Consider the following 57,671-nt stretch of genomic DNA (forward strand, 5'->3'; position numbering starts at 1 on the left):
GGTGCCGACATAATGCGGATAACTGAGAAGGCGTTGGCCCGCAGCAGTGTTTCCAAGCTGTGTCTCGATCTCGCGACGGGCCACGTTTGTGTGCGATAGAACGCAGATTCCTCGCCGTGGATCAGTCCATTTTTTCGCAAGAATTGCCAATTTGGCGACAAGCAAGGTGGTCTTCCCGCTGCCGGGACACGCTTCTATGTCGATGCTCTCGGTTGATTTCATTATGGAGAGCCGTGGGTCTGTCCCATCGGCGCCTGCAAATGCGTTCGCCGGCAAACCAAGAAGATCGCACACCCATGCTATGTCGCTATCGTCAATGGTGGGAAGCACGAAGGCAGGACCACTAAGCACCGGCGCCTGCCCCGGCCGGAGGGGCCGCGCCGGGGATAGTTGTTACGTGCGTAATGGCACTGACTATGTACGGGGGTAAAACCGATACCAGGCCGCCCGGGGTTCGGCTCGATCGACGCTTCTCCAGCAGAGCCGCAAGATACTGGGCAACCGTTGGCTTTGAAACATCGAGAACCAAGCCATATACGCGTGTGGCAAGTTCTTCGGGCGTCGCTGCGGAAGCCTTAAGCGCCACAAACGATTTCAATGCCTCGCGGATCACATCGCGAGATTTGATCTTCCCGGCGTTGATTTTATCATCATTTTCGGCAAGCGATGACGCAACCCAAACCTCTTTTGCCAGGCCGCAAAAAGCCAGGTCGTACTCCAACGTCCAGTGATCGGCCACAAACGTCTCAACCTTTTGCTCAGACGCTTTCCCCTTGATCCCTGCCTTCTTCTCTGCGAGCTGAGGAGTCGTGAAATCTTTCAGCGCGCGCCATTTTCGATCTTTGGTCAGCGGCCATGCGGCCCCCGGCTTCACCTTTCCGATGATTTCAGGAGCGCAATCTGGCATGACATCGAGATCGGTCACACAGGCAACAGGAATGCCGATGACACCGTCCGACAGCGGCTCCTTGCGGAGATAAATGCGTGCAAACCTTCGCAAACCCACACCGCCGACATTGACCAGCGATACACCGTTTTCGGTTAGATCGCGACCGATCAGCTTGGCTATAGTCGGAAGCAAGATGTTTTCTGCATCGCCCTCTACAATGAATAGACCGCGTGCAAAAAACAAATTGGCTTTCGTGACATCAAGAAACCTAGAGAGAAACGCATAATCCATTTTCTCCAGTTTTGTCCGTGCCGACGAGAGAGGAAACGCCTTGCGGCCATGCAACAGAACCAGATTCTCCAGTGCGATGGCTGAAGCTAGATGGGCGCTATGGGTTGTAATGATGATCTGTATTTTTTGTGCATCGTCGCGTAGCTCGTTCGCTTTTTGTTGCAAGAACTGCACCAGACGAAGTTGACGCTGCGGGTGAAGATGCGCTTCCGGTTCTTCGATCAATAGAACGGGGAAACCGTCGGCCTCTGCGCCCAATAAAAGAAGCTCGCATGCCATGAACAGCAGGTTGTTCGATCCGAGCCCCCTATTGGCGGGCGTATCGGGCAAAGATTCATCCCGTAGTTCGAGGTCTAGCTTCTCCAAAAGTAGTCGAAGCCGCGCCGCTTCCTCGCCTCTGGCCCCGCTTACCGAAATACGCCCTTGCAATTTGCTTCCGGCAAAGGACAGAGGCGCGAGATACCTATCGTTGAGATTCTCCCGCGCGCTGTTCACCCCGACATGTGTTTTGAGAAGCTCGTTCGCAAAATCCCCGATGCCTAGAACCGTCAGTGCCCGTGGGTCGACGGGCGGATTCTGCACGGGATCATAAGACGTGCCGTTGTCTTTAATTTCACGGGTGTGCTGAAGAATCTGCGACAGCCGGGATCCTCGCCCAGCTGACATCGCGCGTTCGGCATCGCGCAGCGGCCGCAGATAAGTCGAGCATAAGAGGGTTCGGGCGCCCTGATCGAACGGCGGACCATCTCCTACCGCTCCAGATCTGGTTTCAATGGTTGTGAATCGGCGGTTACGGCTGCCGGCGACGGACGCTATCGCTTTCCAATTAAGATAAAGGACGACCGATTTTGCCGTGCCTTTATCCTCATAACTGAGGTGCTCGGCAAAGGCTGCTTTATCGTCGGCCGTGAGCCCTTCAAATTTGCAACGAATGCGGATCTCGGTCCGGCGCTCCCCGCCACCTGCGGGGTGGTGGAAATCGCCGTCATCCACCCGAAAACTCTCTTGGTCACGAGTTCCCAATGCAAGGCGCAATGCATCGATGATTGTCGTTTTGCCGCTATCATTCTCGCCAACAAGCGCTGTAAGGCCGGCACTTAGTGGCAGGGTGAGGGCATCGCTTCCCTCACCGTACCCTCTAAAATTCTCGATGCGCAGGTCTGAGATGAACATCGATAATCCTTGCTATGCACGTGCGGCTTCTGCCGCGCTGTTGGCAGCAAATGAAGACCTCAAATTCTTGCTCGGCTGCTGCGTCATCTTATGGCGCGCAAGACGGCAACTTTGGACGAGAAAGCCTGGATATGATGCACCATTTAGAATCATGCGAACAAAACTAGAACGTGTTGTTGGAGCGGGTCAAGCTACAAGCAGCGCTTGTCCCCAATCGATATTTCTTCTTCATGCTGAACGCGGACTTGCGTTGGTGGCGAGCTTCCGAGCCCCTTAAATCTGGCGCTAAGGCTACTTAGTTTCCGAGCTAATCAAGTTTCGGCACTCATCTACAATCAGGCCTGTCCCGTCGATTGCCTCCCGAAGAAAGGCGGAGAGTTCCACACCGATGTCCTTGAGTTGCAAAAACACGACCTGACACGCGCCGCCTGCCTCCAAAATCGAACTATCCGCCTTGAGCATCATCCACGGTGATTTTCCCCGCTTAGGGCCATGACCGGGCGCGAATGACATCACAAGTGTGCCGTCGTCGTGACGTACAATATTCATGATCGTTTCCGGCATCGAAGCGACTTCCAGATGATCATGCTTTGTTTGGTTCACGAGGGTGGCGAGTTCCGGCAGCCACGCATTCTTGTCGTCAGCAAACGACTGAAATCCACGAAAAACCTGGTATGCCTTGGACGATGCGGCGGCAACGCCCGGCATCTGCCGGTTGATAAGGGAAGGAAAATCGCTTTCTTTGAAGCCTTCCTTGGCGATGGGGAAATAGATCTTCGCACCGGAAGGCTGTCCGCTGAAATGCCGCCATGCTTGTTGCGCGCAATAGTCGAGGGCGGCCCGGAGGTGATCAAGAAGTTCCTTGACCACGATTTGCATCTCATCCGAGACGACGCCGGTCTGCATCGCCGTCTCGTAACGATCCCCATGATCGTCACCGATCCAATCTTTGTGAACCCTGGCCCTCGCCACCAGCGCGGATGCCATCAAAAGTCGATCCATCTAAACCTCGGTCGTCGGCGTTGGGGTTGGCGGCGGGTCATCCTTCCGCGGTAGCAGAATGATGGCCCAGTCGATCTCCGACAAAGCAGCATTGATCGTAGTGCGCTCGAACTCTTTTAGCGCTGCGTGACTGGGATAGTTCTCGACAGCAAGCGCTATTAGCCCCCTTGCCTTGCGCTCGTCACCGGCAAGGCGAAACTGCTCGGCACACCAGAGATTTACTGCGGCTTCGTAGAAGGAACCTGCTTGGAGGCCGCCTTTCCTGTGCTTCTTTTGATAATAAACATCGAGGAGCGATTCTGATTGTTCCAAACTCCAAGGTGGCTCGTTGTTGGTCATCACATGGAGGAAAAGACTATCGACCGTAGGCTGCTCGAGATCCGGTTCATACTTTGAAATGAGCGCCTCGGCTCCCGGCATCTGGTTAGCGGCGCCCATATGCAGAAACCAAACGGCGTAGATCGCCAGCATGGGAACACGGTTCTCAACGGTCGCCAGTGTCGGCAGCTCTTGCTCTATCTTCTCAAGGAGGGGGCGAAGATCCGTGATCTGTGCCCCCGATTCTCTCATGTTGGCCGCAGCAAGCTGCTGAAGGAGCGCTCCCAGATGTTTTCGGGCCGTCCTATGGGTAAAGCCCGCGACATTCCCTATCCAGTAATGCGATGCCAACGGCATCGTAACGATGTTGGGCAGCGCCTCGCGGTAATTGAAGTCAGATGCAGGAGCGGACTGTTGACGCTCGATAAAACTGAGAATGATATGCCGCGACAATCGGGCGAGGCCGTTGAACGTCAGTACCGGTTCGCCATGCTCGGTCTCGCAGCTTTCGAACCGCTCATCCATGCTATCGAGAATGCGAGGTATCGGTTTGATCGCATGAATATACCCTGACCGTATGTCGTACGCTCGATCAATCGCATGAACGAGATCGCTCCGCACGACCGAAGATGCAATGCCCTCTGCTTCCTGACGGAAGAACTCCGGCTTCAAATGTTCAAGCACGAAAGCCCGAAAACGGCGGCGCAGCGCGGTATGCTCGTTTTCGAGAATTGCCTTCCGGACGGCGTCCGCGACAGGGTCGGGAGCACCGTCTAGCGCGTTTTCGATACGTTTGCGTTTGGTCGCGTCGTAATCATCCCATTTCGCGGAGCCGGGTTCCTGCTTTTGGGCGAGTGATTCAAGGGCCGCTACGAACAACGTGTATGAGAGGTCAGGATTGTCCGATAGGCGATGGGCGGCAATGACATACTGGCGGATCGACCTCATTGCAGCCTCGAACGCGGGCCGATCGAGCCCTACCAGTCGATCAACAAATCGTTGAAGCGTCTCGATGTCACCTGGCACCGACTGAATCCGGCCATCGAACATACGTCGTAGATAGCGGCTAGGAACACGGGCCGTTCCAAGGCTTGGATGTTTGTCAGCGATGAGACGCCGCGTCAGATCTGGGTCTGTCGTGCAGGTGATGTTGAGAGCAAACGAAATCACGGCAGCAAAATCATTGGCTAGCGTGTCGCCGCCGGTGGCAATCATGATGGAAGGCGAACCGTCCATATTCACCGCTTCGAGCTTTTCCGTGATCTCGTAGGTAAACGTCGCCAATCCACCCATAGCCGACGATGGAAGAAGCCTGCCTACGACAGTGGACACCTCGTCATCGCGGAACATACTATAATTGCTGTAGAATATCCCGCGATGTAGCGTTTCATACAGCGCCACATCCCTAAAGAATTTTCCCGTAATAACTTGCAGCATAAGACGGCTTACCTATTCTCAATTTCCAAGCTCCAGCCAACACGGCGCACATCGCCTCGTGGAGCTTCACGAGATTCATCTGCTTGAAATTCAGACTATTTCTAAACCGGGGGCAAGTTTATATTTTTCTGCATTCATGAGCTGCAAAGCGACAAGTCTCGCCTTGTTCAAACCGGAAGTTACGGCAATTCCTGCTTAGTCTGGAGCCGTCCGTCACCCTCACCAACGCAAGGGTGACGGCGGAAACTGCTAAGCACGAACCGGCCTGCTTCGGTAGTGGGTGCCCGAACCCTCTTTCTCTTGCGCGAAGGATCGTCACCCGCAGGGCGGAAAGGAGCTGATCACGACGGCCTTCTCTCTCGATATCGCATTTATTTGCGGGATCATAGCGCGCGGGCAGTTGCTTTCAGGGCGCAAATGGCTGTTTGAACTGGAATCGTATCGAACGCTTGCGCATCGGTAGACGGTATAGCAACACGATGAGGCCGGGAGCCGTCATTCAGATCAATCCCTCTTCAACGTCCGTTACTCAAATCTTGGTGGCCAATAGCAGACTGTCCAAAGACGGCCCCAAACCAGACGTTTGCAAAGTGACTATTGAACGTCTGGCTTACGACCTTAGTGCTCTGCCGTTTTAATGACGGGTATCGTGTGCAGCGATCCGCAAGAGATTGTTGCGAGGCATGGTGAGATCTCTCCCTGAAACGCTGCTAGACGGGTACCTTTAATGAATGTCGGGATCGGTAGGTGCGAGCCCCCGCAACCAAAATCTTCAAGACTTATCAAACGAATAAGCCCTCCTCATCGGAGGGCTTTTGCGTTCCAAGCCCTCAAATGCCTATGCATCATCTGAGTCGTAATCTGTCTCTCTTTCTGTGGCCGATTCAGCCTTTCGAGATTGCGATAAATCCGGATTTGGCCATGATGCGCAAATCATCCAACGCAGAAGAAAGCCGCCGTGACCGCCGACCCGTTGCAGATACTCAAGACCGTTTACGGCTATGACACGTTCCGCGGACGCCAGGGCGATATCATCCAGCATGTCATGGCGGGAAACAATGCCTTCGTCCTCATGCCGACGGGCGGAGGAAAGTCGCTTTGTTACCAGATCCCGGCGCTTGCCCGCACAGCTACGATCGTCGGTGCTAAATCCCCGCCGCAAAACACAAACTCCTAAACCAACAGGCGCAAAACGGGAGTTGATCGGCGCTCGCGTCATGGAACCAAGTTGCTCGTCATCGCTCAGTGTCTCTTAGGCGCGAATGAAGTTGGGATGACGGAGCGCATTGGTCCATTGGATTCTTCCGAGCGGGACGGCCGGATATCATCGAAGGGCCCGGCCGGTGAAAGGGCAGAAGTACGCCGTCATACGACCTGTGCGGCAAGCTTTACGGCATCTGCGCCGGCCGGCATGCGAAACGGTGAAGAGGCATCGATCACGGCCTGCCAGACCGCTTTTGCCACGTCACTCGCAGTGGTGATTTCGGCCGGCTGCGGTGGCGTTGCCGAGAACACCTGTTTCGCCCAGCCGGCATAGGCTTCCGGTATGCCGTTCTGCGAGCGATCGCGGGCGGTTGCGCTAAACGAAGTTTCTGGCGCCCGACCGGGAATGACGAGCCGCACGCGTACCCCGAACGGCTCAACCTCCAAGGCAAGGTTTTCGCTGAATGCCTCCACGGCCGCCTTGCTTGCCGTATAGGCGGACAACATTGGCAACGGCTTGAGCGTCACGGCGGACGATACATTGACGATCACGCCCGCTCCTTGCGCCCGGAAGCCGGGCATTACTGCCTGCGACATCGCCATGGTGCCGAACGTGTTCTGCTCGAAAAGCTGGCGTGTTGCGTCTATCGACACGCCTTCCAGCGCACCCATCAGGCCGGCGCCGGCATTGTTGACGAGGGCGTCGATCGGCCCTGCTTCATCCAGAGCACGAGCGATGTTGGCAGCGTCGGTCACATCGAGTGCAACGACACGCAGCCGTTCGGATGCGGGCAATAGATCCCCACGAGGCGTGCGCATCGTGGCAATGACAGTCCAGTCGCGATCAAGGAAATAGCGGGCAGTCTCAAGCCCGAAGCCGCACGAGCTGCCGGTGATGAGGATGGTGTTCATCTGAAACTCCTGTTTGTGGCGATGCTATAGGGCGACCGTGTAAGGGGTGGATGCGCGTTATGAGGGGGCCGGAGAAGGCGTGTCCGGCGTCTTACTTCGTCTCGACGCTGCCTTCCGGCGCAGAATCCGCTGCCAACGCCGCTACCGTCTCCGAAAATGCGGGGTCGCCAGGATAGAGCGTGCTGCGGAGGAAGGAGGTTGAAAGGCGCTGGATCGCGGCGATCCGCTGGGGCCGTTCGTCTGTTGTCTCGCGCGCCTCGTAACCGGGGATGCCGCCAAGAGCATGCTCGCCGCCAAAGGCCGTAAATAATACCTTGGGTGAGGGGCTCAAATCGTAGGCATCACGCCACCACTCGGCGCCACGTGTCGAAAGCCCGCCGACATCACGGTCGCCGATGATGACCAGGGTCGGCGCCGTCATGGTTGAGAAATCTGGATACATGAATGGGTAGGTACGGGCTGCATATTCGGTCAGGCCATCGCCTCTGCCTGGCGGCGCCAGCAGCACGCCCGCTTTCACGCGGTGGTCCTTCCTGTCGACTACCGATCCGTCGTCGGGATCGGGATGGGTGGTGCCAAGCAAGGTACTGGTGGTCTGGGCGCCCCATGAATGGCCGGCAACCGCGATACGCGAGTGGTCGAGCCGCCCCCGGATCAGCGATGCTTCGTTCTCTATGCGATCAAGCCCGCCGAGAACGGTGGCTAGGTCTTGCTCACGGAAGCGCCAGAGTTGGGGGCGGCGAGGATCGTTCGCGGCAAGGCCGAGCATCCGCGAATCCAGATGTGTCGGCTGGATTACGGCGAAGCCATGTGCTGCCCAATAATCAGCAAGGGGGCCATAGGCGTGAAACGACTGGCCGTTGCCGTGCGAGAAGATGATGACGGGCAGCGTGTGGCCTGAGATCGGTAAGGAAACCCGAAGGTGCAGGTCAACGCCTCGTCCCGGCGACGGTAAGGTAATGGGAGAGATGGAAACAATGGCGGGTAATCCGGCAGTGGGCGCGCGGGTTTCTGCGAGCGGGCTGGACATTAGACTGCGAACCTCCGAACTGGAAACCGGATCAATGATCCGCTATAGTATAAATACGGATCATTGATCCGTTTATCAAGAGGGGATCGCAAAAATGTTGTCGACCAAACTCCGCAATGCAGGCGAGGCCGCATCATCGGCTCCTGGCGATGCCGAAGTACCCGCACCGCGAATGCGTGCTGATGCTCGCAGAAACGAGGAAGCAGTTCTGGAAGCCGCCAAGATCGTGTTCGCCCGTTCGGGAGTGGATGCACCCATCCGGGAGATTGCGACGCAGGCGGGCGTTGGGCTGGGTACGCTCTACCGCCGTTTCCCGACGCGTGCCGACCTGGTGGCCGCGGTGTTTCGCCGGGAGGTTGATGCCTGCGCCGATGCGGCAGCGCTGCTTGCCGCTGAGCAGGGGCCAGCCGATGCGCTGGCAGCCTGGCTGAAGCGTTATACGCACTTCCTCGCCACCAAACAGGGATTGGCCGCGGCGCTTCATTCCGGCGATCCGGCATTCGCCACCTTGCCGGACTATTTCCGGAGCCGATTTGAACCGGCTCTGTCAATGCTGCTGAATGCTGCTGCCGCTGCGGGAGAAGTCCGAGCTGACATTGCGCCCTACGATCTGCTGCGCGCGATCGGAAACCTTGCCGTGGCCTCGGGGGAGGATGGGCCGGCGCACACCGAACGAATGCTCATGCTGCTGCTGGATGGCCTGCGTTATGGCGCGGCGAAGGCGAAATAGCCGCGACTGCCAAGAAGACGCTCGATAGGGCCGATACCGGTACTCCATCGCCTCTCGGGGGAAACGACTCTCGCCGATGGATGCTTTCGGTGCTCACCTTCCAAGAGAAGCCTTGCTGGTTTCCACCCCATTGCTGTCTTTTTAAGGATCGCCGAACCGCCCAAGCATTTCACACGTAATCGACGAACAAACGCGGCGAGAAAGTAACTCCGCCAATCGAGGTGTACCTCGAACGCTCCCAAGGTCGACTTGCGGAACTTGCCGTTCCCCTTAGCGCGACACAGCTTCGCGTGAACGGGCGCTACCGCAACATAAATATAAATGGCACTGTCCTTTGAAGCACTGTCGTAAGCGGTTTGTGCCTGCCAAAAGATGTGGTCACCGAGTTCGCCGCCGGGATCTGGCGCTTCCAATCGGCGTGGCGCGGCAATCCGTTGGGGCGTCTGGAAAAACGTGGCCGATCCTGGCCGGGTCGTGGGAGGCTTTGTCATCGATAGCTGGATCGAGCGCCAGTGCGGGCACGTACCTGTCACAAACGCAGGCGCGCTGGATCGGGGACTGCTGAATGACTTCAATATCGGTGAGCAACCCCCAAATCGTCCGCCACCTGTGGCGGCCTCTATTGCCAGTTTGAGCGAAGGAACATGACATGAGCTGGAATCCCACACAGAACCCCGAATGCCCTGAGACTGGCAGTCTCGATGCAATCGAGACCCTCATCATCCCGCGCACCCGCGATCTGGGTGGGTTCGAAGTGCGCCGTGCATTGCCCGCTCCGAAACGGCAGATGGTTGGTCCCTTCATCTTTTTCGATCAGGTGGGACCGGCGGAGTTCCTCACTGGCGGTGGCATCGACGTACGCCCGCATCCGCATATCGGGCTGGCGACCGTGACCTATCTTTATGAGGGCGCATTTCACCATCGCGACAGCACCGGGGCCGACCAGATGGTCTACCCCGGGGAGGTGAACTGGATGATCGCCGGTAATGGCGTCACCCATTCCGAACGCACCACCGAAGAGATGCGCAGCCGTCCTGGCACCGCCTTCGGAATCCAGACCTGGGTTGCGCTGCCGGATCACGCGGAAGACACTGCGGCCAGTTTCGAGCATCACGGCCGCGAGGCGCTGCCGTTCATCGAGGATGAAGGCAAGCAGGTCCGGCTGATCCTCGGCTCGGCTTGGGGCGCGCAGGCCCCGGTCAAAACCTTCACTGAGACCTTCTATGCCGATGTCATTCTATCCGCCGGCGCAAAGCTGCCGCTGCCCGACGATCACGAAGATCGCGGTGTTTATGTCGTCGAGGGCAGCATCCTGATTGCCGGAACTCCGTTTGCTGCTGGCCAGATGATGGTGTTCCGTCCGGGTGATCGGATCAGCCTGACCGCGGGCGAGGCAGGCGCACGCCTTATGGTGCTCGGCGGCGAGACGATGAATGGACCGCGCTATATTTCGTGGAACTTCGTCGCCTCGTCGCAGGAAAAAATCGACGCCGCGAAAGAGGCCTGGCGCAAGGGCGACTGGGAGCATGGTCGCTTCCGTCTACCACCCGGCGATGAGGCCGAGTTCATCCCACTGCCCGAACAGCTGAAGTGATCGAATGTGATATCAGATTGACTAACATACCCATCGACAAGAATTAAGAGAGAACGAGAAATGGACAAAACCCCAGGCCATCTTTCCCGTCAATAGACATGCTCTTTACGAAGAACATCGCTACTCGGCAGCGATCCGATCAGGCGATCTTCTTTTCGTTTCGGGGCAAGTCGGCAGCCGCGGCGATGGAACATCCGAACCTGATTTCGAACGCCAGGTTCAACTGGCCTTCGACAACCTGAAGGCTGCACTCGATGCTGCAGGCTGCACGTTCGACGATCTCGTGGACGTCACAACGTTCTACACGGACCCGGACAGCCAGTTCGCAACGGTCGTGGACGTCAGGCAGAGGAATTTCACCAAGCCGCTTTATCCCAACTGGACTGCCGTCGGAGTAAACTGGCTGGCCGGGTTCGATTTCGAGATCAAGGTGATCGCACGCATACCGGAGAGCAATTAAGTCCCGAGGCTTTTCCTCATCCGCCCACTGTAAGGACGGCCTTTCCCGCGAACTTTCTTTTCAGAAGTTCGCGGGCCGTCGCGTCGATGTCGGCCCAAGGTGCAGTCTTTCCGATGACCGGACGGAGACTTCCATCGGACAGCTGCCGCGCAAGATCGGCAAGAATGGCCGACGCATCGGCGGCGTGCTCCGGCCGGGTCAGCTCCTCGAGGAGGAAGAAGCCGTAGAGAACCGTTCCGCCATATGCTCCACCGGATTGAAGGCGGAAGCGACGGGCGTCAAAGGTCGTGAGTGTTTCCTCCGAAGCATCGCCGAAAAGAACGCAGACACCGCGCGATGCCAGCCACATCAGCGCCTCGCCCAGAAGCGAGCCTCCGACACCCTCCAGAATGAGGTCGTATGGCCCACCCTTCTCGCCGGCCTCGACGCCGATCGCGATATCGTTCGCGCCAAGGCTGCGCAGGAATTCCGCTGTCGAGCCATCCCGCGTAAAGGCCGTCACGTGGGCGCCTGCAGCCGCTGCGAGCTGGATCGCATAAATTCCGACACCACCCGTCGCCGCCGTGACGAGAACACGGCTTCCCGGACCAATCGCCTTCTTCTGCAGCGCTACGGCTGCGGTCAGACCTGCGACAGGGAGGGTCGAGGCCGCTTCAAAGCTGACGTCGTCGGGAATTCTGGCAAGCCGGCTTGTCGGCACGGTGACACGTTCTGCCCAGCCACCGCTCCATACCAAGCCCACCACGCGATCACCCGGTTGGAAACCCGATCCTTCCGGGGCCGTCTGGACCACGCCGGATAAATCCCATCCGGGTCGATCGCCATCGTTACCGTCATAGAGTGCACCGCGAACCTCGCCGTTGTTCAGCGAGAACGCTCGTACCGCGACGATTGCCTCGTCCGGCGTGGCCCCAGGTTCTGTGTGTTCGGCAAGAACGAGGTGAGTTTCTGCACCTGTCTTCGAAACTGTAACAGCTTTCAATGTGATACTCCCCAATTCAGCATTCGATCAGATTTTGAAGCTGGTTGCGTATCGTGCCACGGGTGGAAATACGCGCAACGGTGGTCGGATATCGACCGAAAGCAGGCTTATTTCGTAGCCTCTTCGATCAGATCTGTCACAACCTTCGAATGCGAGACCATCACGACATGCGATGCCCCCTCGACTACGACCGTCCGCCTGGAGCCTGCACGCTCTGCCATAAAGGCAAGCGCCTTGGCCGGAATGTTCTTGTCGCTGTCGCCATAGACGAAGTAGGACGGCAGCGTTTTCCAGGCCGGTTCGCCGGACTTGTCCGTCAGGGCGGCTTCAGTGATTGGCCGCTGGCCAACGGCCATTAGTGCCGAGGCCTCTGGCGCAACGTCGTGTGCGAACTGGTTGCGGAACTTGGTCTGGTCGATGTAGAGATCGACGCCGCCGTCAGCGAGCTTGACGGGGGCCGCGAGCGCCTCCCCAAGCGTGCCGCCGGGGAACTTGCCCGCGAGATCGGATGCAGATTCGCCAGAATCCGGTGCGAAGGCAGCCACATAGACGAGTGATCTGACGTTGTTGTGCCCATTCGCAGCGTTGGAGATAATCTGGCCTCCGTAAGAATGACCAACGAGCACCACCGGGCCCTCGATGCTTCCGACAACGTCGGAGACGAGGCGTGCATCATTCGAGACACTCCGCAACGGATTGGCGACAGCGACCGTCTTATAGCCGTCCTTTTGGAGGTTGATGATGACGCCATTCCAGCTTGACGAGTCAGCAAACGCGCCATGAACAAGGACGATAGTGGGCTTGACCGGTTGGGCGATAGCCGTATCGGACAGAAGGGCGGTCGCAATAACAACCGTTGCAGCAAGCTTGAGCATAATCACTTCCTACTCATATCTGGTTTTATGAATTCTCGGACGGAGAATCCGAGGTGCGGACGAAGCTGGGCGTCGGAGGCAGTCCGGCTCTCGTTTAGTGGACATCTGCGGACAGATAAGACTGACCGATGTCGACGAGCGCGGCAGACCAGAGCTGGTACAAGCAGTCATCGTCAGATCCTTTGCTGCCGTGGTGGCATGATTTTTATTGTTTCCGCGCGAGTTTCTGTAGTCCTTTTTTATGAGGAGCTGTGTCGCTGAAACCGGAACGCTGCACTATGCATTCGTCAGCACGTATTGGCAGCGAGCACAGTTATTGAGCCTCGGTATGCGACGCTGGCGCATCACTGCAACTGCTGAGGTTTGGTCCTAGCGACGGCACTCGCGCCGGTCGGAATCGCGTCTGCAGCGGTCCCAGCGGGCGCGATCGGCCATATCCTGAGCGTTTCTTGCGATTTCTTGGGTCAAGCGGGTCCGCTCGAGTGATTCCCGTTGCACGTTGTCGCGCCGCGCCTGTTGTTCCAGCATGCAGTTCGCATAAGCGCGGGACCCGTAGGGTGCCCCAAAGCTCTGGCAGGTATTCGCGTCCCTGTACTGCCGTTCTTCGGCGGAGACACACCCTGTTGCAGCGAGGCCGATCAGGGCTATGGAGAATATGATTATCGTAGACCGACGATGTTCGACGGAAGGACGTTGCAGCATTCTGTTGATCTCCTTGAAAAATGAGCGTTGGATGCGTCTTCGGCGACACGAGCAAGGCGGAGCGGTACCCCGCAAGCCCGTCATCACGGCCCCGTGGCCTCAAAAAACAGGCCAACGTTGCGGCAACATTGTCCGAGTTCGAAAAGGGTTCACTGAGCGGCCCGGCTGCGGTTCTCGGCCATAGCGGCGTGTTATTACTGCATCGGTGCGAAGCCGAATGCCGACGCGATGCTGTTCATCCCGTTATAAACGCAGTGCAGGATGACGCAGGGCCAGATCGATCCGGTTGCCCGGAAAAGGATAGCTGCCAGAAGGCCGACCATGACCGCAATGGGCATGATCACGCTGACGCCATGCGCCAGTCCGAATATGATCGCGCTTAGAACGACGCCCGCAAACGCGCCGTAGCGGTTGAGTGCATTCGCAACGACACCTCTGAACAGGATTTCCTCGCCGAAGGGTGTGAAGATGGCGCCGCCCAGCAAGGACAAGAAAAACGGAAGCGGGCCACCACGCGCGGCCGCATGCAGGATGCCCTGAGGATCGCCGGTTCCGAACTGGGCCAGATACGCGAACTGTATGATCAGGTTGAGGCCATAGCCGACGATGCCCGTTCCTGCCGCGATCATCAGCCAGCGAGGCGAGACTGATTTGAAGCCGAATGGGCGTAGATTCCGTATTCGGAGGCTATATGCTGCGGCGAAGGCGCCGAGGCCGACGACTCCCCCTGCCGTCGAGCCGATAATTCCCATGAGAACTGGGTCGTTTCCCGGGAGAAATCCCATCAGCACGCCGAAAGAAAGAAGAAGAAGCACGTATGTTACGAGTCCAATGAGTATTTCCGGCCAGCCGGGTCTTGCCCATCGATCATCTACAGTCATCATTAACCTCACCTATCGCAGAGGGCGCCTGTCGGGGTGCCGCGCACAGCAGATGCGAATCGTGGGTGTGGACCATGTAACAACCATCAGCCGGATTTATCGCTTCGTCCGGTTAGCTGTGCATGGAAACATTGCCTTAGCATTGGCTGGGGGTCAGTCCCGAACCGCGGGAAATTTCAACCGCATAATTGTTCCCCCGCTGGACGCCGTTGCTATGGTGACGCTGCCGCGGTGATGGATTACGACCTGCTTCACCAGATCGAGACCCAGGCCAGTGCCGGATGAGCGCGGTCGAAGCCGATGAAATGGCTCGAATACACGCTCATGTTCCTCCCCCGGAATGCCAGGACCGTTATCCTCGACCTCCAACACGGCTCCGCCGATCCGCACAATGACCTTGTCGCCGCCGTGCTCGACCGCGTTTTGTATGAGATTGGTGAGCACACGTTCGATCGATCCGGCGTTGCCCATGATCGAACCGGGTTGCACGACAACAACTTCGATTGTTTTCCCCGACGCGATCAGCATCGGCGCCAGGTCTCCAGCGACGCTGCGCGCGAGGACGACGAGGTCGGTCCGGTCGCTCGGCGTGCCATTGTCCAATCTATGAAGATCGAGTAGTTGCTCCGAGAGGTTCGCAAGTCGAGACACATCCGGCAAAAGCGAACGCATGCCTTTGTCTTTCGCTGCGTCGATCTTCATCCGCAATATTGCGATCGGCGTCCTCAACTCATGGGCTGCCGATGCGATGAAGCGGTGCTGACGATCATAGCCTTCATCAAGGCGACCTAGAGCTTCATTGAAGGCGCGAACCAACGGGCCGACTTCACGCGGCACCTTGTCTTCGGAAAGGCGAAGACCGCGACGTTCGGCATCGATCCCCTGCGCTTCCTCCGCGGTCTTGATGACGCCGGCCAGGGCGCACTTGACGATCATTGGCGTCGCGACGATGGAGACGAGCGCCAGGGTCAGGAAAATGGTGATGGCGACGATATTCGACGCCAACGTGATCAGCGCTGTGAAAGGTCTGACCCGACCGTGCGCGATGATCTTCATGTCACCTATGGGACCGGATGCCTGTCGCACGATGGCGGAAAGGGTGAATGGTGCGAACTGCCCGCGCATGTCCGCGGAAGCCAGTTTGTCGAGGTGGTCAACAAGGGAGGCGAACTCCGCTGGCACGCGGCCAAAGGTAACCGTATTGCCGTCGCCAAGCCGGGCCGCGAACCAGATGGCCGGCGCTTCGTTTCGAAGTTTAGCCAGCTCCGGCGTCACTTCCACAACCGCGGTTCCGGTTGCATCACGAACGATCGAATCTGCGGCCACTTTTACGATGATCTCCTCGACATACATCCCGTCGAGCGAGGAATTGATGAAAAAGACGATGAAACCGACGGCGGTGGCGGCGATCGCCAGAAATTGAAGGACGAGGTATCCGGTAACAAGGCGTGTCTTCAATGATGACGGGCGGCGCTTCAATCCTTTTCCCTGAGCAGATAGCCCACTCCTCTGACAGTATGGATTTCGACGCCTGCGCCCGCACCGCTGAGTTTCCGACGCAGCCGTGAGATATGGGAATCGAGTGTATTCGACTGGATCATGTCGTCGAAGCCGTAGACCGCTTCCTCAAGGGACTCGCGCACGACGATGCGCCCACGCCGGCGCAACAGTGTGGTGAGCACCCTCACTTCCCGTCGCTGTAAACCCAGGCGCATGCCGTGCACCCTGGCTTCGCCATAGGCCATGTCGAACGCGAGGTCGCCGATGACGATCTCGTCTGGCGCAAGGTCGTTCGGACGGCGCTGAACCGCGCGAATACGGGCAAGCATTTCCTCCAGATCGAAAGGTTTGACCAGATAGTCGTCGGCGCCGTCATCGAGGCCGGCCACCCGGTCGGTCAGTTCGCCGCGGGCGCTTAACACGATGATCGGGACGCCCGGAGTGTTGACCCGCAGTTGCGGAATGAGGCTCAGGCCGTCGCCATCGGGCAGCGTGCGATCGAGCAGAACGAGTTCGTGCACGCGCGACCGCGACGCTTCACTGGCGAGCGACAGGCTCGTTACCCAATCAACCACGAAACGGTCGCGTTCGAGCGTGCTACGTAAGGCTTTGGCGAACTCGACCTCGTCTTCAATGAGAAGTATTCTCATGATGGCGCTCCCGCAACGCGGGAAGGCGCGCCTGAATCAGTGACGTGGAACCTCTTGCCGGCGAGCTGTAATGCCCCAATACCGGAACGCCTCATTTTCCCTTGCGGGTTCATGTCTGAAGTCTCACAGGAGCATTCGCAGCAATCCGGATCATCAGAGCGGCTTTTGCACGGGTTGAAGGAGCAGCCGGTTGCTGCCCGACATGATGTCCCCATGAACCTGCTCAGACAGGCGTTCGGCATCGCGCCGACGAATGTCGATTGTGGCATCTTCAATATCGGCTTCCCCGTAGCCCAACGCCCGCAAACCTTCGGCTCCCAATAGGTAAGCGGATTCGACCGTTTCGCGAATCTGGTAATCGACGCCGGCGCGGACCAGATCTATCGCGTGGTCACGATCGTAGCTGCGGACAAGAAGCTTTGCTTGGGTGAACTCGTGTTGCGCCAGTTCCACGATCTTCAGCGCGGCCTTCGGATCGTCTACGCAGATCATGATTGCGTCGGCTTCCCCCGCACCGGAGTGTCGCAGTGTGTCGAGCCGGGTTCCCTCGCCGAAGAAGACTTTGAACCCATACCGTCCGGCATCGCGGATGCGGTCAGGGTCCCTGTCGATGACAGAAAGCTCGACGCCCTGCGATAGAGGTATTTGTGACGCGATCTGACCGAAGCGTCCGAACCCGATGACAAGGACCCGCCCCTTGAGATCACGAGCGTGATCGACGCCATCCATCGACTCTTCCTTACGAAGCAGAAGGTCGGTCGCTATTGTGAGCAGCGGGGTCAGCACCATGGACAGGATCACGACAGTGGCAAACAACGCGTTTTCCCGAGTGTCGATCACACCGCCTGAGCTTGCTGCCGCATAAAGGACGAAGGCAAATTCGCCACCCTGGAGGAACATGGATGTGCGATGCAGGGCCTGGTGGTTGGCGCCACCGAACAGACGCGCGACCGCATAGACTACGGCACCTTTCGCGACCGTGAACACGCCCAGCAGCGCCAGCAGCAGCGGCCATTCGTCCGCGACGATCGAAAGGTTCAGCGACATGCCGACCGCAAGAAAGAAAAGTCCCATCAGCAAGCCGCGAAACGGCTCGATATCGCTTTCGATCTGGTGCCGGTAGCTTGAACTCGAGAGCATCACTCCGGCAATGAACGCACCCATCGCCATCGACAATCCGGCCGCATCCATCAGCAATGCTGCACCGAGTACGACGAGCAGCGCGCCTGCCGTCAGTACTTCGCGGGTGTGTGTGCGGGCCAGCAATGCGAAGAACGGATTAAGACCCCAGCGGGATACGCCGAGAAGCGCGAGCAGCGCCGCAACGGCCACGAAGGCGTCAGTCCATTCTGCCTCTCTATGTGAGAGCGGTGAGAGAAACGCGACCACCGCCAGCAGCGGTACGATCATCAGATCCTCAAACAACAGGATAGCGACCGACTTCTGTCCCTCTGCGCTCGAAATTTCCCCCCGATCCTGCAGTACCGATATGATGACGGCAGTTCAGGATAAGACAAAGCCCGCTCCTGCGATGAAAGCGACGATCGCGGAAAGGCCAAGGAGCAACGCACCTGTCAGCGTAAGGACGGCTGTGGCTGCGAAAACCTGAGCGAGGCCCAGCCCGAAAATCTGGATCCGCATCGCCCATAACTTCTTCGGGCGCAGTTCCAGTCCTATCACGAACAGGAACATGACCACTCCAAGCTCTGAAAAGTGGAGGATGGACTGGGCGTCTGTGAAGAGGCCCAAAACCGATGGCCCGACAAGAACGCCAGCGGCGAAGTAGCCGAGTACCGATCCCAGCCCCAGCCGGCGGAACAACGGCACAGCGATGACAGCTGCTCCCATCAGGACAACTGCCGGTCCAATCGTTTGCCCCAGGCTTACCTCAGCCATCTATGTGCCTTTCCTGCTTTGCGTTGTTCATGATCGAAGGGCGACGGGGCGGCCGACGATAAGCCGTCGCCCGTGATTTATATTGGGAAGCGGCACCCGGCAGGGTGCCTGCCCCCCCATTGCTCATGCCTTTTCACGGCCTTCGATAAACGCCAGCAGATCGGCATTGATCAGCTCGGGATGCGTGGCGAACAGCCCGTGGGACAGGCCGGGATAGATCTTCAGCGTACCGTTCGGCAGCAGGTCGATCGCCTTGCGAGCCGAAGCGTCGATCGGGACCACCTGATCGTCTTCGCCGTGCATCAGCAAAACCGGCTGCGAAACGGCCTTCAGGTCTTCGGTGAAGTCCGTCTCCGAGAAGGCGGCGATGCAGTCGTAGTGGGCCTTTGCGCCGCCCATCATGCCCTGCCGCCACCAGTTGCGGATCAGTCCTTCGCTAACTTCGGCGCCTTCGCGGTTGAAGCCGTAGAAGGGGCCGGTTGGGACATCGAGGAAGAACTGCGCGCGATTGCGCAGTAGCGCTTCGCGAAATCCATCGAACACCTGCATCGGCAGGCCACCGGGATAACGCGGCGTCGCCAGCATGATCGGCGGCACCGCGCCGATCAGAACGGCCTTCGACACACGACCCGGCTCGCTGCGAGCGACATAACGGATCACCTCGCCGCCGCCGGTCGAGTGGCCGACGTGAACCGCTTCTTTCAGATCGAGCTCCCGGACGAGCTCCGCGACGTCGGACGCGTATGTGGCCATCTCGTTTCCTGTATCGGTCTGGTCGGAGCGACCATGACCGCGCCGGTCATGCGCGATGACGCGGTAGCCCTTGCCGAGGAAGAACAGCATCTGGTTGTCCCAGTCGTCCGCGCTGAGCGGCCAGCCGTGATGGAACATGATGGGCTGCGCGTCTTTCGAACCCCAGTCCTTGTAGAAGATCCGGGTGCCGTCCTGCATTGTAATCGTCGTCATGGTTTCTTTGCTTTCCTTAGGTTTTCGGACGGGAAGACCGGGTTGTCACATCCCGATGGTGAGTAATCGTCGTTGAAGCCTTCTCTGGTTGATCATCGGCACGCGGATGTTCTTGTCGCTTCATTGGATCAACCCAGGCCGACGAGCTGCAGGCGCAGCGTCCGGACCGGTAGAGCATCTCCTCGGTGTCGTGGCATAAGCCCGTCGTTCAGTTGCAGGCTGTAAGCCATCGTTTGTCGCGACAGGCCAATTCGAAACATGAGCAGCGTGCGAGTGAAGGCCGTCATGTCCCTGCACTCCAAACAGGCGCATTTCGCTCGAAGGCTTCGATCAGCAACTCTGAAAGGACGCGCACCTTTTGTACCGGATGCGGACTGGGCGGGCGCACGACGTGGACATTGCCGACGGGCAGTGGATATGCGGTCATGACCGGTACGAGCGCGCCGGAAGCAAGATAATGTCGCGTGACACAGTCTGGGAGCCATGCGAGGCCAAGCCCGGCCGCGGCTGCATTGGCAAGTGCCATTCCGTTTTCGGTTTTGAACCGTCCCTGTGGCTGCACGGTGACGATTTTGTCTCCATCCATGAACCGCCACGCTTCAGCTCCCACCAAAGCCTGATGAGAGCTGATCTCATCCGGTTTTTCCGGTGAGCCGTACATCTTGATATAGTCAGGGCTTGCGACCAACTGCCCATAGATCTGACCAACTCGCCTCGCGATCAGGTTTGAATCACGCAGTGCGCCGACCCGGATCGCACAGTCAAATCCCTCTGCGATCAAATCCACGAAGCGATCACTGTAGTCGGCCTGTATTTGCAGCTTTGGATAAAGCCATGCCATCCGGGAAAGCACGGGCGCAAAATGCACCGGCCCCGATGTCAGTGGCACGGCGACCCGCAAGCGCCCGCGAAGATCACCGACTGGCAATATCTCGTCTTTCGCCGCATCGATTTCGGCGCAAACCTTCGCCGCATGTTCCCGAAATACAACCCCGGCCTCCGTCAGTGCGGCACCGCGGGTCGTTCGCGCAAGAAGCTGGATACCCAGGGCGTCCTCAAGCCGGAAAAGGCGGCGACTGACCATTGATTTCGATATCCCGAGCCGCCGGGCCGCGGGAGAAACGCCGCAGGCATCAGCAACTTCGACGAATGTCCGCAGATCCTCGATATCCATATGGCCACCCCGCTTCGATTCCGTTTCCCGATCAGATCTTTCCCGCAGCCCTTACAATTGGCGCGACCTCGGTGCCGAGAAGCTCGATCGAGCGTTTCATTGCCGCCGTTTCCAGAGAGGCGGTGCTCATCTGAAAGGTGATGCGCGATAGACCGCCCAGCGCCTTGCTGGCCTTGATCATCTTCTCGGCAACCGTCGCCGGGGCGCCGATCAGGAAGGCGCCTTGGGGGGCCGCCATGTCTTCGAACTGCTGACGCGTCGGGGGCGACCAGCCGCGTTCGCGTCCGACCTTGGTCGTCAGATGCGCCCAGCCCGGGAAGAAGGCGTCCCTTGCCGCCGCGTCGGTATCGCCGACGAAGCCCATGGCATGAACACCCACCTTGAGCTTCTCGGGATCGTGTCCGGCGCGTATGCCGGCCTCGCGATAGAGATCGACGAGCGGGCGAAACCGTTCAAACGTTCCTCCAATGATCGCCACCATCAGCGGGAGGCCGAGCGCACCGGCGCGCGCGAAGGACTGCGGTGTGCCGCCAACGCCGACCCATAATGGCAGTCGCGGCTGGTGTGGTCTCGGAAAGACCCCATGGCCGTTCAACGCCGGGCGGAATTGGCCTTCCCAGACGGGATTGCTTGTCTCACCAAGCTTCAGGAACAGGTCGAGCTTCTCGGCGAAGAGTTCGTCATATGCCCGTGTGTCCAGTCCGAAGAGCGGAAAGGCCTCGCCGAACGAACCACGGCCGACGACAAGCTCGGTGCGCCCTCTCGAAATCAGGTCGAGGGTCGCGAACTCCTGGAAGAGTCTTACAGGGTCGGCGGCGCTCAATACCGTTACCGCGCTCGTCAATCGAATCTGGCTGGTGCGCGCCGCTGCTGCCGCAAGTATGATCGCCGGTGCGGAATCGAGGAATTCGGCGCGATGATGTTCGCCGATGCCGAATACGTCGAGCCCGACCCTGTCGGCGACCTCTACTTCCTCAAGAAGATCGGCCATGCGGTCGGTCGCCGAAGGGAGCTTTCCCGTCGTCGGATCAGGAAGGATCGCGGCAAAACTGTCGATACCAATTTCCATGAAGGCTCCTTCGAAACTCTTTGGTTGATGGGGTGGCCGCGAGGGAAGGGCGCTGCTCAACCGCTCCGGCACCCAATATCTCTCACCGGAATAGCCGTCGCCTTTGCGACCGTCAGTGCCGTTTCACAATGGCCTGCGGCATCGATGCAAACTCCGCCTCGCTGTCAACCGGCGTTGATGAATGCAACGGGGAGGGCGCTTGCGGTTACGCGCCCTTCCCCTTCCCGATAGCCGGTTGGGATCAGGCGGTTTTGCCCGGCACAGGCGTATTGAGAAGCTGCTGCTCCCAGAGGTAGGCGATGCCGCTGCCGGCGAAGTGCTGGATGAGTATCTCGGTCAGCTGCTCGACATGCCCGGTGCGCGCCCAATCGCGTTGCCATTCGCCAGCGAGCGCCATCACGGTCATCGGGTTCGCGCCGGCGGCGATCATGCGCTGGATGGCAACTTCGTGAGACTCCTTCGAAATCCCACCCGATGCATCGGTGATCACGGTCACGTCCCAGCCTTCGCCGGCTGCCTGGATGACGGGCATCGCCACGCAGACCTCGGTCCACAGGCCGGCGATGATCAGCTGCTTGCGGCCCGTCGCCTTGACGACGTTCACCACATTCTCGTCCTGCCAGGTGTTCACCCAGGTGCGATCGATGACTTCCTGGCCGGGAAACACGTCGGTGATCTGCTTGAAGAGAAGTCCGCCGCGCCCCGCGATCACGCTGGTCAGAATGGTTGGAACATCGAAGGCTTTTGCCAGCTTCGCCAGCGCGGTCGTGCTGTTGACCACAGCTTGCGGGTCGTGGCTGTTGAGATTTGCGAGCTGATAGGGCTGGTGATCGATCAGAACGAGAACGGAATCTTCGGGTCGTAGAAGCGAATCAAGGCCGTTACGAAAGGTCATGGAAGCATCCTTTGCTGATGTTGAGGCGTGGGGAAGTCGGCAGGCGCGCACTGCCTCTGAGGGCGCCTTGATGGACAGTGTCATTTTCATTTATGATGCGGTAGCGCCCGATCCCGTGAAGCTGTGTCGCGAAACGAGGAACGCCAGGGCCGGCCCCGTTCCTTCTATTTGTGATACGGTCGGAGCGATTCGAGCACTCATCTTTCGTGAATACAGGAACGTTGATTTGGACATCGAAGACCTGCGGACCTTCGTGGAAGTTGCCGATACTGGCGGGGTTTCTCCAGCCGCGCGGCGGCTCGGCATTTCCAAGTCGATGGTCAGCCGGCGACTTATTCGGCTTGAAAAGGATTTGGGTGTGCAGTTGCTCGCCCGCACGACGCGCGGCGCCGCCCTTACGGAGGCTGGGATCACCTTCCGGGAACACGCTGCAAAAGCCTGCGCCGAGATCGACATTGCCAAGGAGACGATATTGCCCGCCGGCGACCTTCGCGGTCGACTAAGAATAGCAGCTCCGCTCACATTCGGTCCAACGCACTTCGCCCCTGTGCTCGCATCTCTGGCACAGCGCCATCCGGAGTTGCAGGTTCAAACCAGCTATGCGGATCGGTTCGTTGACCTGATTGCAGAAGGGTTCGACTGCGCGATAAGGGTTGGCCATCTTGCCGACTCGAATATGCTTGCAAGACGCGTCGGCTGGACGACGGCCAAATATGTTGCAACACCGGATTACATCAAAAAGCACGGTTCACCCGAAACGCCAGAGGAATTCCTCACGCATGAGGTCGTCATGCAGGGAACTGAAACCTGGCTGGCGATGGATGGGGATAAGATCATTACGCTGAAGCCGCAGGGCCGATTCAAAGCCGACAATGCCGTGGCTCTTGTGGCTGCAGCACTTGCGGGAATTGGTCTTGCCGGTGTCCCAGACGAATTAATTAAGGAGCATCTGGCTTCCGGCGCGTTGGTCCCGGTCATGACGCACTATCCGCCGCCCAAATTGGGCATCTATGTGATCCGGCCGCCGGGACAGCACCCCGCACGCAAGATACGGGTGCTCACCGAGATGCTGGTCGAGTGTTTTGAAGACTTTTCGACACACCTTGAAAACTAAGGCCCGAATGACGCGAAGCCGCGTGCGGATTCATGGCAATCGTGGAGCGCGTGTTGGAAACGTCTCATAATTGAACGGCTGAATGTCGTCCACCATGTTCAATCTCTATGTCCCGGGCCTGACGTGAGCCGGCGTCTATACACAATTTCTCACGTGTCCGGCAATTATGTCAACTAGCGTCAAGAGGGACAATGCTGCCGCCTTCCGCGTGCAACCGGGAGAGATAGGTGGCGTGATCGAGAACCTGAAAAGGAAAATACAGCCCTGCCGGGGTCGGCCTATTACCGTCCAGCCCGATCAGTCGTTCAAGGATCATGCTGACGCCTAGTGCAGTCAAGGGCGCAGCGCCGCCCGGGTGAAACACTGCATAGCGGTTGTAAAGCGGCTGTCCGTCGTGACCCTCGCCAGCCAGTTCGATGATGATCTCCGTCGACTTGGGTTCGCCGCGGCGACGGGACGTACTCACGCCGGTCGCGATGTTGAACTGTACATTCGGCGCCCCGGTTGCTGCCGCCAGGCCGGCAACATCGATAGACGAAAAGCCTGTCGCAGTTGTTCTGGTACCATCGATTGCATGGAACTCGGCCTTGGCGTCTTCTTCACTACGCCAGATATAGCTGCCGTCACGACGGGTGAGGGCGGCGGGCATCATCCGGTTCAGCCGCTCAAAATCCTCGGCGACGGCTGGACCGCCACCATTCTGCTCATCGACAAGGGCACCGATCCTGATTTCGTGAAGTCGGGCAAATGGTTTGGCGCATGTGAGGGTAGCAACGGTTGTGGCGCCGACCAGCCATTCATAGCCAAGGACGACTGCCGCGGCGTCTGGCGCGTGCATATAGGTCGCAACTTCGGGAGCAATTTCATAGACGCCTGAAGAAATCCCCAGATGTGGTACCCTGCGGCTTTGAGCGAAGCGCAGGCTAGCCAATCGTTCGTCAGTGTAAAAAATCGCAACGGCACTTATCTGGCGATCACCGAGACCGAGATCGTCAGCATGCGTGTCGATCAAGACGCCCTCTGCTCGCCCGATCTCACCAGCGGCGCTGCGGCTTTTGAGCAGATCGCGCCCACCGATCAATAAAGGAACATCCGGGTAAACGGAGCGAAGCGCGCGGGCAGTCAGACGCCCGATCGCGCCCGTGCCACCCATCAGGAGAATAGGATGGGAAATCATTGTCGTATGTCCTCACCTGGGATAACCTACAAATGGTAGGCTGTTGTACCTACTAAAAGTAGGTTACGCAAGGACCCCACAGTGACAGGCACTTCCAATCATGTCGGCATACGGACCTCATCACGTAGGCTTTCGAAAGGAGAAAGACGACGGCAACTGCTCGATACTGCATTGTTGATCGTCCGCGATGAAGGTGCAGACCGTCTGACGCTGGGTAATCTCGCCTCCCGTGCCGGAATTTCGAAACCAGTGGCATACGAACATTTCGGTACCCGTTCAGGTCTGCTCATCGAGCTTTACCGGTGGATTGATGAGGAGCGGGTGAAGGCCTTTCGAACCGCGATGGCAGCCGGTGCGCGGAGTCTGGAGGAAACCATTCGTCTACTGGCGGAAGCCTATATCGGTTGCGCAGCTGACGTAACGGATGAATTCCATACCGTCGGCGCAGCTTTAACCGGGAGCGAGGAAAAAGCCGTCGTATTTAAGGAATTGCTCGACAACTCGGTCCAGATGTTCACTGCAGTCCTTATGCCCTTCGACACTCTCCCGGCAGAAGAATTAGAGAAGCGTTGCATCGGCTTCGTCGGCGCGGGAGAAGCGCTTTCGTCGGCAGTAGTGCGTCAGACTTTGCATCAGAGGGAAGCCGTCGAGGTCTTTGCATCGCTGATTGGTGGTGGAATGGTTGCACCATAAATTATCAGGCTCGGGGAGATATGGACGGAAGTCCCATCCGAGGCAACGGCTGGGAGAAATCGGCGCTTCTGTCCTTCCTTCAACGTGGATCGTCCGTATGTTGTCAAAATGACGAATAACCGCGCTCGAGACCAGGTGACCTTCCTGTTCGCACCGCCCACCGTTCAGACCGCAGGCTGATCTTGGCGTGCGTCAAAACTACGCTGACAGTCCTGTATCACATCGATGTTCTCAATGGTCCATTCGAACAGGATTGAGAACGGCTCTTGCAGCGACCTGCCAAGCGGCGTCAGCGCATATTCGACGCCGAGCACGCGTCCATCCAGAACCCTGCGCGTCACCATGCCGTTGCGTTCCAGTTTGCGCAGCGTCTGGGTCAGCACACGCTGGGTGACGCCATCGAGACGGCGTTTGATCGCATTGAAGCGACGCGGCTCGCTGAGCACCGCCAGCACCATCATCGACCACTTGTCGGCCATCTGGTCGAGGATCACCCGGCTCGGGCAGTCGGCACGGTAAACCGGGTCATTTTCACTTCTTGGTTCATCCATCGGTATCCTCCGGCATCCCTGGGATGCTTCAGGTGCGTAATTGACGCTAGGTATCTGATGAATACTTTAGGATCAATGGCGCGAAACACCAGCACCAGAATTTCCCGAAGAACAGAGACCTTACATATGACAGACACAGATTTCCGCCGCCTCCGGATTTCCCGGGCAGACGGTGTTGCGACGATCACCATCGACAATCCGCCGGTAAACGTTCTCGATGTCTCCTTGATGAGCGAGATGCGGTGCTTTCTTCTCGCCATTCGCGATGACCCTGACACGCGCGTGCTGGTTTTCCAGAGCGCAGACCCGGATTTTTTCATCGCCCATGTCGACATGACATTGATCGATGAACCGCACGCCTTCGACGATTTGGTTCGCGAGGCTCCTGAAGGCCTTAACCCGTTCCAGGCGTTCGGCGAACTTCTGCGCGAACAGCCGCAGGTAACGATCGTAAAACTCGCCGGACTGGCACGTGGGGGCGGTGCCGAGTTTGTCGCTGCGGCAGACATGACATTTGCCGCCGAGGGTCGAGCCGGGCTTGGCCAATGCGAAGCGTTGATGGGCATCACACCGGGCGGCGGGGCCACGCAATATCTGTCCAGCCGGATGACGCGCGGCCGTGCACTAGAAGTGATCCTTGGCGCCGATCTCATCGACGCGGCGACGGCGGAACGCTATGGCTGGATCAACCGGGCACTGCCTGCCTCGGAGCTTGATGGCTTCGTCGACCGGTTGGCGCGCAATATCGCCGCTTTACCCGAAGGCGTCATCGCCGCCGCAAAAAAAGCGGTGCCGCCCGTAAACCTGCGGGAAGGCTTCAGTCGCGAGCACGACGCCTGGGCGGGGCTGTTCGCACGTCCTGCGGCCGAGAAGCTCATCCGGGGCGGGCTTAAGGCAGGGGCACAGACCAAGGACGGCGAGCGAAACCTGGAAGGTCTGCTCCGTGAGCTGCGGGCTTGACGCCTCGGCTTCGCCCGACGTTCCGCACTTTGCAACACAGTTCAGCACTTCTCGATACTAAGAGTCGTGACTGGAGAACATTAAGTTAGCGGGATACGCGGTCGAGCACCCTTCGCATCTCGTGCAAACCACGTGGGCTTGGATCGACTACCTAGAGAAGGAAGAAAAATGATTGATCTGAAAGATAAACGTGCATTGGTAACCGGAGGGTCGCGGGGCATCGGGGCCGCGATCGCGTTGGCTCTGGCCGAGAACGGTGCTGATGTCGCGTTTACGTACCAACGCTCGGCTGAGAAAGCTGACACGGTGGCCAAATCCATCGAGAGGACGGTGCGTCGCGCGGTCGCGATTCAAGCCGATAGTGCTGATCCGGAGGCGATCACGCGCGCGGTCAGCGGTGCCGTCACAGCGCTTGGCGGTCTCGATATTCTTGTCAACAGCGCGGCGATCGGCCACTCCGGAACGATCGCCGACCTTGACGTGACCGAGTATCAAACGTTGATGGACGTCAATGTACGCGCGCCCGTGCTGTTCGCGAAGGCTGTTATTCCGCATCTTTCCGCTGGCGGGCGCATCGTCTCGATCGGATCGGGTCTCGGAGAGCGTGTTCCCTTCCCGGGCGTAACGACTTATGCGATGTCCAAGGCAGCACTCACCTCTTTCACCCGCGGGCTGTCGCGCGAACTTGGTCCGAACGGCATTACCGTAAACCTTGTGCAGCCCGGATCGGTGGATACCGACGCAAACCCGGCGGACGGTACGGCCGCTGATTTCCAGCGGAAGCTCACGTCGCTGGGGCGTTTCGGCGAGCCACGCGAAATCGCGAACGTTGTGGTCTTTCTTGCAAGTCCTGCTGCGAGCCTGATTACGGGTGCCGTCCTGACGGTCGATGGGGGTGCGATAGCATGACGGCGCTCAATCTTCCATATGCCGGGGGGCTCGTCGTCGCTCCACCCGCGGATGATCGTGAATCTCCTCGCCCAGCACTGCCGCGCTGACGATGAGGGATTGCTCCGCCAAGCGGCCAATCCGCCATCGTAGAGTGGAGGCCGGCTCAATTCGCGGCGAACGCCCAAGGGTCGGCGATCTCGTCGATCGCCTTGCCGGTGGGTTTCCCGGCGCCATGGCCGGTCCGCTTGTCGACCCGCAGGATCCGTGGCTTATCGCCGAGCTATGTGGCCCGGAGCGCCACGATATCTTTGAAGCTGTGGGCCGGCCAACGCGGTCGTCGGTATCAGCCGCCGTGACCAGGATCGCGGCCAGCGCGTGCTTCGCAGAATGTGCCATGACATCCTTGATCGGCCTACCGTTCTACGTTTTGCAACAACGTTTCGTGTTTGGGAAAACTATGCTGCTCGCCCACGCAGGACTAACGTCCACGCCATGCAATCCCAATGAAGGCGGTCCTTTCCGGCAGGGCTGTTACTGGAGCAACCATAGCAGCGATGGCTCGAACCAAAGCTGGAGCGACAAAAACTAAATGAGGAAATCACATGGAAGACTTCGTCCGTCGCCTTCATCATGTCGGTGTGGTTGTCAAGGACCTGCAGGGTAGCCTTGACTGGTATCGAGACAAGCTTGGGTTCGAGCACCAATACAGTTTCACTCTGCCTGGCGCGCAGGTGGTCATGCTCGTTCGCGGCGAAGCGCGGCTCGAAATCTTGCAAGTCGAAGGTGCTGCCCCGAAGGCAAGCGAGCGAGAAGACATCGAAACATTCCTGAAACGCTGTGGCGTCAACCATTTCGCGCTCACTGTCGATGACTTGGAAGAGACCATAGCCGCGCTGGCGGCTAAGGGTGTTGAAATCGTCATGCCGCCGTCCTCCGTCCCCAACAATTCCGGCGATCGGTTCGCTTACATCCGAGAAAATGACAGGATGCTGGTCGAGTTATTTCAATCGGCGTCCTGAGAATGGGTGCTGTAGAATACTTACCCGGCTTTGCTCATCGTACACACCGCGTTTTGCAAATCAGACGACCGATCCACCGTCCCTGAATGTTCGGTATGGCGAACGGTGGCGTTGGTGCGTAGGGCTGTGCATTCGCTACCATGAGTATTTCAATTCCGCTCGAACATAGTTGCTGTCACGGCCTCCGGCGTCGCGAAGCGCCGAGCCGACCTGGTAATGGACTGCCTCCAGCGACCCTGTGAGATTGGGATTGAAGCGGTAGTCCGTCCTGACCTGCAAATAGGCTCCGGTCCACGCCGGCCCCTGACCCGCCGTGCCAGCCACGGGGACGTTTGGCAGGGTATAGACGGCGTCCTGTGTCGTCTGTCGCCAGAGCAGTCCGGCCCCAGCCATTACGGTCAGATCCTCCAGGGGCTGGACAGTGAGTGAGGGCTTCAAGTGGATGAGGTTGGCGTATCCGGTATGACCGCCGAGCGAGAAATAAAAGCCGTTCGGAAACAGCGGATTGAAAGTGCCGAGCGTGCCGTCGCCCGCATCACCGTCACCCGACGCCACGTCGAACTGCAGACCGATCCGCGGCGACCAGGTGATATCCTCGAACGTATATCCGGTCCTCGCCCCCACGGCCCAGGCCAGAATGTCGGCGGAGCCGACCTTGCCGACCTGGCCCATAGCTTCCGCGTCCCAGTCGAAACCGGCATATTTGCCGGCCGTCCGGATATTGAGGATATGCCTGTCCTCCTCACCTGATGCGCTAAGAAAGGTGGCGTCCTTGCGCTGATAAAGCGCATAATATGCGGAGGCCTCGATATCCGGCGACAGCTGCCATTCCACACGAGCTCCGCTAAACATCGCATCGCCACTCGATCGATCATCGAAAGGGCGGTCATCGCGATACTGGACAGGTCGGCTGACAAGACCATAGAAGCGCCACGCATCCGTCTCCCACCCGGCCCAGACAGCATCGAACGACTGGCGGACATTCGGCCCATCGCGCGTCGAAACGAACCGCTCCAGGTCAAACGCAAAGTCTTGACGGCCAACCCTTGCCCTGAACGTTCCGCTGTCGGTCTCTTGCGTATAGCCGATGAATGCTTGCCGAAGGTCAAATCGGTTTGCGTCGTTGGGACCGACTACCGTTTTGTTGAACGCACGTACATCCTCGAACTGTGTGAACAATTGCCAGTTTTCATTCAGGTGAACATCGATATGGAACTGCGCGCGCTGCAGCCAATAGGAGTCTCCGGGATTCGCACGCACGGTTCCCAAAGCCGGCGCATCACTGACTTCGAAGATTTCGCGCAGATTGAGCCCGAGCGAGATGTAGCTGTCAGGATTGGAAGGAAACAACGAAATGTATTTGAGACTGTCCAGCGGCTCAGTCCGTAGTTCCCGATCTACGAGAAGCGACCAGTCCTCCCGCGACCTGTCGGCTTTTATCGAGGGCCTCTCCTGCTTCAGGTCAGAATCATCTGCCAAGGCGGAGCGGTAGTCCCATTGAGCAAAGGCGAGGGCAGCAAGAGAGAGAAACGGTAATCGCGCCCTGGATACGGACCGAAGCATGGACACATCCTGTATTATTTTTCATGAGTGGTCGCCGCCCTCCGTCGCTGGCACGGCGTGCGATGGACGGAGAAATGAGTTGAAGCGGCTACGAAAGAATATGGAATAAATCCTATATTCGCGGTTGGTGCGGTACGTTGCGAAGATGCCCTCCCGGGAAAGACACCGTCGCCGACGTTGTCATTTGCTTCTTCGCCTTGGTAGCCCCCGGTCGTGTGAAGCCGTGTCGCAAAATAAGGAACGCTTTGTGGAAATTGAGGATCTGAGAATATTCGTCGAAGTTGCTGATGCAGGCGGAATATCATCTGCAGCGCTGCGACTGGGCATCTCCAAGTCGATGGTCAGCCGGCGGATCACCAGGCTAGAAGAACAACTCGGCGCACAGCTATTTGCAAGGACGACCCGTGGCATAGCGCTCACGGAAGCAGGGGCCACATTCCGCGATTACGCAGCCAGAACCTCAGCTGAATTGGATCTGGTACGGGAAACGATCCTGCCCGCCGGCAAGCTTCGAGGCCGAATGCGCGTAGCCGCCCCATTGTCATTTGGTCCGACCTGTTTTGCTCCCGTCCTCTCCCGGATGGCCAGCCAACACCCACAGCTACAAATCCTTTCTTCCTATACTGATCGCTTCGTGGATCTTGTGGGGGAGGGTTTTGATTGCGCAATCCGGCTAGGGCATCTGTCGGACTCGAACCTCGTCGCAAGACGTATCGGACCGATCTTTGGCAAGCTGGTTGCAAGTCCTGCCTATATCGAGGCTCACGGTGCCCCCGAGACACCGGATGAGATTGTGAAGCATCAGGTCGTAATGCGGGACGCGGAGAAGTGGCAATTCATGGATGGCGACGAAATTGTCACGGTGCGGCCCCAGGGACGCTTCATAGCTGATAACGCAATGTCTCTCGTAGCGGCCGCTCTGGACGGAGTCGGGGTCGCGTACTTGCCAGAGCCGTTGGTCGCGGATCATATTCGCTCGTGTGCGCTGGTGCCGATCATGACGCGTCATCCGATTCCGCCGGCCGGCATCTTCGTGGTGAGGCCGCCTGGGCAGTACCCTTCTCGAAAAGTGCGAACCCTCACCGAGATGCTTATCGAACGATTTGGAACGCCCTCTGTTAGTGAGGGGAAGTCGGCTGCCGACAAGGTATTTTAACGATCGGCGCAGGGTAGTGACATTCCCTGTACTGAAGCCGTCAGAGCCGACTGAAGCGAAGACGACAAAACCGCTGCAGCAAAGATATTGCATAGTGGTCCCGTTTGGTGTGGAGACCTGCCGGAAACACCAGCGCGGAATCATGACTACCGTCTGCCGCGGCAAGAGAATCCCTCCAGAGGAGGTCTTCACTCCGCTGACAACGAGTGGAGAGACAGCAATGTGAGAACCCGATTGAGGAGATTTCCAAGCTGCCTGCCGAGTTCTCCCGACCACGCAGCCTCGAGCCGTTCTTCGGAGAAATCCCCATCATCGGCCGAACGGATATGGCGGAGCAGGTAATACAGAAGTGCGTCCGGAGTCCGGTAGTTTTGAACGAGACCATCGGGATCGATGCCGTTGCCGGCCGATTTCCCGATCTTCCGCCCGTTGGCGGTCAGGTAGCCATGAAGGTAGATCGACGATGGCAGCGGTAGGCCAGCGGAAAGGAGTATCGCCGGCCAGCAGATCGCGTGGAACCTGGATATCCCCTTTCCGACGAAGTGAATGCGCTCGCCTTGCTGCGCCCAATATCGCCCGAACAGGGTTTCGTCGGAGCCGTAGCCGAGCCCCGTTAGGTAGTTCGCCAAGGCATCGAACCAGACATAGACGACCTCATCGCTGCCGGGCACGGGTACTCCCCAGCCGCGTGCCCGTTCGGCACTGCGCGACACACTGATGTCCTCGAGTCCCCACCGCAGCAAGGCAAGTATCTCGTTTCGCCGGTGAGCCGGCACGACCCGAAGCTCCTCGGTCTCGATGAGATGGAGGATGCGGTCACCATATCGAGAGAGGCGGAAGAACCAGTTTTCTTCTTTGATGACTTCAAGCGGGATACCGTGCTCCGGGCATCGGCCTCGCAAGGCGTGGTGTTTCCCATTGCAAGCAACCGGGCGGTACGCGTTCCGCGTTTGGTGACGGAGTATTGCAAATAGCAGGACTACCGAACCTATGACGCCAACGATATTAACCGTGGTGAAAGGTTGCTCGGCAAGTTGGGAGCCCTCTCGGGTCGTCGCCCGGAAGGCGAGCGACGAGGGAGCACTTCGGAAGGAAAGGGAACGTCAGGAGGCTGTTTCCAAGGATGAGAGTGAACAGCAGCAACAGGCACTCGCTCGGCACATCAACGACCGCGAGTTGACGCAGACGGCAAAAGCTATCCGTCGATTCTCAGCACCCCGCCAGAGTAAGCGCTGTGGCAGAGCATGTGACGTACACTGGCAATATGTGAGGTGAACAATGAAAGATACTGGATCTGATTTTACCCCGGCTGAGCGCCAAATCGCTGTCGTCATCAGCCGTGCGGACAGGATGTTGGCTGCTGCCGTTTCGGAGGTTTTGGAAAAGGCAATCGAACAGGCTGCCCATGACCTGCGAGCAATCGGCCAGGAGGACGCCACGCCGGTTCTGCAATATTTTGCAAGCGTCGTTCATCAGCAAATGTATTGTTTGATGTGTGGTGCTGACCCGAACACTCTTCAAGGAGGCGACCCGCATATCGCCTACGACGTTATCCGCAACAGCCAGAATATTGCTAAACACTATTGGTCGACGGACATCGAGCCTTATCCAGCTAAGTGAGAATCGTATTATTTGGCACCGGCATTCGCGATCTCAACGAGGCTTTGCAAATCGTCGATCCTCTCGCTCGCGTTCCTCGTTGCAGGACACAGTTTCGCGCGCGGCGAGACTACAGTGACGCCCGATCGAACGGTAGAAGGAGTCATATGCACGGGTTGCTGCACTTCGCACGCGCTACCGATGACCTCAGTAGAAAGATTGAAAAATGGCGTTCCGCGATGATCTGAAGTCACCTCTCCGGCGAGACTGTAAAGTCATTCAATTACTACTTGGGGCTGCGTGACCGGAAATCAGTCTACGATCGGGGTGTCGGACGCAGGCTGATCCGTGGGATGAGGAGCGGAGAGGATGACGATCAGGCGGGGACAGCAATCCAGGCGATACATGGCGCTCGCACTGATCACGGCGCTAGCACTTGCATTGTGCGCCTGCGCCTCGCGGCCCGGCTCATCCGTCCTCGCTCAGGTGGCTGCCGTCGAGGGCGCGAAGCGGGTTACCATCTTCGTGGCGAGTACGCGGGCAGCCGATCCGAGCGCATCAACCTTCCTGACCGACCGGATTGCGGCCACAACTACCTACGTTCGCTATGTCGTCTCCATTCCGCCGAACCATCAGCCGACCGAGATCGAATGGCCGGTGGATGTGCCGGACCCGACCCGGCACTTCGCGATCATCTCGTCCGAGCGCCTCGATGAAAGGCGGTTCTTTGCGGAAGTCGGGGCCACTGCCGCACGCGGAGAAGGGCTCGGCCGCGACGTCGCCATCTTTGTCCACGGCTTCAACAACAACTTTCCGGAATCGCTGTTCCGCACGGCTCAACTCACCGCCGACGTCCAGGTCGCGCAATCGGCAGTGCTGTTCTCATGGCCTTCGAAGGCAGCGATCACCGGGTATCTTGCAGACAAAGATGCGGTGACCTTCTCCCGCGATGCGCTTGCCCGGGTGGTCGAGCGGGTCGCCGGCGACCGCCATGTCCGGGGGATGAAACTTTACGCTCACAGCATGGGGGCTTGGCTAACAATGGAGTCTGTCCGTCAAATCCGGATCGCCAAAGACGGGCGCACCCTCGGCAAGCTCACCGACCTCACGCTCGCTGCGCCAGATATAGACGCGGAAGTCTTTCTTCAACAACTCCGGGTCGTCGGTCGCCTGCGCTCCCCCGTTACCGTTCTGGTCTCCAAGAAGGATCAGGCGCTGTCGATATCAAGGTTTATCGCCGGTGGGCAATTCCGTGCCGGCGCAGCCGACATCGATGACCCCCAAGTTCTCGTCGAGGCGCGGAATTCAAATCTCCGCGTGATCGACATAACTAATCTGGCCACGCAGGCGGGAGCCGGCCACGATGGTTTCGCGGCCTTCGCTTCTATTTACGGCCGCCTCCCGCAGAGCTCAGACGGAAGGGTTGCTTCCGACATCGGTCCGGGCGTCTACGAGCTTGATGTCGCTAACAAGTTCGAAACGCTCGACGCCCGACTGGTCCAACAGGTCGCAGATCCAACGACCACCGAGCGCTAGCACTTCGCAGTCACGCAACTGTACGAAATAGTCCGCTATGGTTGCTGGTAGGAAGTGATTTTAGAAGGGCGTGAGACGGTTGCGACGATCGCAAGTTAAGATGAAATCCTGCCCCCGCAACCAAATTTTACAAAGAAATTCAATACGAAAGCCCTCCCTTCGCGGAGGGCTTTCGTGCGTTTTGGGCCTAGCACAGCGCAAGCACAAATCCCGCCCATCATGGCTCGCCTGAAAATCACGAGATAAAATCATTCTGTTGATAGCAGGACACAAAAGTAAGCGTGGCGTAATGACCGCGCAGAAGCGGTCGGTCTGGAGCCGGATAGTGTCCACTATGGATTTAAGTGGACACTATGATTGGGTGGACCAGTTCCACGGAAGGAGTTCGTCGATCCTATTTGCGGGATGATCGGCGATGCGATTGATGATGTCGGCGAGGTAGGCGTGCGGGTTGATGCCGCCCATTTTGCAGGTCTCGACGATGGTGTAGATGACGGCGGCCCGCTCACCGCCGGCGTCTGAGCCGCTGAAGAGATAATTCTTTCTTCCGAGGGCCAAAGGCCGGATTGCCCGCTCGGCGGCATTGTTGCTCATTTCGAGGCGTCCGTCGGTCGCGTAGACGGTAAAGGCCTGCCAGCGCGACGTGGCATAGCGGATCGCCTTAGCGAACTCGCTCTTGCCGCTGATCCGGGCGAGAGTGGCATCGAGGTGGCGTTTCAGCGTGTCCAGCACGGGAACGGACTTGGCCTGCCGCGTGGCAAGCCGCAGCTGTGGGTCCGAGCCGTTGACCTCTGCCTCGATCGCAAACAGATCCGATATCAGGTTCAATGCGCGCTCGGCTGCCGACGAGCGGTTGCGAAGGAATTCATTGTATAGATCGCGACGTGCGTGTGCCCAACAGGTCACCTGCGTCAGTCGGGTTTGGCCGGTGAGCTCATGGGCCTCATAGAGCTTGTCGAAGCCGGCATAGGTATCGGCATGCAGAAAGCCGCGACAGTCCGACAGCAGTTGATGAGCACGTTCTCCCTTGCGATCCGGAGAGTAGGCATAGAAAGCAGCCGGCGGTGCGGTCGATCTCCACGGCCGCTCGTCTCGCACGACGGTCCAGAGGCGGCCGGTTTTGGTCTTGCCGCGGCCGGGGTCAAGAACCGGAACGGGTGTATCGTCGGCATGCACCGTCTCGCCTGCCCGGACATGGGCGCCGATCCTGTCACTCAGGATCTTGAGCAGTGCCGCCATTGCCCCGACCCACCCGGCAAGCGTCGAACGATCGAGGTCGATGCCTTCTCGAGCATAGATGTCGCTCTGGCGATGCAGGGGAAGATGGTCGCAGTATTTGGAGACCAGGACGTGGGCGAGCAGGTTGGGGCCAGGGCGGCCGCGTTCGATGGGCAGCGATGGCATCGGCGCCTGCACGATCGTCTCGCAGGCCCGGCAGCTCATCTTCGGGCGGAGATGCACGACCCGCTTGAAGTGCGAAGGCACATATTCCAGCACTTCGCGCTCATCCGCACCGATCTTGCTGAACACGGTCCCGCCGCAATTCGGGCAGGAACAGGCCGGTGGATGGGTGATCGTCTCGCTCGGCAGGTGGGCCGGCAAGGGTTTGCGCCCCAGGGACGACCTCGTCTTCGCGGCAACGGCGGACGGCGTGACCGATGAACGGTCCTGTGTCTGTTCGACGTCCGCCTGCGCCTCGTTTTCCTCCAGGTCGGTGATCGTCAATTCGAGCTGCTCGATCAGACGATCGAGTTTCTCTGACGAGCGACCAAAACGGGCCCGCTTTAAGGTCGCAAGCTGCGCTTTCAGCTTCTCGATATAGAGGTTCTTGGCATAAAGCTCCGCCTGCAACTGCGCGGTCAACGCACGCAATTCCTCCAGTTCGGCGAGCGGATCGGAAGCAACAAGAGACATGCGTCTCTGTAGCACAAGAGGTCTTGTTCCGCTACGGTTTTACCCGCAAAAACAATGCGTTATTACGCCATCGCCGGCTTCGGCAGAGGCTCAGGCATCCGCGTTCGCCGCCAGTCCATCCCTTCCACGAGCAGAGCAAGTTGGGCTGCCGACATCTGCAGAACACCATCGACGATCGACGGCCAGACGAACTTGCCATGCTCCAGTCGCTTGGCAAAAAGGCACATCCCGGTTCCGTCCCAATAAAGAGCTTTCAAATAGCCGCCTCTTTTCCCCCGAAAGAGAAGAGATGGCCACTATAGGGATCGGTATTCAACGTGTTGACGACCTCCGCCGACAGACCATCGAACCCACGGCGCACATCGACCGGCCGGCAGGCCAGGTACACCTTCGTCCTAGCGGCAATCTGGATCACGACGTCTCACCCAACGCTGCAAGAACACGCCGCAAAGCCTTCTCGTTGACGAAGGCGTCAACTCGAACGCGAACACCATTGGCAAGATCGATTTCGATGACGCCGGGGCGCTCGTCCAATGTCGGCCCCTTGGTCGGCAACACCGATTTTGGCCGCGCCGAACGCTCCACCGGGGGAACGGTCGCAGAGGGGGCGACCGGTATTGTCATCGCAGGTCCTTCGTCATCGCCGCGCCCAAACACGCCGATCGGAATGAAGTCCAGGGTGGGTTGCGGCAGAAGCACAAGGGATGCCGGCCGGTGACCGAGCTGTTCGGCCTCGGCTGCCCGTATCCAGCGGAAAAGCAGGTTGCTGTTGAGCCCGCGCCGGCGCGCCACCTCCGCTACCGAATTGCCGTGAAGCTGCGCTTCTTCAACAATCCGCCATTTCTCTTCCAGCGACCAGTTTCGTCGACCGCGCTTCGCCGCTTCGCTCATTCCTGACATCGGATACCGCCATAGTGTCCACTTAGCACTTGGTGGACACTATCCCACTCCAGGGCAGCGCCGGTAGGCGGCCATCACGCCACGCTTACACACAAAACGTGAATCAGCTGATGGTAGACAGGGGTAATTGCGCACTTATGCTACGCAACATATGTGCTCCAGCAGCCACAGGCTTGACCGGCGGACTTGTCGTATGCTGAGATCCAGCACATGCGCCGCCGAGATCATTGTCATCCGAATTGTCATCCGACCGGCAATCACCTTTAACAAAACCTCGACCCTCTGCAGATCGCGCTCGCTCATCGTAATCAGTCCTATCTGGAATCTCCCAGAGGTCAGTCAGACCCGGGAAATGTGACATTCTAATTTTGCGGAAACAGGACACATGAACTTTGCGAGGTGAATACTAGGACAGATGCCGCGCTGATTTGTATCCCATCAAGAGCATGAAAGCTCTTCCCGGCCTAGGGATAACGCGTCAAATATTTGCTGCGGTGAATATCTCGAAGGGAAGGAGATGTTGCGTGACGGATGGCGTTCTGTGTGTATCCAGCGCATCGACCATGGCGCGTACCAGTGTTTCCGCCAGCAGAACCGGGGGATGTGACAGGACCGCCTTTATGACGCCATCGGCCAATCCGGCGCGCGTCTCATTTGTCAGTTCGTGAGCCACCACCACCAGACGGTTGGATGAGGTGGTGTCGCATTCGCGTAAGGCGCGCATCACCCCTGTAATGCCGCCACCCGCAACGTAAAGGCCGACCCAGTTGCCCTCTGATTTCAGAAGTCTTTGGGTAATCTCGTAGGCGATTTCAGGCTCTTCACGGGTCCCAAGCGTTTCCATCATCTGAAAGTCCGGGGCGCTCTCCCGGAAGTAGGATCGGAACCCCATCTCGCACAGTTCCTGGGAAAGATATCGATGACTTCCGACAAAGACTGCAACCTTGCCCGGATTGGGGTTCAGGTTGTCTATGAACCATGCCGCCGTTCTACCCTTTTTGACGCAATCGTTGCCCACATAGCCGGTGCGACCACGAGCGGTCAGATCAGAAATCATCGTGAAAACCGGAATGCCTTCTTGCTCTAGCCCATCGACTGCCTGATTGATCTGCGGGTGGTCGGAGGTGATAACGCTGATGGCATCGCATTCTCGGCTCATCGACAACATCGTATCGGCGGTTTGTTCAGGTGTCAGTTCGTCGTCAAAGCGAATGATGGCTCTGCCGTGGGCTTCGGGATAAGTCTCGACTGCCTTCGTTAAAACCTCTGCCCACATTCGGTAGAGCTTGCGGTGCGACTGCTTCAGGAGGAAGCCAAGTTTCACTCTCGGCTTCTCATTTTCAAGCCGTCGCTTGATTGCAGTCACACCATGAAAACCGATTTTTTCAGCAGCGGCGAGCACGCGTTCAGCCGTTTGGGGTCTCACCGGATCTCGTCCGTTCAGGACGCGATCTACGGTCGAGATCCCAACATTTGCGGCCTTTGCGAGGTCTGAAATGGTAGGGCGCGACATGGATAAAAACTCCCATAATTTGAAAGTAAGTATGGGTGTTTATGGGAGATTCGTCCAGTGCCAAATTGACAGAATGGCGGCTGTTGTGGTGATTTATCACGAAGGAAGAGGAGCCATTCGTCGATAAGAATGGATCGTCGCGGAAACGCGATTTGGGAGGAATGCAGAAATGTCTGCCGCAATTACGATGCATCCTGACGGGTGTGCGAACGATATCGCTTTGCCGAAAGGCGGCCTTGTTCTCGAAATGCGCGAAATCGTCAAGGCATTTCCAGGCGTGCTTGCCCTTGATCGCATGAACCTCAAGGTTCGCCCCGGTACGGTTCATGTTCTCGTTGGAGAAAATGGCGCCGGCAAGTCAACCCTGATGAAAATCCTGAGCGGCGCCTATTCGATCGATGGCGGTGAGATTCTCTTCAAGGGTGAAAAGCTGGCAGGACAGGACACCTCGGGTGCCCTTGAGAGGGGTATTTCGATGATCCACCAGGAACTCAGCCCCATCCTGGACATGACGATTGCGGAAAACATCTTCCTTGGTCGTGAGCCGATGGTGGCAGGCAAGGGCCTGTTTTCCCACTTCGTCGATTTTCGCAAGATGAACACCGATACACGGTTGCTGCTTGCGCGCGTCGGATTGAAGTTCGATCCCGAGACGCCGATGCGCGACCTCTCCATCGCGTCGATGCAGCTTGTCGAGATCGTCAAGGCCATTTCTCGCGAGGCGTCGCTGGTCATCATGGATGAACCAACGTCGGCGATCAGCGACACGGAGGTTGCGATGCTGTTCAGACAGATCGCCGATCTGAAGGCTGGTGGTGTCGCCATTATCTACATCACCCACAAGATGGATGAGATTTTCCAGATTGCCGACGACATCACTGTCATGCGCGACGGCCAGTTCGTTGGCGCGGGGCCAGCTACCGAATACAACGAGACAAGACTGATTTCACAAATGGTTGGCCGTACCATTTCCAACATCTTTCCGAAGGAAGAAGTCCCGATCGGCGAGGTCGTTCTGTCAGTCGAGAACCTTTCGAGACATGGCGTGTTCAATGACGTCAACTTCACGGTGCGTGCCGGCGAAATTGTCGGTCTGGCGGGCTTGATCGGCGCAGGGCGCACGGAAGTTGCGCGCGTGATCTTTGGTCTGGATAACGCTGATGAAGGCTCGGTCCGGCTCAATGGAAATGCTCTGACGCTGACGTCTCCCGCTGACGCTATCGCGAGCGGGATCGCCATGGTTTCAGAAGACCGAAAATCCGAAGGTCTGGTTCTCTGCCGATCCGTGGGAGAAAACATATCGCTTGCCAATCTTCGCAAGTTCACGTCGGGCCTCTTCATCAGCGAGCGGCAGGAAGAGACCGCTGCACAGCGTATGATCAAGATGCTGCAGATCAAGACGCCCGATACGGCGATGATTGTCGAAAACCTGAGCGGCGGAAACCAGCAGAAGATCGTTCTTGCCAAATGGCTCTTGGGAGATCTGAAGCTCCTGATCCTTGATGAGCCTACCCGCGGCATCGATGTCGGATCGAAATCTGAAATTCACCGCCTCATGACCGAGTTCGCACGACAGGGGCTGGCCATCATCATGATCTCGTCGGAATTGCCCGAAGTGCTCGGGATGAGCGATCGCGTCGTAGTGATGGGCGAGGGGCGTGTGGCGGGAGAACTGACAAGAAGCGAGGCGAATCAGGAAAACATCATGCGCCTCGCTACGGGAGGACATTGATGAGTACTGACCAGATGACAACCAATACCAAGCCGCGTCTGAGATTGAGTGATCTCGATTTCGCGCATATCTATCGCAAATATGGCACTATTCTGATTTTCGTCGGGATATTCATTCTGGCGTCGTTTCTCAGTCCGACATTTTTGACTGAAGCCAATCTCACCAACGTACTTCGGCAGGTTGTCGTTGTCAGTCTGCTGGCATGCGGCGTGACCTTCATCATCATTCTCGGGCACATAGATGTGTCGCTCGGCTCCGTGCTGGCGTTGTGTGGGGTAATTTCCGCGAGCGTGATGGCAACGACCGGCAGCATAACGCTCGCGATCATTGCGGGCATTGCTGTTGGTATTGTCACAGGAGCGATCAACGGCTTCGTCATTACATTTTTCCGGATCCCTTCGTTTATCATGACCCTGGCAATGACGACAGTCGCGCGCGGGACGGTCCTGCTCTACACCGCCGGCGCCCCGGTTTCAGGTCTGGGTGACTTCAAGATCATCGGTCAGGGATCCATCGGGCCGTTTCCGATCTCGGTGCTTATTCTGGTGGCATTTGCCCTGATATCCTGGGTCCTGCTGAACAAGACCAAGTTCGGCCGCTATATCTACGCCGTTGGCGGAAATGAGCGCGCAGCCCGGGCGTCAGGTATCAACCCGGACAGCATAGTCATGCGCGCCTTTATCTTCAATGGCATCCTTTGTGCTGTCGCCGGTATCGTCCTGATGTCGCGCATCAACTCCGGTCAGCCGGCAGGCGGCGTCGGCTATGAGTTCGACGCGATCACGGCAGTCGTTGTCGGCGGCACCAGCCTGATGGGCGGTACCGGAACGATAACCGGAACAATCGTCGGTGCGATGATCATCGGCGTCATCAACAACATCCTCAATCTCATGAATGTCAGCTCATACTGGCAGCAGATCATCAAGGGACTGATCATAGCCGTGGCCGTGATCCTTGATGTCTGGACCAAATCGGCCCGCAGAAAGAAGAAGGCCTGAAAAAGCGGCTCAGCCGCCGATGAAAACGGCGGCGGGCGACCTCTGTGTCCGCGCAAAAGCGCCCCACCAAATGACATCACCATTTCAATCGGGAGGAGACCCTATGAAACTGATCGCGAAAATTGCCCTAGCCTGCGCCGTCTCGGCAGCCGCTCTCTCAGCAAGCGCAGCCTCGGCAGCCGACAAGTTCGTCGTCGGATATGCCAACATGGCAGACACGGACGTGTTCGTCATGGCGCGTAAGACGGCCTTTATCGAGGCTGCCAAGGCAGACAAGGACATTGACGTCAAGTTCACCGATGCCAATAACGACATCAGCAAGCAGCTTGACCAGATCGACAATCTCATCGCCCAGAAGGTCAATGCGATCGTTGTGGTCCCGGTTGACTACGAGGGCATCGTTCCAGGCGTTGAGAAGGCCAATGAGGCCGGTATTCCCGTGATTGCCCTGGGTATCCAGTCGGCGGGCGGCAAATCGACATTCGTCGGCTCCAAGAACATCGATGCCGGTAAGCTGCAGGCTCAATACATGAAGGACAATCTGCCGAAGGACGCGCAGATTCTTTATCTCCAGGGCACACCAGGCCTTTACCACTCGCAGGAACGGATGAAGGGCTTTGAAGAAGGCCTCGATCGCCCTGACGTCAAGATTATCGCGAACCTTTCCGGAAATTACGACCGCGCCGAAGGCATGAAGGTTACCGAGGACTGGATCCAGAGTTTTCCGAAGTTCGACGCGATCATTGCGGCGAATGACCAGATGGCACTCGGCGCTCTCCAGGCCCTTCAGGCTGCTAACCGTCTCAAAGGTGTGATGATCTCCGGTGTCGACGGCGTTCCCGATGCGCTTCATGCGATCAAGGCGGGCGAGATGTCACAGACGATCTTCCAGAACGCTGCCGGTCAGGCGGAGGCCGCTTTCGAAGTCGTTGAAACCATCAAGAAGGGCGAGCAGCCGCCAGCCGAAAAGCTCGTGCCGTTCGAGTCAATCACCAAGGACAATGTCGACCAATACGCGAAGAAGTAATTCCCCCCAAGACGCGTGCCGGGGCGCGGTGCCCCGGCGCGCAAAGCATACAGGCATTTTTTGGAGCCAATGGAAATGATGCGTCTAAGCCTTGTGACCGACATTCTCGGTCACCTCTCCTTCGAAGAGATGATCGATACAGTTTCGAACCTCGGTTTTGAAGCCGTTGAGCTAGGATGTGGCAACTGGTCAAAGGCCCCGCATTTGCGGCTGGATGAACTTCTTGCAAGCGAGACCGCACGTTCCGATTTTCTTGATGCGCTCAAGCGTCGCGGACTGACGATTTCGGCACTTAATTGCTCAGGTAATCAGCTGCATCCGGGCCCGAGCGGAGCCGATCATCGCGCCGTTGTCGACAAGACGTTCCGCCTTGCTGAGAAGCTCGGTGTCAAGACTGTGGTAATGATGTCCGGATGCCCGGGCGGCACACCGACCGATCAATTGCCAAACTGGATCACCCACGTCATTTTGCCGGAGCATGAGACCGCTCTCGACTATCAGTGGAACGATGTTCTCATCCCCTACTTCCAGAAGGCAGGACAGCTAGCGAAGGAGTGCGGGATCAAGATTGCCATCGAAAATCTTGGGGCAACGATGATCCACAATCCGGCCAACATGCTGCGTCTGCGAGAGCATGTTGATCCGGTTGTCGGCATGAACTTCGATCCCAGCCATCACATGTGGATGGGCGGCGATCCTATAGCAGCAGTCCGGTTGCTCGGCGATGCGATCCACTACATGCATGCCAAGGATGTGAGGTTGGAGCGTACGCTCGCCGAAGCCAATGGTCTGATCGATACCTATTGGATCAACGACATTGCAAAACGTTCCTGGAACTACGTCGCACTTGGACACGGCCATGATGTGCAGTGGTGGAAGGAGTTTTTCGCAGTCGCCCGTCTTACTGGCTACGACGGCCCGGTCAGCCTCGAGATGGAAGATGCCGGCATGGAGCCACTGATCGGCGTCAAGAAATCACTGACCACCCTGAAACTTGCGCTGCCGCGCGACTTTGACTGAAAATCCCTCGACAGGACAAATCAAATGACCCTCAAAATCGGTGTTATCGGAACTGGCGCGATTGGCCAGGAGCATATCGAGCGCCTTCACAACAGGCTGGTTGGCGCAACTGTCGTCGCCGTCAACGACATCAACAGAAAACAGGCCGAGGCTGTTGCTAAAAGTATCACTCCGGCGGCGCGCGTCTTCGACAGTGGTCAGGCACTTATCGCCGATCCGCAGGTCGATGCGATCGTGGTGACTTCCTGGGGGCCGACACATGAGGAATTCGTCCTTGCTTCCATCGCTGCGGGGAAGCCGGTCTTTTGCGAAAAGCCACTCGCCACGAGTGCGCAAGCCTGCCTCAACATCGTCAACGCCGAAGTCGCAAGCGGGCGCCATCTTGTGCAAGTCGGTTTCATGCGCCGCTACGACCGAAGCTACCGGCTTTTGAAGCAGCAAATCGACAATGGCAATCTCGGCGCGCCATTGATGGTGCATTGCGCGCACCGCAACCCGTCGGTTCCTGATGTCTACGCCGGGGACATGGCGATCACGGATTCATTTGTTCATGAGATTGATGTTCTCAGATGGCTTCTGGACGATGACTATGTATCTGCGCAGGTGGTTTTGCCGCGCAAGACACGTCACAGCCGCAAGGATCTCGACGATCCCCATATGATCCTGCTCGAAACCAAGAAGGGCATCAGGATCGACGTCGAAATCTTCGTCAATTGCCCCTACGGATATGACATTCAATGCCAGGTCGTCGGTGAAGATGGTATTGGCTATCTGCCTGAACCGATGAGCGTCCTGTTGCGCAAGGAGGCAAAGCTCAGCCACGAGATCCTGCAGGACTGGAAGTTGCGCTTTATAGACAGCTACGATGTCGAACTACAGGAATGGATCGGGTCCGTGAAGGCTGGCGTCGTGCGCGGGCCGACTGCCTGGGATGGCTATTTCGCCTCCGCGACTGCCGATGCTTGTGTCGTTGCCAAACATTCGGGCGGTATCGTGCCAATCGAAATCGGCAGCCGCCCCGATTTTTACGACCCGCAGCCAAAATTGTCGGCCGCCTGAGCGTCGAAATCAGGAAGGAGAGAAAACGTCAATGAAACACGCGCTTGACCCCCACATGATCCGGCATCTTTCCCTTGAGGAAACATGCCGGAAAACCGCGGAACTGGGCTACGATTACGTAGAGCTTTCCCCACGCCCCGATTTTCTGTCTTGGTGGACTCGTCCCAAGGTTTATCCAGAGCGCGTGAAGTCGTTCAAAAAGGCGCTGAAGGACCATGGTGTCGGCCTTGCGACGCTGCAACCGATGTATCGCTGGGCAAGCCCCTATGCGGACGAATGGGAAGTGGCGATCGACAACTGGAAACGCGCCATCGAGATCGCCGTCGAGATGGAATGCCCGATGTTCGTTTCGGAATTCGGCCGCGGCGGTTCACCGGAGCGCAGCCTTAACGACCGTTCCGGCCTGCATCGTCCGGAAACCTGCGAAGCGCAGTTCTTCCGCGCCATGGATATTCTGGTGCCGATCCTCGAACGGGAAGGGCTGGTACTGTCGCTGGAGGCCCATCCCGAAGACTGGATCGAGGAGATCGCGCCGGCCATCGACATCATCAAGACCATCAACTCCAAGGCGGTGAAGGCCTCCTTCATCGCGCCGCATACGTTCTTCTACGGGCCGGACATGGTGGCTAACCTCCGTGCCACCGAGGGCCATCTGGTGCATGTGCGCCTTGCTGATACCTATGACCACAACAAGTCTTCTCAGCTGCGCTACATCGTCAATCCCCCCGGCTCAAAGGTCAGGGTGCATCAGCACACTGATTTCGGCCAGGGCGAAATCGACTGGGAGACCTTCTTTGCGACGCTTGCCGACATGAAATTCGGTGGCGTTCTGTCGAACTGCGTATTTGCCTGGGAGGACTGTGCGGAGGACAGCATTCGTTACATGCGCTCGGAGACGCAGAGATATGCCGACAAGTACTGGAAGCAGTAATCGGGTTGAGGCGGGGAAAACACATGCGCATCGGACTGGTAGGATACGGCACGGGCGGGCGGCATTTCCACGCGCCCTACATCGCAGCAGCGGATGGAGTGGAGCTAACAGGCGTTGTCGCGCGAGCGCCAGAGACCATTTGCAGGGTGCAGGCCGATCTGCCAGATGTCGCCGTCTACGATAGTTTGACGGCCATGATAAATGCCGGAGATATCGATGCCGTCACCATAACGACGCCACCGCATACCCGACGTGAACTTGTCCTGGAGGCAATCGCGGCCGGCCTGCACGTCGTTGCTGATAAACCCTTTGCTCCCAGTGCCGCAGTGGCCCGCGAGCTCGATGAAGCCGCAAAGCAAGCCGACGTCGTTCTTGGCGTCTACCATAACCGTCGTTTTGACGCCGACATCCTGACGTTGAAAAAGGTTCTGGAAACCGGCCAGCTCGGCGCGTTGTGGAGAGTGCATTCCCGCATGGAGTTCGATGATCCGGACACGCTGGAAGCCGGGCCGACGGGAGGGCTGCTACGTGATCTCGGTAGCCATCTCGTGGATCAAATGCTCTGGCTGATCGGGCCTGTCAAACACGTCTCGGCCTACATGGACATGGCACAAACGGCGCAGGGCAACACCGACGCCGGGTTTGTCATCAATCTGATGCATGCCAACGGTGTGCACTCTCATCTGTCGGCATCGAAACTCAACCGCCTGACGACGCGGGAATTCAGGGCCTATGGAAAAAACGGCAGCTATGTTTCTTTCGGCACCGACGTCCAGACGCAGGCGATCTTCAAAGGGAAAAAGCCGGCGGACGACCTGAAGGGGTGGGGGTACGAAACACCCGACCGATGGGGAGTTCTGAAAACGCGAACACGTGACGAGCGTGTTCCGTCGGAACAGGGCCGCTATCATTCCTACTACGAAGCTTTTGCGAAGGCCGTTGAAGAAAAAGGTGAGCCTCCCGTCACCGCAGAGCAAGCCGCGGCAACTCTTGCAGTTCTCGATGCTGCCCGCCTGTCCGCAATTGAAGGACGAACCATTCAGATCGAGCCGTAGCGGTTTTTCAAACACCCGGACGCGGTAATAGCACCGTCTCCAGTCATTAACTCAGCCAATGCGCGTGCAGGCGGACGCATGCCTTGATCAGGACGTGTGTGCAGCGGAAAGACGAAGATGAATAAGCAACTCGATGTTATCACCATCGGACGGTCCAGCGTCGATCGCTACGGTGCACAGGTGGGTGGCCGTCTGGAGGACATGGGAACCTTCCACAAATACATTGGTGGCAGCCCCACGAACATTGCATGTGGCGCAGCGCGCCTCGGACTGAAAAGTGCAGTCATCACACGCGTCGGTGACGAACACATGGGCCGTTTCATTCGTGAGCAACTGATCAGTGAAAAGGTTGATACCCGTGGTGTGACTACGGATCCGGAGCGGCTGACCGCGCTTGTTATCCTTGGCATTCGCGACGAGAACCAGTTTCCGCCGGTCTTCTATCGCCATCGATGATGATCTGATCAGCGAAGCGCGTGCGGTCGTTGCTACCGGAACACATCTGTCGAATATCCGAACAGAGGCGGCTGTGATGAAGGCATAGCCGTTCTGCGTCGCTAGCGGTCGCTTCCACAATTCTACCCGCGCTCTCCACTGCAGGGCGGTCCCGGAAGCCCGCGACCCATCCTTCTGAAATTGTCCCGACGAAGCCCATGCTGTTGACGCTCAGGATCTATTCCGCAGCTCGCAATGGACCGAGCGTGACATCCGTTGTGTAGTTTTCGCGCATGAAGTTGATGAAATTGTCCTGGAACTGCCGCGTGTGAGCGTGGGCCAGCTCGTCAGCCAGATCGATATTCCGATCGCGGACGGCCTCGAACATCTTGGTATGCTCGTCAGTCAGGAGATAGCCTTCGTGGGTTCTCTCAAGATACTCGAAATGCAGATGAAGCATGCGCTGTCCCTGCGAGAGAAGCTTCTCATAGAAGGATGCGAGGTATTGGTTCTTGCCGGCGTAGGCGATCGCCATGTGGAATTCCTTGTTGGCCTCCGACATGGCGAGATGGTTTCCGGTCTTGACCGCGGCGGCGAACGCCTTGTCGCGCTTGGCGATAACCTTGAGGTCGGCGTCCGTTCGTAGCGCCGCCGCCAACCGCGTGTTCATCCGCTGGGCGATATCGAGCGCCTCCACGTACTTCGGAAACGTTGCGACTTCGATCGGGGCGACGATCGTGCTGCGGTTCGAAAGTGTTACGACCAGCTCGTCCGAGCCGAGACGGATGAGAGCTTCGCGCACCGGAGCGCGGGACATGTTGAAGCGCTCTGCGAGCGTCGTCTCGTCCAGGAGCTGGCCCGGAGGAAGTGCGAGCGAGAGAATCTCATTTCTCAGGCTTTCATATACGCTTCGCGAGCCGGTTCCGCGCACCCGCTTCGTTTCAGTCTCGTCAGACACTTAGGTCCCTTTCTTTCGCAATGCGGCATTGGGCCAGAAAACCCCGCTGCTCGCAATGTAATTTTTTCGCTTGACTTTGTCGACACGCTGTTGACATTTTATCGTCAGTCGACACCAAGCCGACAGATAAGAACAAAAGAACGGCTCAAGCCGACGAGTGGAACAACGCGCTTCGCGCACAGCAAAGAGGAATGCCGATGCTTTCGAAGATGATAACGTCCGCCTTGCGGGCGATGCCCGCGCTCGCCCTGGTGGCAGGTCTGTCCGCCACCTCTGCCCACGCCCAGACCGCCGAAGGATACTGGCAGGGCGTCCAGAAGGCCGGTGTTCTGAAATGCGGTGCGGCCGTCGCCCCGCCTTACATCATGCGTGATCCCGCGACTGGCGAATACTCGGGCTTTTACGCCGATCTTTGCCGTGAATTCGCCGACGCCCTCAAGGTCAAGGCTGAGTTCGTCGATACGACCTGGGACAACATAGTAGCGGGCCTGCAGGCGAGCAAGTGGGACGTCTCCCTGGCGCTCAACCGCACTCCGGCGCGCGCCATGGCCGTCCAGTTCTCGATCCCGGCGATGGAGTACCAGATCTCTCTCGTCTACAACAAGAACAACCCGAAGATCCCGCAGGGCGCAACGTCGGTCGCTGACGTCGACAAGGCTGGCGTCACGATCGCCGTCATGTCGGGTACCGCGCAGGACAAGGCCATTTCGGCCGCGGTCAAGACCGCCACGATCATGCGCCTGCCGGGCAACGATGAGACGCGCCTGGCGCTGACGTCCAAGCGCGCAGACATCCTGGTGGACGCCTCCGACACCAACCTGCTTCTGACGCAGGCGAATCCAGACTGGGCGGTTGCACTCAGCCCGACGCCGGCGCTCGCCAAGCAGGGCGTTTCCTTCGGCCTGCCGCACAACATGTCTACGGCCGATGTCGAAGTGGTCAATATCTTCCTTGAAGAGAAGGTCGCGACGGGTCACGTCGACGATTTGATCAAGAAGGCGGTCGATCAGGTCCTCAAGGGCTCGAACTAACATCGCCAACAGCGCTGACGCCCATTGGTCGGCGCTGTCCCGCACTCGATGTAAACCGAGATCGGCCATGACCATGTCTTTCAATTTACCTCTCGTTAAAATGCAGGCCCTGCACAAGAGCTACGGCGACGGTGCGATTCAGGTGCTCAGGGGCATCGACATCGAAATGAAGCCCGGCGACCGCGTCGTCGTCATAGGCCCGAGCGGTGGCGGCAAGAGCACGCTTCTCCGCGTCATGATGGGCCTCGAACAGATTGACAGCGGTTCGATCAGTTTCGACGGCAAGCCTTACATCTCTTCGGAGGGGCCAGCCAAGAAGACCCTCATCGACACCAACGTTCGTCGTTCGATCGGCATGGTGTTTCAGCACTATACGCTGTTCCCACATCTCAGCGTCATCCAGAACTTGATGCTCGCACCATGCAAGGTCCGGGGCGAACCGAAAGCGTCGGCGCAGGCCCGTGCGCAGGCTCTCCTTGAGCGGTTCGGCCTGGGCGCGAAAGCCAAGGCCTACCCGGCCCAGCTATCGGGCGGCCAGAAGCAGCGGGTCGCCATCGCGCGCGCCCTGATGCTCGATCCCAAGCTGATGCTGTTCGACGAGGTGACTTCTGCGCTCGACCCGGAACTTGTCAGCGAAGTCGAGCAGGTGATCATGCAGCTCGCCTCGCAGAACATGCCGATGATGATCGTCACGCATGACATGTGGTTCGCAAAGAACATCGCGTCCCGTGTCATCTTCTGTGCCGGCGGTGTCGTGGTCGAAGACGGTCCGCCCGAACAGGTGCTCGGTTCTCCGAAGGAGGAGCGCACCAAGGAATTCATCGACCGCGTTTTCCACATCAAGCAATAGGAGGTGGCGATGAACTACACGTTCGACTTTAACTCCATTTCCTTTGCACCACTTTTGCGGGGGCTGGTGGTATCGCTCGAGCTGACGGTCGCTGCGAACATCATAGGCGTTATCGCCGGCTTCGGCCTCGCCCTGCTGCTGATGAGCCCGTACCGGCTCCTTCGCATGCCGTTCATGCTCTTCGTCGAGTTCTTCCGGTGTACGCCTGCGATCGTCCAGATCGTGTGGATCTTTTACTGCGTGCCAATGCTGTTCGACGTCTTCCTCGATCCAATCACGATGGGGGTGATGGCGCTCGGCCTCAACCTCACAGCCTTCAACGCCGAAGCTTACCGCGCGTCGATTCAGGCGGTTCCCAGGGAACAGCTCGACGCCGGGATCGCGCTGGGGCTCAATCCCTGGCAACGCGTTCTCTACATCGTGTTTCCGACCGCGTTCCGCGCCTCGGTTCCGGTGCTTTTAACAAACGGCATCGTCATCTTCCAGCAGAGCGCGCTCGTCGCCATCGTTGCAATCGCCGACCTTATGTATGAGGCGAAATCGCTTGCCACCGAAACATATCGTCCGATCGAAACATTCACCGTCGTGGCCCTCATCTATTTCGCCGTGTCGTTCCCCGTCACCCAGATCGTCGGGTTTCTGGAACGCCGCCGTCAAATGCTCGCAAGCTAGGAGGTTCATATGTCGCTTGATTTCTCCGTCCTCGCAAGGTTCGAACATGCGCTCCTTCTCGGGCTCATGACGACGTTGGAGCTCACGGCGGTCTGTATTTTGTTGGGATGCATGCTTGGCTTCCTTGCCGGCCTGGCGCGAACATCGCGCAGCACCTTTCTTCGCCTGATTTCCGGAACCTACGTCGAGTTCTTCCGCGGCACGCCCGTGCTCATCCAGCTTTTCTGGATCTTCTTCTGCCTGCCCCTGATCCTGGGCGTCGAACTCTCTAACTTCGCATCTGGCGTCATCGCCTTGACGCTCTACATGGGAGCGATCACCAGCGAGACGTTTCGCGCCAGCCTCAAATCGATCGGGCCTGAGCAGAGGGATGCATGCGTCGCCCTCGGTCTGCCGTCGTGGGTGCAGGTGACCAGCGTCATTCTTCCCCAAGCCGTCCTGCGCGCGATCCCGACGCTTCTGTCGAACTGCGTCAGCCTCTTCAAGGAGAGCGCACTGGTCTCGGCGGTCGGCATGGCAGACCTGATGTTCGTCAGTCAGAACATTTCCAACAACACGGCCAGGCCTGTCGAAGTGCTCACCGTGGTCGCTCTCATCTACTTCGTCATCGCTTTCCCCATCACACGAGCAGTCACGCTCGTCGAGGGACGTATCCTCAAGAAACTCGCAATCTAGCGGCCCGTTACAGGAGAACAATTCCATGAAACTTTCCGGCGTCATGCCCGCGCTCATCACCCCGTTCGACGCGAACGGCAAGGTCGATTTTAAGGCCTACGAAAAGCACCTGACTGCGCTGCGTGCCGCTGGTGTTACGGGCTGGGTTCCGATGGGCTCGACTGGCGAGTATTCCGCCCTTTCAAACGACGAGCGCCTTGAAGTGCTCAAGTTCGTGAAGGACTTTGCGAATGACGGCGAGATCCTCATCGCGGGTACTAACGCGCCTGCCACCCGAGAGGTCATCGAGAACACGTTGAAGGCCAAGGAAATCGGTTACGACACGGTGCTGCTCGCAACGCCGTTCTACACCCGTCCGACGCAGGACGAACTCCTCTCACACTTCAAGACGGTGCTGAAGGAAACCGACGTCAATCTCGTTCTCTACAGCTACCCCTACAAGGACGGCGTTGAGATTGGCTTCGACATCCTGGACGCGCTTGCGGATGATCGGCGCGTGCTGGGGATCAAGGAAAGCTCGGGATCCCTCCAGCGCGCTATCGACATCCATTCGCGTTACAGTGGCCGCATCGACCTCGTATCCGGTTCGGACGACATCGCTCTCGACTTCATGTTCTGGGGCGCCGACTCCTGGATCTGCGGACCCGCCAACTGCATGGCGAAGGCCTGCGTTGACCTCGACCGAACCTTCCGCTCGGGCGACCTGAAGGCCGCGCGGGAGAAGATGATCGTCCTCTATCGCGCGATGAACATCCTCGAAAGCGGGAAGTTCGTGCAGAAGGTGAAGTACGGCTGCGAGCTGCAGGGGCTTCCGGTAGGTATCACCCGCGCTCCGCTCGGAGAGCTGACCGCCGAAGAGAAGGCCGAATTCAAGGCTGCGATGCAGCCGATCCTGAATTGGTAAAAGATGCGACCGGCCGGAACAGACCTCCGGCCGTCTTCCCAAGATCGAGGAGCTGAAGTGTCTCAAACCATCGTCGTCGGTGCCGGGATCATCGGCACAGCAATCGCATACCAATTACAGCGTCGTGGCGAGACCGTGGTGCTCCTTGATCGCAACGAGCCGGGGACGGGCGCGTCCTATGGCAACATGGCGAGCATTGCCGTGACTGAATTCATGCCTGCGTCCCGTCCGGGAATCTGGGTGCAGATGCCGGGGTGGATGCTCGATCCCGAAGGCCCGGTTCGTATTCGACCCTCCTACATGCCAAAGCTTATCCCCTGGTTCCTGCGCTTTCTATCAGCCAGCCGACCTTCAAAGCTTCGCGAGCTGGAGTCGGCGGGCGCTGTCCTGTGCCGTCGCGTCTACGAAGACCTGGATGCGCTACTCGACGAGACCGGCCTCCGGCACATGATTTCCGCCGAGGGTTGCCTCAGCGTCTACACCGACGAGGCCGAGTTCAGAGCCGACCACGAACATATCGAAATTCTCGACCGGTTTGGCTTTCGATATGAAGTCCTTGGCAGCAACGCCATTCGCGACCTCGAACCTGCGATAACCACGAAGATTGGCAAGGCGGTGCTCTTCCCGGACAATCGGTCCATAGCCAATCCCTATGAGCTCGTCGTAGCGCTTGCGGACCAGTTCAAAAAGCTGGGCGGTTCCGTTCAGGCCGGCGAGGTCGTGGGCTTTGAACATGAAGGCGGTGGCGTCAGCGCCGTGGGCTTGAAAGACGGACGAAGGATTGAAGCGGGTAGGGTGGTTCTCGCCGCAGGGGCATTCACTGGGCGACTGTCGGCCATGCTCGGCGAGCCGATCCCCCTCGAGACCGAGCGCGGCTACCATACGCAAATCCAGGCGCCCGGCGTCTCCATGCGTCACTCTCTCATCTGGCCGGCTCGTGCCTTCATGGTCACGCCGACCGCAGGAGGCATCCGTGTTGGCGGCACGGTCGAGATGGCGGGGCTCGACGCCGCCTCTGACTACCGTCGGGCGAAGGTGCTGGTGAAGCGGGCAAGGGAAGCGCTTCCCGAGCTGCAGGTGGAGGGCGTCACGGAATGGATGGGCCATCGGCCGGCTATGCCCGACACGGTGCCGGTGATGGGCCGGTCCGCAAAGAGAACGAATGTCTGGTACGCCACGGGTCACGGACATCTTGGCCTGACTTACGGGGCCACCACAGCCCGTCTGATGACGGATCTCATTACGGGCGCTGCGCCGCCCGTCGACATGAAACCCTATCGCGTCGACCGGTTCTAAACCGGCTGCGACCAACGAAGGCAAGGGAACTGACAATGCGAACCGAACTCTATATCGATGGCAAGTGGGCGAAGCCGGTCAAGGGTGGCTCTTCCACCGTGACGAACCCGGCGACCGAGGAAGTCATTCAAACGATTGCTTCCGCCACGGCCGAAGACGTCGACATCGCGGTGAAAGCTGCTCGCCGGGCGTTCGACAAGGACGGTTGGCCTAAGCTCACGGGAGCGCAGCGCGCCAAGTATCTGCGCGCGATCGCGGACGGTATCCGCGCCCGGCAGTCGGAGATCGCCAAGCTTGAAGTCCTCGACAATGGAAAGCCGTTTCCCGAAGCGGACTGGGATATTGCGGACGCGGCCGGTTGCTTCGACTTCTACGCGGACCTCGCCGAGCAGCTCGACAACAATCCGGAAGAAATCATCGCGTTGCCGGATGATCGCTTTACATCCAAGGCGGTCAAGGAGCCGGTCGGCGTGGCCGGCGCGATCATCCCCTGGAACTTCCCGCTTCTGATGGCCGCCTGGAAGGTGGCTCCGGCCCTCGCGGCTGGATGCACGGTCGTCCTGAAGCCTGCAGAACTCACCTCGCTTACGGCGCTTGAGCTTGCGGCGGTCGCAGATGAGGCGGGGCTTCCTCCGGGCGTCCTGAACGTCTTGACCGGCACCGGCTCGGTCGCCGGGCAGGCCATCATTGATCACAAGGGCGTCGACAAGCTGGCCTTCACGGGCTCTGGCCCGGTGGGCTCGAAGATCATGGCCGCCGCTGCGCGCGACATCAAGCGCATCAGCCTCGAACTCGGTGGCAAGTCGCCATTCGTGGTGTTCGAGGACGCGGATATCGACGACGCGGTCGAGTGGGTCATGTTCGGCATCTTCTGGAACCAAGGACAAGTCTGCTCCGGCACGTCGCGCGTTCTGGTCCAGGATACCATCTACGATCGTTTCATGGCCCGATTGGTCGAGGAGACGAAGAAGATCAAGATCGGTAACGGCCTCGACGAGGGCGTGCTCCTTGGACCGCTCGTATCACAGAAGCAATATGAGAACGTCGTCGCCGCGATCGAGGGCGCGCGAAAGGCGGGAGCGACCGTCGCCAGCGGCGGCGAACGTCCGGAAGGCTTTGACAAGGGCTACTACCTGCAGCCAACGATCCTCACCGACGTGCCGCTGGATAGCGACGCCTGGATCGAGGAGATTTTCGGACCGGTCGTCTGCGTCAAGCCGTTCAAGACCGAGGACGAGGCGATCGAGCTTTCGAATGATTCCCGTTTCGGTCTCGGAGCGGCCGTGATGTCGAAGGACGACGCTCGCGCCGAGCGCGTCGCAGCCGCCTTCCGCGCCGGCATTGTCTGGATCAACTGCTCGCAGCCGACATTCACGGAAGCGCCATGGGGCGGCTACAAGGAATCGGGTATCGGCCGAGAACTCGGACACTGGGGTCTCGAAAACTACCTCGAGACCAAGCAGATCACCAAGTACGTGACCGACAAGCCCTGGGGCTGGTACATCAAGTGAGGCCAGCGAGCATGGAATTCGGAAAGCATCTCGACCTTCTTCTGGTTCATTGCCAGGGAGAACTTGGCCACGTCCTCGTCGGCGGCGCTCCGGAAATCCCCGGAGCGACCATGCTGGACAAGATGAACCATATCAATAATGTGGACGATAGTCTTCGCAGGTTCGTTACGTTCGAACCGCGTGCCAACGTCGCCATGTCGGTGAACCTGCTGGTCGCCCCGACACGGCCGGACGCCGACGCCGGCTTCATCGTGCTTCAGGCTGATCGCGCTCATCCCATGTCTGGCAGCAATTGCATCTGCTTCGTAACTGCCCTTCTCGAGAGCGGCCGCATTCCGATGGTCGAACCTGAGACGACCGTCAGGCTGGACACGCCCGCGGGCTTGATCGTGGCCCAGGCCCGATGTGAGAACGGTCGTTGCGTCGGTGTCAGCCTCAACAACGTGCCGAGCTTTGCAGAGCTGCTGGATCATGAGATCGACACCCCAGCGTGGGGGCGCATCAAGGTCGATATTGCGTTCGGCGGCGTCTACTACGCCCTGGTGGACGTTGGGCAAGTCGACCTCACGATCGCGCCCGACAACGCCCGAAAGCTCGCGGAGGCAGGGATCGAACTCAAGCGGCTTCTTGCCGAGCAGGTAAGTGTGTCGCATCCGACGCTGCCTGGCGTCGACGAGATCGCCTACGTCATGTTCCGTGACAACGAACCGGACGGTGCCGTACGCACTTGCACCACACTCCAGCCGGGACGCGTTGACCGCTCTCCGTGTGGCACTGGAAGCTCGGCAAATCTCGCAACGCTTCACGCACGGGGTCTCGTCACCGTAGGCGATGCGCGGACGTCCAGATCGATTATCGGCGGTGAGTTCATTGCCGAAGTGATCGGAGAGACCGAGATTGGCGGTCGCAAGGCCGTGCTTCCAAGGATCACAGGGCGTGGCTACGTGTACGGTCGAACCGAATTGCGAGTGGAAAGTGATGACCCGTTCATGACGGGTTTTGCATTGTCGGACACTTGGGGGCCGCAGGTCGGCCTCCTGAAATGAGGTGAGAGATGACCAAGGCACTCGAAGGGCAGAACGTACTCGTGACCGGCGCCTCGGGCGGCATCGGCGCGGCTGTCGTCAAGCAACTAGCTGCTGAAGGCGCCCGGCCGATCATCCACTACGGGCGAGACATCACGAGTGCCGAGCGATTGCTTTCCGACATCGGCGAAGTTGGCTGGATCGTGCAGGGTGACCTTTCATCTGACGAAGGCCCCTTCGAACTGTGGGAGAGATCCCTGGCGGTGGCGGGAAGGATCCATGCGCTCGTGAACAATGCAGGGATCCGTACCGAAATCTCCATTGAGGCTTCCGCTTCGGACTGGAAGGCCGCCTGGCAGCACGAGTTCCAGATCAACTTTTTCGCCGCCGCGGATCTCTCCAAGGAAGCTATCCGGCACTTCAAGGCGAACGGCGGTGGGCGCATCGTCAACATGGCGAGCCGGGCAGGCCAGCGCGGCTATGCGGCAGACGCGATGCCGTATGGATCGACGAAAGCTGCCCTCGTCAATCTGACAAAGTCGATCGCCCGCAGCTTCGGCCCCGATGGTGTGACTGCGATCGCGATCGCGCCTGGATGGGTACGCACCGACATGGCGGAAGAGTTTATCGCGGCGCATGGAAAAGCGGCGGCGGTATCGGACATTCCAATCGGCGAGATGGCCGAACCGGGCGAAGTCGCCGAACTCGTTGCATTCATTCTACGGCCGGGACAGGCGTCGCTTAACGGCGCGACACTCGACGTCAACGGCGGAAGCTACATCAGATAACTTGGGGAGATTCCATGAAACGGTTTGAGAACAAGGTTGCGATCGTGACGGGTGCGGGCGGCGGCATCGGCTCTGCGATCGCGCGTCGCCTGGCGTTGGAAGGCTCGTTGGTCGTGGTCACCGACGTAAACGAAGAGGCGGCTAGGGAAGTTGTGAAGGGCATCGAGGCGGAAGGCGGCGCGGCACTCGTGATCGCTGCCGACATCTCGAAGAAGGATTCGTGCTTCGATCTAGTCCAGAAGACATTCGCTGTCAAAGAGCGGATTGACATCCTTGTCAACAATGCAGGCATCAATCGGCGCGGAAACTTGTTGTCCCTTTCTGACGAGGACTGGGACATCAGCTTTACTGTCAACCTCGACTCGATGTTCCATCTCTGCCGGGCTGCGCTACCGCATATGATCGCCGGCGGTGGCGGGGCGATCGTCAACACCGCTTCTCAGTGGGGACTTTATCCGGCCCCGAACCACATCGCCTATAACACGACCA

Annotated in this window: 50 protein-coding genes and 5 pseudogenes (2 of these 55 running past the window's edge); 30 read left to right on the top strand and 25 right to left on the bottom strand. The window is 58.5% G+C overall.

What is annotated here, in order from left to right; all coding sequences use genetic code 11:
- The 4 genes from ACQZ5F_RS18835 to ACQZ5F_RS18850 all read right to left on the bottom strand — a co-directional run.
- Nucleotides 1-222: the 5' portion of a UvrD-helicase domain-containing protein gene (locus tag ACQZ5F_RS18835; RefSeq protein WP_448730708.1), read on the bottom strand. It extends 1,695 nt beyond the left edge of the window; 222 of the gene's 1,917 nt are visible here — the first part of the coding sequence; it begins with the start codon at nt 220-222; its stop codon lies off the left edge, out of view.
- A gap of 121 nt (nt 223-343) precedes the next feature.
- Nucleotides 344-2,353, bottom strand: a complete 2,010-nt coding sequence (locus tag ACQZ5F_RS18840) for an ATP-dependent nuclease (protein ID WP_448730709.1) — start codon at nt 2,351-2,353, stop codon at nt 344-346.
- A gap of 291 nt (nt 2,354-2,644) precedes the next feature.
- Nucleotides 2,645-3,355 (bottom strand): hypothetical protein, encoded by a 711-nt coding sequence (locus ACQZ5F_RS18845; protein ID WP_448730710.1) that lies wholly within the window; start codon nt 3,353-3,355, stop codon nt 2,645-2,647.
- Complete coding sequence (locus ACQZ5F_RS18850; protein ID WP_448730711.1) at nt 3,356-5,110, bottom strand: hypothetical protein; 1,755 nt, start codon at nt 5,108-5,110, stop codon at nt 3,356-3,358. It abuts the gene before it with no gap.
- Between the two features lie 958 nt (nt 5,111-6,068).
- Between ACQZ5F_RS18850 and ACQZ5F_RS18855 the strand changes: the two are divergent.
- A pseudogene (locus ACQZ5F_RS18855) lies at nt 6,069-6,236 on the top strand (DEAD/DEAH box helicase); the annotation flags it as partial.
- A gap of 239 nt (nt 6,237-6,475) precedes the next feature.
- Here ACQZ5F_RS18855 and ACQZ5F_RS18860 read toward each other — a convergent pair.
- Both ACQZ5F_RS18860 and ACQZ5F_RS18865 read right to left on the bottom strand, forming a co-directional pair.
- Nucleotides 6,476-7,225 (bottom strand): SDR family oxidoreductase, encoded by a 750-nt coding sequence (locus ACQZ5F_RS18860; protein ID WP_225337947.1) that lies wholly within the window; start codon nt 7,223-7,225, stop codon nt 6,476-6,478.
- Between the two features lie 91 nt (nt 7,226-7,316).
- Nucleotides 7,317-8,255 carry an alpha/beta hydrolase family protein gene (locus ACQZ5F_RS18865; RefSeq protein WP_225337946.1) on the bottom strand — a complete coding sequence of 313 codons (939 nt, stop codon included), beginning with the start codon at nt 8,253-8,255 and terminating at the stop codon, nt 7,317-7,319.
- Nucleotides 8,256-8,427: 172 nt separating this feature from the next.
- Between ACQZ5F_RS18865 and ACQZ5F_RS18870 the strand changes: the two genes are divergently transcribed.
- The 3 genes from ACQZ5F_RS18870 (at nt 8,428) to ACQZ5F_RS18880 (ending at nt 11,039) form a co-directional block, all read left to right on the top strand.
- Entirely contained in the window at nt 8,428-8,985 is a 558-nt protein-coding gene (locus tag ACQZ5F_RS18870) for a TetR/AcrR family transcriptional regulator (RefSeq protein WP_046802178.1), read from the top strand.
- A gap of 649 nt (nt 8,986-9,634) precedes the next feature.
- The gene (locus tag ACQZ5F_RS18875) at nt 9,635-10,579 is read left to right on the top strand and encodes a pirin family protein (protein ID WP_046802177.1); all 945 of its coding nucleotides are present in this window, start codon (nt 9,635-9,637) and stop codon (nt 10,577-10,579) included.
- A 79-nt stretch (nt 10,580-10,658) separates the two neighbouring features.
- On the top strand, nt 10,659-11,039 hold the full coding sequence (locus ACQZ5F_RS18880) for a RidA family protein (RefSeq protein WP_225337949.1): 381 nt from the start codon (nt 10,659-10,661) through the stop codon (nt 11,037-11,039).
- A gap of 16 nt (nt 11,040-11,055) precedes the next feature.
- Here the strand turns inward: ACQZ5F_RS18880 and ACQZ5F_RS18885 are convergent, their stop codons facing one another.
- The 10 genes and pseudogenes from ACQZ5F_RS18885 to ACQZ5F_RS18930 form a co-directional block, all read right to left on the bottom strand.
- Nucleotides 11,056-12,021, bottom strand: a complete 966-nt coding sequence (locus ACQZ5F_RS18885) for a zinc-binding dehydrogenase (protein WP_175414516.1) — start codon at nt 12,019-12,021, stop codon at nt 11,056-11,058.
- 107 nt (nt 12,022-12,128) lie between these two features.
- Nucleotides 12,129-12,896, bottom strand: a complete 768-nt coding sequence (locus ACQZ5F_RS18890; RefSeq protein WP_225337945.1) for an alpha/beta fold hydrolase — start codon at nt 12,894-12,896, stop codon at nt 12,129-12,131.
- A gap of 896 nt (nt 12,897-13,792) precedes the next feature.
- Complete coding sequence (locus ACQZ5F_RS18895; RefSeq protein ID WP_225337944.1) at nt 13,793-14,482, bottom strand: CPBP family intramembrane glutamic endopeptidase; 690 nt, start codon at nt 14,480-14,482, stop codon at nt 13,793-13,795.
- A 150-nt stretch (nt 14,483-14,632) separates the two neighbouring features.
- The gene (locus ACQZ5F_RS18900; RefSeq protein ID WP_225337943.1) at nt 14,633-15,958 is read right to left on the bottom strand and encodes a sensor histidine kinase; all 1,326 of its coding nucleotides are present in this window, start codon (nt 15,956-15,958) and stop codon (nt 14,633-14,635) included.
- On the bottom strand, nt 15,955-16,629 hold the full coding sequence (locus ACQZ5F_RS18905; RefSeq protein ID WP_225337942.1) for a response regulator transcription factor: 675 nt from the start codon (nt 16,627-16,629) through the stop codon (nt 15,955-15,957). Before ACQZ5F_RS18905 ends, ACQZ5F_RS18900 begins: the two co-directional genes overlap by 4 nt.
- A gap of 153 nt (nt 16,630-16,782) precedes the next feature.
- Nucleotides 16,783-18,525 (bottom strand): annotated as a pseudogene (locus ACQZ5F_RS18910) (monovalent cation:proton antiporter-2 (CPA2) family protein).
- A 123-nt stretch (nt 18,526-18,648) separates the two neighbouring features.
- Nucleotides 18,649-19,491, bottom strand: coding sequence for an alpha/beta fold hydrolase (locus tag ACQZ5F_RS18915; RefSeq protein ID WP_225337940.1), 843 nt, complete (start codon nt 19,489-19,491; stop codon nt 18,649-18,651).
- Between the two features lie 283 nt (nt 19,492-19,774).
- Nucleotides 19,775-20,665 carry a LysR family transcriptional regulator gene (locus ACQZ5F_RS18920; RefSeq protein ID WP_225337939.1) on the bottom strand — a complete coding sequence of 297 codons (891 nt, stop codon included), beginning with the start codon at nt 20,663-20,665 and terminating at the stop codon, nt 19,775-19,777.
- Nucleotides 20,666-20,696: 31 nt separating this feature from the next.
- Nucleotides 20,697-21,734, bottom strand: a complete 1,038-nt coding sequence (locus tag ACQZ5F_RS18925; RefSeq protein WP_052818311.1) for an Atu2307/SP_0267 family LLM class monooxygenase — start codon at nt 21,732-21,734, stop codon at nt 20,697-20,699.
- 241 nt (nt 21,735-21,975) lie between these two features.
- Complete coding sequence (locus ACQZ5F_RS18930; RefSeq protein WP_052818310.1) at nt 21,976-22,629, bottom strand: hydrolase; 654 nt, start codon at nt 22,627-22,629, stop codon at nt 21,976-21,978.
- Between the two features lie 226 nt (nt 22,630-22,855).
- Here ACQZ5F_RS18930 and ACQZ5F_RS18935 point away from each other — a divergent pair, with 226 nt between their 5' ends.
- Complete coding sequence (locus ACQZ5F_RS18935) at nt 22,856-23,743, top strand: LysR family transcriptional regulator (protein ID WP_225337948.1); 888 nt, start codon at nt 22,856-22,858, stop codon at nt 23,741-23,743.
- Nucleotides 23,744-23,912: 169 nt separating this feature from the next.
- On the opposite strand, the gene ACQZ5F_RS18940 is transcribed toward ACQZ5F_RS18935, so the two are convergent.
- Nucleotides 23,913-24,920 carry an NAD(P)-dependent oxidoreductase gene (locus ACQZ5F_RS18940; protein ID WP_225337938.1) on the bottom strand — a complete coding sequence of 336 codons (1,008 nt, stop codon included), beginning with the start codon at nt 24,918-24,920 and terminating at the stop codon, nt 23,913-23,915.
- Nucleotides 24,921-25,001: 81 nt separating this feature from the next.
- On the opposite strand from ACQZ5F_RS18940, the gene ACQZ5F_RS18945 reads away from it, so the two are divergent.
- The gene (locus ACQZ5F_RS18945) at nt 25,002-25,613 is read left to right on the top strand and encodes a TetR/AcrR family transcriptional regulator (protein WP_200960466.1); all 612 of its coding nucleotides are present in this window, start codon (nt 25,002-25,004) and stop codon (nt 25,611-25,613) included.
- A 164-nt stretch (nt 25,614-25,777) separates the two neighbouring features.
- Here the strand turns inward: ACQZ5F_RS18945 and ACQZ5F_RS18950 are convergent, their stop codons facing one another.
- Nucleotides 25,778-26,164, bottom strand: a complete 387-nt coding sequence (locus ACQZ5F_RS18950) for a winged helix-turn-helix transcriptional regulator (protein ID WP_046802165.1) — start codon at nt 26,162-26,164, stop codon at nt 25,778-25,780.
- A 75-nt stretch (nt 26,165-26,239) separates the two neighbouring features.
- Here ACQZ5F_RS18950 and ACQZ5F_RS18955 point away from each other — a divergent pair, with 75 nt between their 5' ends.
- From ACQZ5F_RS18955 to ACQZ5F_RS18965, 3 genes are all read left to right on the top strand, one after another.
- Complete coding sequence (locus ACQZ5F_RS18955; protein WP_225337937.1) at nt 26,240-27,124, top strand: enoyl-CoA hydratase/isomerase family protein; 885 nt, start codon at nt 26,240-26,242, stop codon at nt 27,122-27,124.
- A gap of 168 nt (nt 27,125-27,292) precedes the next feature.
- A complete protein-coding gene (locus ACQZ5F_RS18960; protein ID WP_225337936.1) occupies nt 27,293-28,033 on the top strand; it encodes an SDR family NAD(P)-dependent oxidoreductase in 741 nt (246 codons plus the stop codon).
- Nucleotides 28,034-28,617: 584 nt separating this feature from the next.
- Nucleotides 28,618-29,034 (top strand): VOC family protein, encoded by a 417-nt coding sequence (locus tag ACQZ5F_RS18965; RefSeq protein ID WP_225337935.1) that lies wholly within the window; start codon nt 28,618-28,620, stop codon nt 29,032-29,034.
- 135 nt (nt 29,035-29,169) lie between these two features.
- Here ACQZ5F_RS18965 and ACQZ5F_RS18970 read toward each other — a convergent pair whose 3' ends face one another.
- A complete protein-coding gene (locus ACQZ5F_RS18970; RefSeq protein WP_225337934.1) occupies nt 29,170-30,597 on the bottom strand; it encodes an alginate export family protein in 1,428 nt (475 codons plus the stop codon).
- A gap of 247 nt (nt 30,598-30,844) precedes the next feature.
- Here ACQZ5F_RS18970 and ACQZ5F_RS18975 point away from each other — a divergent pair, with 247 nt between their 5' ends.
- Nucleotides 30,845-31,753, top strand: coding sequence for a LysR family transcriptional regulator (locus tag ACQZ5F_RS18975; RefSeq protein WP_052818303.1), 909 nt, complete (start codon nt 30,845-30,847; stop codon nt 31,751-31,753).
- 212 nt (nt 31,754-31,965) lie between these two features.
- Here ACQZ5F_RS18975 and ACQZ5F_RS18980 read toward each other — a convergent pair.
- Nucleotides 31,966-32,655, bottom strand: a pseudogene (locus ACQZ5F_RS18980) (class I tRNA ligase family protein); the annotation flags it as partial.
- Nucleotides 32,656-33,031: 376 nt separating this feature from the next.
- Between ACQZ5F_RS18980 and ACQZ5F_RS18985 the strand changes: the two are divergent.
- Complete coding sequence (locus ACQZ5F_RS18985) at nt 33,032-33,373, top strand: hypothetical protein (RefSeq protein WP_225337933.1); 342 nt, start codon at nt 33,032-33,034, stop codon at nt 33,371-33,373.
- 384 nt (nt 33,374-33,757) lie between these two features.
- Nucleotides 33,758-34,888: an alpha/beta hydrolase gene (locus ACQZ5F_RS18990; protein WP_448730712.1), complete on the top strand. Its 1,131-nt coding sequence runs from the start codon at nt 33,758-33,760 to the stop codon at nt 34,886-34,888.
- A gap of 351 nt (nt 34,889-35,239) precedes the next feature.
- Here ACQZ5F_RS18990 and tnpC read toward each other — a convergent pair whose 3' ends face one another.
- The 4 genes and pseudogenes from tnpC to ACQZ5F_RS19010 form a co-directional block, all read right to left on the bottom strand.
- Complete coding sequence (tnpC, locus tag ACQZ5F_RS18995) at nt 35,240-36,802, bottom strand: IS66 family transposase (RefSeq protein WP_225337931.1); 1,563 nt, start codon at nt 36,800-36,802, stop codon at nt 35,240-35,242.
- A 62-nt stretch (nt 36,803-36,864) separates the two neighbouring features.
- Nucleotides 36,865-37,217 (bottom strand): annotated as a pseudogene (gene tnpB, locus ACQZ5F_RS19000) (IS66 family insertion sequence element accessory protein TnpB).
- Entirely contained in the window at nt 37,214-37,693 is a 480-nt protein-coding gene (gene tnpA, locus ACQZ5F_RS19005; RefSeq protein ID WP_225337930.1) for an IS66-like element accessory protein TnpA, read from the bottom strand. Before tnpA ends, tnpB begins: the two are co-directional and overlap by 4 nt.
- 487 nt (nt 37,694-38,180) lie before the next feature.
- The gene (locus ACQZ5F_RS19010; protein WP_225337929.1) at nt 38,181-39,215 is read right to left on the bottom strand and encodes a LacI family DNA-binding transcriptional regulator; all 1,035 of its coding nucleotides are present in this window, start codon (nt 39,213-39,215) and stop codon (nt 38,181-38,183) included.
- Between the two features lie 187 nt (nt 39,216-39,402).
- On the opposite strand from ACQZ5F_RS19010, the gene ACQZ5F_RS19015 reads away from it, so the two are divergent.
- The 8 genes and pseudogenes from ACQZ5F_RS19015 to ACQZ5F_RS19050 all read left to right on the top strand — a co-directional run.
- Nucleotides 39,403-40,947, top strand: coding sequence for a sugar ABC transporter ATP-binding protein (locus ACQZ5F_RS19015; protein WP_349506700.1), 1,545 nt, complete (start codon nt 39,403-39,405; stop codon nt 40,945-40,947).
- Nucleotides 40,947-41,945 (top strand): ABC transporter permease, encoded by a 999-nt coding sequence (locus ACQZ5F_RS19020; RefSeq protein ID WP_046802156.1) that lies wholly within the window; start codon nt 40,947-40,949, stop codon nt 41,943-41,945. The genes ACQZ5F_RS19015 and ACQZ5F_RS19020 overlap by 1 nt, the downstream gene beginning before the upstream one ends.
- A 103-nt stretch (nt 41,946-42,048) precedes the next feature.
- Nucleotides 42,049-42,972, top strand: coding sequence for a sugar ABC transporter substrate-binding protein (locus ACQZ5F_RS19025; RefSeq protein WP_046802155.1), 924 nt, complete (start codon nt 42,049-42,051; stop codon nt 42,970-42,972).
- Between the two features lie 69 nt (nt 42,973-43,041).
- Nucleotides 43,042-43,992, top strand: coding sequence for a sugar phosphate isomerase/epimerase family protein (locus ACQZ5F_RS19030; RefSeq protein WP_448730713.1), 951 nt, complete (start codon nt 43,042-43,044; stop codon nt 43,990-43,992).
- Nucleotides 43,993-44,016: 24 nt separating this feature from the next.
- Nucleotides 44,017-45,051, top strand: coding sequence for a Gfo/Idh/MocA family protein (locus ACQZ5F_RS19035; protein WP_225337926.1), 1,035 nt, complete (start codon nt 44,017-44,019; stop codon nt 45,049-45,051).
- A 31-nt stretch (nt 45,052-45,082) separates the two neighbouring features.
- Nucleotides 45,083-45,982: a sugar phosphate isomerase/epimerase family protein gene (locus ACQZ5F_RS19040; RefSeq protein ID WP_448730714.1), complete on the top strand. Its 900-nt coding sequence runs from the start codon at nt 45,083-45,085 to the stop codon at nt 45,980-45,982.
- Nucleotides 45,983-46,005: 23 nt separating this feature from the next.
- The gene (locus tag ACQZ5F_RS19045; protein ID WP_225337923.1) at nt 46,006-47,037 is read left to right on the top strand and encodes a Gfo/Idh/MocA family protein; all 1,032 of its coding nucleotides are present in this window, start codon (nt 46,006-46,008) and stop codon (nt 47,035-47,037) included.
- Between the two features lie 117 nt (nt 47,038-47,154).
- A pseudogene (locus ACQZ5F_RS19050) lies at nt 47,155-47,578 on the top strand (PfkB family carbohydrate kinase); the annotation flags it as partial.
- Nucleotides 47,579-47,710: 132 nt separating this feature from the next.
- Here the strand turns inward: ACQZ5F_RS19050 and ACQZ5F_RS19055 are convergent.
- Nucleotides 47,711-48,430 carry a GntR family transcriptional regulator gene (locus tag ACQZ5F_RS19055; protein WP_052820628.1) on the bottom strand — a complete coding sequence of 240 codons (720 nt, stop codon included), beginning with the start codon at nt 48,428-48,430 and terminating at the stop codon, nt 47,711-47,713.
- 197 nt (nt 48,431-48,627) lie between these two features.
- Here ACQZ5F_RS19055 and ACQZ5F_RS19060 point away from each other — a divergent pair, with 197 nt between their 5' ends.
- From ACQZ5F_RS19060 to ACQZ5F_RS19105, 10 genes are all read left to right on the top strand, one after another.
- Nucleotides 48,628-49,461, top strand: coding sequence for a substrate-binding periplasmic protein (locus ACQZ5F_RS19060; protein ID WP_137087490.1), 834 nt, complete (start codon nt 48,628-48,630; stop codon nt 49,459-49,461).
- Nucleotides 49,462-49,528: 67 nt separating this feature from the next.
- The gene (locus ACQZ5F_RS19065) at nt 49,529-50,311 is read left to right on the top strand and encodes an amino acid ABC transporter ATP-binding protein (protein ID WP_046802149.1); all 783 of its coding nucleotides are present in this window, start codon (nt 49,529-49,531) and stop codon (nt 50,309-50,311) included.
- A 9-nt stretch (nt 50,312-50,320) separates the two neighbouring features.
- The gene (locus tag ACQZ5F_RS19070) at nt 50,321-50,983 is read left to right on the top strand and encodes an amino acid ABC transporter permease (RefSeq protein ID WP_046802148.1); all 663 of its coding nucleotides are present in this window, start codon (nt 50,321-50,323) and stop codon (nt 50,981-50,983) included.
- A gap of 9 nt (nt 50,984-50,992) precedes the next feature.
- The gene (locus ACQZ5F_RS19075) at nt 50,993-51,658 is read left to right on the top strand and encodes an amino acid ABC transporter permease (RefSeq protein ID WP_046802147.1); all 666 of its coding nucleotides are present in this window, start codon (nt 50,993-50,995) and stop codon (nt 51,656-51,658) included.
- Between the two features lie 25 nt (nt 51,659-51,683).
- Nucleotides 51,684-52,562, top strand: a complete 879-nt coding sequence (gene dapA / locus ACQZ5F_RS19080) for a 4-hydroxy-tetrahydrodipicolinate synthase (RefSeq protein WP_046802146.1) — start codon at nt 51,684-51,686, stop codon at nt 52,560-52,562.
- A gap of 57 nt (nt 52,563-52,619) precedes the next feature.
- Nucleotides 52,620-53,858, top strand: coding sequence for an NAD(P)/FAD-dependent oxidoreductase (locus ACQZ5F_RS19085; protein ID WP_448730715.1), 1,239 nt, complete (start codon nt 52,620-52,622; stop codon nt 53,856-53,858).
- 35 nt (nt 53,859-53,893) lie between these two features.
- Entirely contained in the window at nt 53,894-55,369 is a 1,476-nt protein-coding gene (locus tag ACQZ5F_RS19090) for an aldehyde dehydrogenase family protein (protein ID WP_225337921.1), read from the top strand.
- A gap of 11 nt (nt 55,370-55,380) precedes the next feature.
- A complete protein-coding gene (locus tag ACQZ5F_RS19095; protein WP_225337920.1) occupies nt 55,381-56,415 on the top strand; it encodes a proline racemase family protein in 1,035 nt (344 codons plus the stop codon).
- 8 nt (nt 56,416-56,423) lie between these two features.
- On the top strand, nt 56,424-57,182 hold the full coding sequence (locus tag ACQZ5F_RS19100; RefSeq protein WP_225337919.1) for an SDR family NAD(P)-dependent oxidoreductase: 759 nt from the start codon (nt 56,424-56,426) through the stop codon (nt 57,180-57,182).
- A 14-nt stretch (nt 57,183-57,196) separates the two neighbouring features.
- Nucleotides 57,197-57,671: the 5' portion of an SDR family NAD(P)-dependent oxidoreductase gene (locus tag ACQZ5F_RS19105; protein WP_225337918.1), read on the top strand. It continues 281 nt past the right edge of the window; the window shows 475 of its 756 coding nt (coding positions 1-475); it begins with the start codon at nt 57,197-57,199; its stop codon lies off the right edge, out of view.

The organism is Agrobacterium sp. 22-210-1 (assembly GCF_053522525.1).

Coding starts and splice junctions, on each gene's coding strand:
- ACQZ5F_RS18875 (WP_046802177.1), top strand. CDS start 9,635: ATGAGCTGGAATCCCACACAGAACCCCGAATGCCCTGAGACTGGCAGT.
- ACQZ5F_RS19090 (WP_225337921.1), top strand. CDS start 53,894: ATGCGAACCGAACTCTATATCGATGGCAAGTGGGCGAAGCCGGTCAAG.
- ACQZ5F_RS19010 (WP_225337929.1), bottom strand. CDS start 39,215: ATGTCGCGCCCTACCATTTCAGACCTCGCAAAGGCCGCAAATGTTGGG.
- ACQZ5F_RS18905 (WP_225337942.1), bottom strand. CDS start 16,629: ATGAGAATACTTCTCATTGAAGACGAGGTCGAGTTCGCCAAAGCCTTA.
- ACQZ5F_RS18965 (WP_225337935.1), top strand. CDS start 28,618: ATGGAAGACTTCGTCCGTCGCCTTCATCATGTCGGTGTGGTTGTCAAG.
- ACQZ5F_RS19075 (WP_046802147.1), top strand. CDS start 50,993: ATGTCGCTTGATTTCTCCGTCCTCGCAAGGTTCGAACATGCGCTCCTT.
- ACQZ5F_RS19030 (WP_448730713.1), top strand. CDS start 43,042: ATGGAAATGATGCGTCTAAGCCTTGTGACCGACATTCTCGGTCACCTC.
- ACQZ5F_RS19065 (WP_046802149.1), top strand. CDS start 49,529: ATGACCATGTCTTTCAATTTACCTCTCGTTAAAATGCAGGCCCTGCAC.
- dapA (WP_046802146.1), top strand. CDS start 51,684: ATGAAACTTTCCGGCGTCATGCCCGCGCTCATCACCCCGTTCGACGCG.
- ACQZ5F_RS18840 (WP_448730709.1), bottom strand. CDS start 2,353: ATGTTCATCTCAGACCTGCGCATCGAGAATTTTAGAGGGTACGGTGAG.
- ACQZ5F_RS19095 (WP_225337920.1), top strand. CDS start 55,381: ATGGAATTCGGAAAGCATCTCGACCTTCTTCTGGTTCATTGCCAGGGA.
- ACQZ5F_RS18860 (WP_225337947.1), bottom strand. CDS start 7,225: ATGAACACCATCCTCATCACCGGCAGCTCGTGCGGCTTCGGGCTTGAG.
- ACQZ5F_RS19025 (WP_046802155.1), top strand. CDS start 42,049: ATGAAACTGATCGCGAAAATTGCCCTAGCCTGCGCCGTCTCGGCAGCC.
- ACQZ5F_RS18955 (WP_225337937.1), top strand. CDS start 26,240: ATGGCGCGAAACACCAGCACCAGAATTTCCCGAAGAACAGAGACCTTA.
- ACQZ5F_RS19070 (WP_046802148.1), top strand. CDS start 50,321: ATGAACTACACGTTCGACTTTAACTCCATTTCCTTTGCACCACTTTTG.
- ACQZ5F_RS18850 (WP_448730711.1), bottom strand. CDS start 5,110: ATGCTGCAAGTTATTACGGGAAAATTCTTTAGGGATGTGGCGCTGTAT.
- ACQZ5F_RS18920 (WP_225337939.1), bottom strand. CDS start 20,665: ATGGATATCGAGGATCTGCGGACATTCGTCGAAGTTGCTGATGCCTGC.
- ACQZ5F_RS19040 (WP_448730714.1), top strand. CDS start 45,083: ATGAAACACGCGCTTGACCCCCACATGATCCGGCATCTTTCCCTTGAG.
- ACQZ5F_RS18960 (WP_225337936.1), top strand. CDS start 27,293: ATGATTGATCTGAAAGATAAACGTGCATTGGTAACCGGAGGGTCGCGG.
- ACQZ5F_RS18865 (WP_225337946.1), bottom strand. CDS start 8,255: ATGTCCAGCCCGCTCGCAGAAACCCGCGCGCCCACTGCCGGATTACCC.
- ACQZ5F_RS18925 (WP_052818311.1), bottom strand. CDS start 21,734: ATGGAAATTGGTATCGACAGTTTTGCCGCGATCCTTCCTGATCCGACG.
- ACQZ5F_RS19035 (WP_225337926.1), top strand. CDS start 44,017: ATGACCCTCAAAATCGGTGTTATCGGAACTGGCGCGATTGGCCAGGAG.
- ACQZ5F_RS18990 (WP_448730712.1), top strand. CDS start 33,758: ATGGCGCTCGCACTGATCACGGCGCTAGCACTTGCATTGTGCGCCTGC.
- ACQZ5F_RS19045 (WP_225337923.1), top strand. CDS start 46,006: ATGCGCATCGGACTGGTAGGATACGGCACGGGCGGGCGGCATTTCCAC.
- tnpA (WP_225337930.1), bottom strand. CDS start 37,693: ATGAGCGAAGCGGCGAAGCGCGGTCGACGAAACTGGTCGCTGGAAGAG.
- ACQZ5F_RS18930 (WP_052818310.1), bottom strand. CDS start 22,629: ATGACCTTTCGTAACGGCCTTGATTCGCTTCTACGACCCGAAGATTCC.
- ACQZ5F_RS18940 (WP_225337938.1), bottom strand. CDS start 24,920: ATGATTTCCCATCCTATTCTCCTGATGGGTGGCACGGGCGCGATCGGG.
- ACQZ5F_RS19060 (WP_137087490.1), top strand. CDS start 48,628: ATGCTTTCGAAGATGATAACGTCCGCCTTGCGGGCGATGCCCGCGCTC.
- ACQZ5F_RS18970 (WP_225337934.1), bottom strand. CDS start 30,597: ATGCTTCGGTCCGTATCCAGGGCGCGATTACCGTTTCTCTCTCTTGCT.
- ACQZ5F_RS18950 (WP_046802165.1), bottom strand. CDS start 26,164: ATGGATGAACCAAGAAGTGAAAATGACCCGGTTTACCGTGCCGACTGC.
- ACQZ5F_RS18890 (WP_225337945.1), bottom strand. CDS start 12,896: ATGCTCAAGCTTGCTGCAACGGTTGTTATTGCGACCGCCCTTCTGTCC.
- ACQZ5F_RS19100 (WP_225337919.1), top strand. CDS start 56,424: ATGACCAAGGCACTCGAAGGGCAGAACGTACTCGTGACCGGCGCCTCG.
- ACQZ5F_RS18870 (WP_046802178.1), top strand. CDS start 8,428: ATGCGTGCTGATGCTCGCAGAAACGAGGAAGCAGTTCTGGAAGCCGCC.
- ACQZ5F_RS18845 (WP_448730710.1), bottom strand. CDS start 3,355: ATGGATCGACTTTTGATGGCATCCGCGCTGGTGGCGAGGGCCAGGGTT.
- tnpC (WP_225337931.1), bottom strand. CDS start 36,802: ATGTCTCTTGTTGCTTCCGATCCGCTCGCCGAACTGGAGGAATTGCGT.
- ACQZ5F_RS19020 (WP_046802156.1), top strand. CDS start 40,947: ATGAGTACTGACCAGATGACAACCAATACCAAGCCGCGTCTGAGATTG.
- ACQZ5F_RS19015 (WP_349506700.1), top strand. CDS start 39,403: ATGCATCCTGACGGGTGTGCGAACGATATCGCTTTGCCGAAAGGCGGC.
- ACQZ5F_RS18895 (WP_225337944.1), bottom strand. CDS start 14,482: ATGATGACTGTAGATGATCGATGGGCAAGACCCGGCTGGCCGGAAATA.
- ACQZ5F_RS18985 (WP_225337933.1), top strand. CDS start 33,032: ATGAAAGATACTGGATCTGATTTTACCCCGGCTGAGCGCCAAATCGCT.
- ACQZ5F_RS18915 (WP_225337940.1), bottom strand. CDS start 19,491: ATGACGACGATTACAATGCAGGACGGCACCCGGATCTTCTACAAGGAC.